The 57,671-nt window shown below is 51.9% G+C and carries 57 protein-coding genes, 1 pseudogene and 1 riboswitch (1 of these 59 running past the window's edge); of the genes and pseudogenes, 48 read left to right on the top strand and 10 right to left on the bottom strand.

Translation table 11 applies throughout. The features are described from left to right. The 5 genes from OCV69_RS04380 to OCV69_RS04360 form a co-directional block, all read left to right on the top strand. On the top strand, window positions 1-674 hold the 3' portion of the coding sequence (locus OCV69_RS04380) for an L-2-amino-thiazoline-4-carboxylic acid hydrolase (protein ID WP_262426586.1). 238 nt of this gene lie to the left of the window's left edge; the window shows 674 of its 912 coding nt (coding positions 239-912); its start codon lies off the left edge, out of view; it ends in the stop codon at window positions 672-674. Window positions 675-848: 174 nt separating this feature from the next. Further along, entirely contained in the window at window positions 849-1,136 is a 288-nt protein-coding gene (gene rpsF / locus OCV69_RS04375; protein WP_022272762.1) for a 30S ribosomal protein S6, read from the top strand. Between the two features lie 18 nt (window positions 1,137-1,154). After that, the gene (locus tag OCV69_RS04370) at window positions 1,155-1,646 is read left to right on the top strand and encodes a single-stranded DNA-binding protein (RefSeq protein WP_022272761.1); all 492 of its coding nucleotides are present in this window, start codon (window positions 1,155-1,157) and stop codon (window positions 1,644-1,646) included. 22 nt (window positions 1,647-1,668) lie between these two features. Continuing rightward, window positions 1,669-1,935 carry a 30S ribosomal protein S18 gene (gene rpsR / locus OCV69_RS04365; protein WP_022272760.1) on the top strand — a complete coding sequence of 89 codons (267 nt, stop codon included), beginning with the start codon at window positions 1,669-1,671 and terminating at the stop codon, window positions 1,933-1,935. Between the two features lie 214 nt (window positions 1,936-2,149). Continuing rightward, window positions 2,150-2,356: a DUF1858 domain-containing protein gene (locus tag OCV69_RS04360; RefSeq protein ID WP_022272759.1), complete on the top strand. Its 207-nt coding sequence runs from the start codon at window positions 2,150-2,152 to the stop codon at window positions 2,354-2,356. A gap of 66 nt (window positions 2,357-2,422) precedes the next feature. Here OCV69_RS04360 and OCV69_RS04355 read toward each other — a convergent pair whose 3' ends face one another. Then, on the bottom strand, window positions 2,423-3,199 hold the full coding sequence (locus OCV69_RS04355; protein ID WP_158357972.1) for an adaptor protein MecA: 777 nt from the start codon (window positions 3,197-3,199) through the stop codon (window positions 2,423-2,425). A 185-nt stretch (window positions 3,200-3,384) separates the two neighbouring features. Here OCV69_RS04355 and OCV69_RS04350 point away from each other — a divergent pair, with 185 nt between their 5' ends. From OCV69_RS04350 to OCV69_RS04255, 20 genes are all read left to right on the top strand, one after another. After that, window positions 3,385-4,803, top strand: a complete 1,419-nt coding sequence (locus OCV69_RS04350) for a serine/threonine protein kinase (protein ID WP_262562995.1) — start codon at window positions 3,385-3,387, stop codon at window positions 4,801-4,803. Continuing rightward, window positions 4,749-5,351 carry a hypothetical protein gene (locus OCV69_RS04345; RefSeq protein WP_158357976.1) on the top strand — a complete coding sequence of 201 codons (603 nt, stop codon included), beginning with the start codon at window positions 4,749-4,751 and terminating at the stop codon, window positions 5,349-5,351. Before OCV69_RS04350 ends, OCV69_RS04345 begins: the two co-directional genes overlap by 55 nt. An 81-nt stretch (window positions 5,352-5,432) precedes the next feature. Beyond that, window positions 5,433-5,747 (top strand): hypothetical protein, encoded by a 315-nt coding sequence (locus OCV69_RS04340; RefSeq protein WP_022272755.1) that lies wholly within the window; start codon window positions 5,433-5,435, stop codon window positions 5,745-5,747. 248 nt (window positions 5,748-5,995) lie between these two features. After that, the gene (locus OCV69_RS04335; RefSeq protein ID WP_158357978.1) at window positions 5,996-7,642 is read left to right on the top strand and encodes a glycosyl hydrolase family 18 protein; all 1,647 of its coding nucleotides are present in this window, start codon (window positions 5,996-5,998) and stop codon (window positions 7,640-7,642) included. 78 nt (window positions 7,643-7,720) lie between these two features. After that, entirely contained in the window at window positions 7,721-8,416 is a 696-nt protein-coding gene (locus OCV69_RS04330) for an N-acetylmuramoyl-L-alanine amidase (protein ID WP_158357979.1), read from the top strand. Continuing rightward, the gene (locus OCV69_RS04325) at window positions 8,416-8,940 is read left to right on the top strand and encodes a phosphatase PAP2 family protein (RefSeq protein ID WP_158357981.1); all 525 of its coding nucleotides are present in this window, start codon (window positions 8,416-8,418) and stop codon (window positions 8,938-8,940) included. Before OCV69_RS04330 ends, OCV69_RS04325 begins: the two co-directional genes overlap by 1 nt. Window positions 8,941-8,998: 58 nt before the next feature. Next, window positions 8,999-9,118, top strand: a riboswitch (FMN riboswitch). A gap of 206 nt (window positions 9,119-9,324) precedes the next feature. Then, complete coding sequence (locus OCV69_RS04320; protein ID WP_158357983.1) at window positions 9,325-9,966, top strand: ECF transporter S component; 642 nt, start codon at window positions 9,325-9,327, stop codon at window positions 9,964-9,966. Between the two features lie 4 nt (window positions 9,967-9,970). Further along, window positions 9,971-10,768 (top strand): creatininase family protein, encoded by a 798-nt coding sequence (locus OCV69_RS04315; protein WP_158357985.1) that lies wholly within the window; start codon window positions 9,971-9,973, stop codon window positions 10,766-10,768. Window positions 10,769-10,862: 94 nt separating this feature from the next. Then, window positions 10,863-11,390, top strand: a complete 528-nt coding sequence (locus OCV69_RS04310) for an FmdE family protein (RefSeq protein WP_158357987.1) — start codon at window positions 10,863-10,865, stop codon at window positions 11,388-11,390. A 49-nt stretch (window positions 11,391-11,439) separates the two neighbouring features. Next, a complete protein-coding gene (locus OCV69_RS04305; protein WP_022272748.1) occupies window positions 11,440-12,513 on the top strand; it encodes an L-threonylcarbamoyladenylate synthase in 1,074 nt (357 codons plus the stop codon). 29 nt (window positions 12,514-12,542) lie between these two features. Further along, complete coding sequence (locus OCV69_RS04300; protein WP_022272747.1) at window positions 12,543-13,031, top strand: deoxycytidylate deaminase; 489 nt, start codon at window positions 12,543-12,545, stop codon at window positions 13,029-13,031. Then, window positions 13,024-14,946 (top strand): B12-binding domain-containing radical SAM protein, encoded by a 1,923-nt coding sequence (locus OCV69_RS04295; protein WP_158357989.1) that lies wholly within the window; start codon window positions 13,024-13,026, stop codon window positions 14,944-14,946. Before OCV69_RS04300 ends, OCV69_RS04295 begins: the two co-directional genes overlap by 8 nt. Next, window positions 14,846-15,502, top strand: a complete 657-nt coding sequence (nth, locus tag OCV69_RS04290; RefSeq protein WP_215653764.1) for an endonuclease III — start codon at window positions 14,846-14,848, stop codon at window positions 15,500-15,502. Before OCV69_RS04295 ends, nth begins: the two co-directional genes overlap by 101 nt. After that, on the top strand, window positions 15,499-16,275 hold the full coding sequence (locus tag OCV69_RS04285) for a 3'-5' exonuclease (protein ID WP_331485629.1): 777 nt from the start codon (window positions 15,499-15,501) through the stop codon (window positions 16,273-16,275). The genes nth and OCV69_RS04285 overlap by 4 nt, the downstream gene beginning before the upstream one ends. A 159-nt stretch (window positions 16,276-16,434) precedes the next feature. Further along, window positions 16,435-18,114 carry a VanW family protein gene (locus OCV69_RS04280; RefSeq protein WP_158357993.1) on the top strand — a complete coding sequence of 560 codons (1,680 nt, stop codon included), beginning with the start codon at window positions 16,435-16,437 and terminating at the stop codon, window positions 18,112-18,114. Beyond that, window positions 17,999-18,694, top strand: a complete 696-nt coding sequence (locus OCV69_RS04275; RefSeq protein ID WP_262562994.1) for an AIR synthase family protein — start codon at window positions 17,999-18,001, stop codon at window positions 18,692-18,694. The genes OCV69_RS04280 and OCV69_RS04275 overlap by 116 nt, the downstream gene beginning before the upstream one ends. Window positions 18,695-18,786: 92 nt before the next feature. Further along, window positions 18,787-19,269: an Lrp/AsnC family transcriptional regulator gene (locus tag OCV69_RS04270; protein ID WP_022272765.1), complete on the top strand. Its 483-nt coding sequence runs from the start codon at window positions 18,787-18,789 to the stop codon at window positions 19,267-19,269. Further along, complete coding sequence (locus tag OCV69_RS04265; protein ID WP_158357995.1) at window positions 19,266-20,432, top strand: aminotransferase class I/II-fold pyridoxal phosphate-dependent enzyme; 1,167 nt, start codon at window positions 19,266-19,268, stop codon at window positions 20,430-20,432. Before OCV69_RS04270 ends, OCV69_RS04265 begins: the two co-directional genes overlap by 4 nt. Before the next feature lies 1 nt (window position 20,433). Continuing rightward, on the top strand, window positions 20,434-20,928 hold the full coding sequence (locus OCV69_RS04260) for a tRNA (cytidine(34)-2'-O)-methyltransferase (RefSeq protein WP_158357997.1): 495 nt from the start codon (window positions 20,434-20,436) through the stop codon (window positions 20,926-20,928). 27 nt (window positions 20,929-20,955) lie between these two features. Further along, window positions 20,956-22,107 (top strand): aldo/keto reductase, encoded by a 1,152-nt coding sequence (locus tag OCV69_RS04255; protein WP_158357999.1) that lies wholly within the window; start codon window positions 20,956-20,958, stop codon window positions 22,105-22,107. A 192-nt stretch (window positions 22,108-22,299) separates the two neighbouring features. Here OCV69_RS04255 and OCV69_RS04250 read toward each other — a convergent pair whose 3' ends face one another. The 7 genes from OCV69_RS04250 to OCV69_RS04220 all read right to left on the bottom strand — a co-directional run bounded on the left by OCV69_RS04250 (window position 22,300) and on the right by OCV69_RS04220 (window position 31,064). Beyond that, a complete protein-coding gene (locus OCV69_RS04250) occupies window positions 22,300-23,613 on the bottom strand; it encodes an RNA-binding domain-containing protein (protein WP_158358001.1) in 1,314 nt (437 codons plus the stop codon). A gap of 620 nt (window positions 23,614-24,233) precedes the next feature. Next, entirely contained in the window at window positions 24,234-25,208 is a 975-nt protein-coding gene (locus tag OCV69_RS04245; RefSeq protein ID WP_158358002.1) for an ABC transporter ATP-binding protein, read from the bottom strand. Next, complete coding sequence (locus OCV69_RS04240; RefSeq protein WP_158358004.1) at window positions 25,198-26,184, bottom strand: ABC transporter ATP-binding protein; 987 nt, start codon at window positions 26,182-26,184, stop codon at window positions 25,198-25,200. The genes OCV69_RS04245 and OCV69_RS04240 overlap by 11 nt, the downstream gene beginning before the upstream one ends. 11 nt (window positions 26,185-26,195) lie before the next feature. Further along, window positions 26,196-27,095, bottom strand: a complete 900-nt coding sequence (locus OCV69_RS04235; protein ID WP_158358006.1) for an ABC transporter permease — start codon at window positions 27,093-27,095, stop codon at window positions 26,196-26,198. A gap of 11 nt (window positions 27,096-27,106) precedes the next feature. Further along, on the bottom strand, window positions 27,107-28,072 hold the full coding sequence (gene nikB / locus OCV69_RS04230) for a nickel ABC transporter permease (RefSeq protein ID WP_158358008.1): 966 nt from the start codon (window positions 28,070-28,072) through the stop codon (window positions 27,107-27,109). Between the two features lie 70 nt (window positions 28,073-28,142). Continuing rightward, window positions 28,143-29,831: an ABC transporter substrate-binding protein gene (locus OCV69_RS04225; protein ID WP_158358010.1), complete on the bottom strand. Its 1,689-nt coding sequence runs from the start codon at window positions 29,829-29,831 to the stop codon at window positions 28,143-28,145. 66 nt (window positions 29,832-29,897) lie between these two features. Continuing rightward, window positions 29,898-31,064 (bottom strand): amidohydrolase, encoded by a 1,167-nt coding sequence (locus OCV69_RS04220; RefSeq protein ID WP_158358012.1) that lies wholly within the window; start codon window positions 31,062-31,064, stop codon window positions 29,898-29,900. Window positions 31,065-31,437: 373 nt separating this feature from the next. Here OCV69_RS04220 and OCV69_RS04215 point away from each other — a divergent pair, with 373 nt between their 5' ends. From OCV69_RS04215 to spoVG, 9 genes are all read left to right on the top strand, one after another. Continuing rightward, window positions 31,438-32,631, top strand: a complete 1,194-nt coding sequence (locus OCV69_RS04215; protein ID WP_158358013.1) for a M20 family metallopeptidase — start codon at window positions 31,438-31,440, stop codon at window positions 32,629-32,631. Between the two features lie 70 nt (window positions 32,632-32,701). Next, on the top strand, window positions 32,702-33,574 hold the full coding sequence (locus OCV69_RS04210) for a LysR family transcriptional regulator (RefSeq protein WP_262562993.1): 873 nt from the start codon (window positions 32,702-32,704) through the stop codon (window positions 33,572-33,574). Between the two features lie 229 nt (window positions 33,575-33,803). Continuing rightward, window positions 33,804-35,078, top strand: coding sequence for a M20/M25/M40 family metallo-hydrolase (locus tag OCV69_RS04205; protein ID WP_158358017.1), 1,275 nt, complete (start codon window positions 33,804-33,806; stop codon window positions 35,076-35,078). 23 nt (window positions 35,079-35,101) lie between these two features. Next, window positions 35,102-36,400, top strand: coding sequence for a CapA family protein (locus OCV69_RS04200; RefSeq protein WP_158358019.1), 1,299 nt, complete (start codon window positions 35,102-35,104; stop codon window positions 36,398-36,400). Window positions 36,401-36,577: 177 nt separating this feature from the next. Then, window positions 36,578-37,984 carry a serine hydrolase domain-containing protein gene (locus OCV69_RS04195; protein ID WP_158358021.1) on the top strand — a complete coding sequence of 469 codons (1,407 nt, stop codon included), beginning with the start codon at window positions 36,578-36,580 and terminating at the stop codon, window positions 37,982-37,984. A 16-nt stretch (window positions 37,985-38,000) separates the two neighbouring features. Further along, the gene (locus OCV69_RS04190; RefSeq protein ID WP_158358023.1) at window positions 38,001-39,311 is read left to right on the top strand and encodes an amidohydrolase; all 1,311 of its coding nucleotides are present in this window, start codon (window positions 38,001-38,003) and stop codon (window positions 39,309-39,311) included. Between the two features lie 351 nt (window positions 39,312-39,662). Beyond that, window positions 39,663-40,937, top strand: coding sequence for a glucose-1-phosphate adenylyltransferase (locus tag OCV69_RS04185; RefSeq protein WP_158358025.1), 1,275 nt, complete (start codon window positions 39,663-39,665; stop codon window positions 40,935-40,937). After that, complete coding sequence (gene glgD / locus OCV69_RS04180) at window positions 40,934-42,055, top strand: glucose-1-phosphate adenylyltransferase subunit GlgD (RefSeq protein WP_022272296.1); 1,122 nt, start codon at window positions 40,934-40,936, stop codon at window positions 42,053-42,055. Before OCV69_RS04185 ends, glgD begins: the two co-directional genes overlap by 4 nt. A 40-nt stretch (window positions 42,056-42,095) precedes the next feature. Continuing rightward, on the top strand, window positions 42,096-42,380 hold the full coding sequence (gene spoVG / locus OCV69_RS04175) for a septation regulator SpoVG (protein WP_022272295.1): 285 nt from the start codon (window positions 42,096-42,098) through the stop codon (window positions 42,378-42,380). Window positions 42,381-42,416: 36 nt separating this feature from the next. On the opposite strand, the gene OCV69_RS04170 is transcribed toward spoVG, so the two are convergent. Then, window positions 42,417-43,007: a DUF3841 domain-containing protein gene (locus tag OCV69_RS04170; protein ID WP_158358027.1), complete on the bottom strand. Its 591-nt coding sequence runs from the start codon at window positions 43,005-43,007 to the stop codon at window positions 42,417-42,419. Then, on the bottom strand, window positions 42,983-43,558 hold the full coding sequence (locus OCV69_RS04165; RefSeq protein ID WP_262562992.1) for a DUF3841 domain-containing protein: 576 nt from the start codon (window positions 43,556-43,558) through the stop codon (window positions 42,983-42,985). Before OCV69_RS04165 ends, OCV69_RS04170 begins: the two co-directional genes overlap by 25 nt. Window positions 43,559-43,800: 242 nt before the next feature. Between OCV69_RS04165 and OCV69_RS04160 the strand changes: the two genes are divergently transcribed. The 14 genes and pseudogenes from OCV69_RS04160 to OCV69_RS04095 all read left to right on the top strand — a co-directional run. After that, window positions 43,801-45,912, top strand: coding sequence for a CocE/NonD family hydrolase (locus tag OCV69_RS04160; protein ID WP_158358029.1), 2,112 nt, complete (start codon window positions 43,801-43,803; stop codon window positions 45,910-45,912). 327 nt (window positions 45,913-46,239) lie between these two features. Then, window positions 46,240-46,695: pseudogene (gene tnpA, locus OCV69_RS04155) on the top strand (IS200/IS605 family transposase). A 751-nt stretch (window positions 46,696-47,446) separates the two neighbouring features. Continuing rightward, a complete protein-coding gene (locus OCV69_RS04150) occupies window positions 47,447-49,315 on the top strand; it encodes a polysaccharide biosynthesis protein (protein WP_158358033.1) in 1,869 nt (622 codons plus the stop codon). A gap of 19 nt (window positions 49,316-49,334) precedes the next feature. Beyond that, window positions 49,335-49,514 (top strand): hypothetical protein, encoded by a 180-nt coding sequence (locus OCV69_RS04145; RefSeq protein WP_262562991.1) that lies wholly within the window; start codon window positions 49,335-49,337, stop codon window positions 49,512-49,514. Between the two features lie 141 nt (window positions 49,515-49,655). Further along, window positions 49,656-49,967, top strand: coding sequence for a desmoglein-4 (locus OCV69_RS04140; protein WP_158358035.1), 312 nt, complete (start codon window positions 49,656-49,658; stop codon window positions 49,965-49,967). Between the two features lie 114 nt (window positions 49,968-50,081). Further along, window positions 50,082-50,570: a hypothetical protein gene (locus OCV69_RS04135; protein WP_002569239.1), complete on the top strand. Its 489-nt coding sequence runs from the start codon at window positions 50,082-50,084 to the stop codon at window positions 50,568-50,570. A gap of 627 nt (window positions 50,571-51,197) precedes the next feature. Further along, window positions 51,198-51,593, top strand: a complete 396-nt coding sequence (locus tag OCV69_RS04130; RefSeq protein ID WP_002594236.1) for a plasmid mobilization protein — start codon at window positions 51,198-51,200, stop codon at window positions 51,591-51,593. Continuing rightward, entirely contained in the window at window positions 51,565-53,190 is a 1,626-nt protein-coding gene (locus tag OCV69_RS04125) for a relaxase/mobilization nuclease domain-containing protein (protein WP_002594235.1), read from the top strand. The genes OCV69_RS04130 and OCV69_RS04125 overlap by 29 nt, the downstream gene beginning before the upstream one ends. Continuing rightward, entirely contained in the window at window positions 53,180-53,566 is a 387-nt protein-coding gene (locus OCV69_RS04120; RefSeq protein WP_002594234.1) for a cysteine-rich VLP domain-containing protein, read from the top strand. Before OCV69_RS04125 ends, OCV69_RS04120 begins: the two co-directional genes overlap by 11 nt. 130 nt (window positions 53,567-53,696) lie before the next feature. Next, entirely contained in the window at window positions 53,697-54,437 is a 741-nt protein-coding gene (locus OCV69_RS04115; protein ID WP_002594233.1) for a replication initiator protein A, read from the top strand. Then, entirely contained in the window at window positions 54,434-55,288 is an 855-nt protein-coding gene (locus OCV69_RS04110) for an ATP-binding protein (protein ID WP_002594232.1), read from the top strand. Before OCV69_RS04115 ends, OCV69_RS04110 begins: the two co-directional genes overlap by 4 nt. Beyond that, window positions 55,285-55,479: a transposon-encoded TnpW family protein gene (locus OCV69_RS04105; protein ID WP_002594231.1), complete on the top strand. Its 195-nt coding sequence runs from the start codon at window positions 55,285-55,287 to the stop codon at window positions 55,477-55,479. The genes OCV69_RS04110 and OCV69_RS04105 overlap by 4 nt, the downstream gene beginning before the upstream one ends. A gap of 127 nt (window positions 55,480-55,606) precedes the next feature. Continuing rightward, window positions 55,607-57,232, top strand: coding sequence for a recombinase family protein (locus OCV69_RS04100; protein ID WP_002594230.1), 1,626 nt, complete (start codon window positions 55,607-55,609; stop codon window positions 57,230-57,232). A gap of 210 nt (window positions 57,233-57,442) precedes the next feature. Next, window positions 57,443-57,671, top strand: a 229-nt coding sequence (locus OCV69_RS04095) for a DegT/DnrJ/EryC1/StrS family aminotransferase (protein WP_262562990.1), incomplete at its 3' end; no start/stop codon positions are given.

Below are 57,671 nucleotides of genomic sequence, written 5' to 3'. Positions count from 1 at the left end.
CAGATCCCCGTTTTAAACGTGAACTCCAGGAATTGAATCCCCAGGAGAGGGTATCACATACGCTGTACTGCCCGATGGCCGCCCTGTGGAAGGAATACGGGGTAATGGAAATCGGACGTATTTACTGCGAGGAATTCCATCGGGCCTGTTACGGACATTATGCATTTGGATACACGAAAGTAAATCTGGCGAAGACACAGACTCAGCCGGAAGATGAATATTGTGCATTTAATGTGGTACTTCGGCCGGAGACACTGCCGGAGGAACTTCGGGCAGTATGTTTTGAGGAGTATGATCCGGAATATTCCGGGCCAGTGAAGCAACTGGCCCAGGCACAGGGTAAATCCGGATTCGGAACATTATTTATTAAATTGTATTTTCATATTGCCCAGGCAGCGGAGGATATTCTGGGAGATATGGGAAGGTCTGCGGTCTGTAAAGGGCTGGAGGACATGGCAGAAGAATGCGCAGATCGGCTCCTTTGTGCTGCAAGGGAGCAGGGGAAAGAGATGAGTCTGGACTTTATAGAAGCAAATTATCCGCTTAGAATGGATATGGATGGTGAGCCGCTCTGGAGTATTTATGGGAGTGGCGGGTGGAAAGAGGAAATGAAGAATCATTTCTGCAATAAGGTACAGAGAATATGTTTGGATAATGGGCAGCGCTTATTTTAAGGCTGCCTGTTTTCTGTGACGGGAAATGGAAGATCAGCTTAAAATGAAGAAAAAACAAAGAAAATACTTGCATTTTCCTCATATATTTGCTATGATGATTACCTGTGACATATTAATTCCTTGCTCTCGTTACTGAAAAGCGGGGGCCAGAGACCACAAGGAGGGAAAGAAACTATGAACAAATACGAATTAGCAGTTGTTCTGAGCGCAAAGCTTGAGGACGATGAGAGAACAGCCGCTCTGGAGAAGGTGAAAGGCTATATCACCCGTTTCGGCGGAACTGTTACAGATGTGGATGAATGGGGCAAGAAAAAGCTTGCTTACGAGATCCAGAAAATGAAAGAGGGATTCTACTACTTCATTCATTTTGAAGGTGATTCCAACTGCCCGAACGAGGTAGAGGCACATGTCCGCATCATGGAGTCTGTGATCCGTTACCTTTGCGTAAGACAGGACGCTTAATAAAGAAAGTGTGATTATATGAATAAAGTTATCCTTATGGGTAGATTGACCAGAGATCCCGAAGTGCGTTATTCCCAGGGCGAGCGTTCCATGGCCATTGCCAGATATACGCTGGCCGTTGACCGGAGAGGCAGAAGAAGCCAGGACGGAGACCAGGGTCAGACTGCGGATTTTATCAATATCGTAGCCTTTGACCGCGCCGGCGAATTTGCTGAGAAGTATTTCCGCCAGGGCATGCGCGTGCTGGTGTCCGGCAGGATCCAGACCGGCAGCTATGTAAATAAGGATGGCCAGAAGGTCTATACGACCGATGTGATCGTAGAGGACCAGGAGTTTGCCGACAGCAAGAACCAGGGCGGCGACAGCGGCTTTGGCGGCGGAAGCTATGGCGGGAACAATAACCGCAGCAGCTACCAGCAGGGGACAAGACCTGCTCCGTCCAGTGCCATCGGCGACGGATTTATGAATATTCCTGATGGAGTCGAGGACGAAGGACTTCCATTCAATTAATTCTGACAGGAGGTAATTAAAAATGGCATTTAATAAAGACGGCAAATCCGATTCTTCCAGAGTAAGAAGAGGCGGCATGCATAGAAGAAAAAAAGTCTGCGTATTCTGCGGCGATAAGAACGGCGAGATCGATTACAAGGACGTAAACAAGTTAAAGAGATACGTATCTGAGAGAGGTAAGATCCTTCCCAGAAGAATCACCGGCAACTGTGCAAAGCACCAGAGAGCTTTAACTGTTGCGATCAAGAGAGCAAGACATTTAGCTCTTATGCCCTATACATGTGAATAATATTTGACATGTGACAGCCCTGGAAGCCTGGTGTTTCCGGGGCTTTTTGCGGTCAGTGGGCATGCTCCGGACAGAGCGGAACGATTTCCGGGAGGATCCGGCGGCCATGCAGAATTTAGCAGCCCCTTTATATAAAATCCGCCTTGCCAAGTGAAACGAAAAGTATTATACTTTTTGTGTAGCAGTACAAAAGTATTAGAAGGAGGAACTGTTCATGCAGGTAACAAAGGAAACACTTATGGGAGAACTGCTCCGTGCAGATATCAATACCGCCAATATCCTGATGGCTGCTGGAATGCACTGTGTTGGCTGCCCGTCTTCCCAGATGGAATCTCTGGAAGAGGCTTGTGTTGTACACGGCATCAGCTGCGAGCAGCTTGTAAATGCCCTGAACGAGTACTTTGCGCAGAAAAACGCGTAGTTTTATGCCATAAAAAGGCTGCCGGTTCATATTCCGGCAGCCTTTTGCATATTTTTTTATTTATGCTCAGATCTTTGCCAAAGCTACCAGGGTGTTCTGCTTCACGATCACCTCATAATGCTCGGCATAATAGGCCTCGGCCGCCGGGTCCTGGCGGAGCCGGGTCCCGTACTCGGAAAGAAGATTACAGGTACGGCTGAAGGAAAGCTCATCGGAGCTTTCTTTTTTTAATACCAGATAATACCTTCCGCTCTGCGGGTTTTTATAGAGGACGCTGGAACCGGAGAAAACGGATCCGGTTTCTCTGGCGGCGGCACAGACCTGGTCTAAGGAGTCAAACTGATAGAAGCGGATGTATCGGGCGGGATCCGGAAGCTCTCCGTCGGGAGCCTTGGCGGCCTTCTGGGCCTGTGCATTTTTATCAGATACAGCCGGGGCGGCTTTTGCTCCTTCACCCTGGCCGGGGTTCTGGCTTCCCAGGAGGCTTAAAAGGGCGTCCGCGCCGTCCAGGAGCTCTGCGGTCAGATTTCCCACAGAGGGATCGTCGTCCTCATCGGCTGCGGAAAATTTAGAGAAGCGGGTGTCCAGCTCCTCGGGATCCTCGATCTTTGTGATGATGAGCATGACGCTGTCGTTGGCCATGGGGATGGCCTCCACCATCAGCGGGATATCCTCTGCCTCAAAGCCCACCTCCCTGGAGGCGCGCTGGATCATTTCGCGGAACAGGTTTCTGGCCTTTTCACTTCCGTAAGCCAGCTCATTCAGATTGACGTTCCGCACGCTTAAGTCAAAATTGCTGAGGGTACAGCGGATCTGGTTTTCATTGATACGTTCTATTTTCATTGGATCACTTCCTGTCTGTATAGATATATGTGAATGGCGAAAAGATACACTTTTACGCTTATAATATACTATATCCTATTCCGATTTGGCAATGATATGTGGAAAAATTATTAAAATTTTAAGGAATAGAAGAATCCTGTTGTAAAAGGTCAGATCTTGTATTAAAATAAAGGTCAGAGATTGTATTGCCGAAGGGAGGTGCAAAGATCGGAGAACACGTTCTGTTTGGTAAATACCGTCTGTGCAGGAAGCTGGGCGCTGGCCGCTCCGGGAATGTCTTTCTGGCCTGGCATACAGAGCTGGAGGAATACCGTGCGGTGAAGATCGTTCCAAAGACCATGGCCGACTATGAAACCTTCAGAAAGGAGGCCCTGTTCTTAAAAACGCTCCGCCATCCTGGGATCCCTCTTGTATACGACGTGGAAGAGGACTTGACAAACAGTTATCTTATCGAAGAATATCTGGAAGGCGAATCTTTATATGCCCTGGTGAAAAGCCTGGGCAGTCTGTCAATGAAAACGGCGGCTGAAATCGGAATTCAGGTGTGCCGTTTGATCCAGTTCATGAATACAGCAGATAATCCCATTTTATATCTTGACCTTCAGCCAAAGAACCTTCTGGTCTGTAATGGAGCAGTGAGGCTTATTGATTTTGACCACGCGCAGTATGCAGAGGATGTGACCGCTTTCGGGGAACGTTATGGGACCATAGGGTTTGCAGCGCCGGAGCAGTACCGGGGAGAGCCCCTGGACTGCCGGACGGACGTTTACGCCATTGGTGCGCTCTTATATTATATGTGCCGGGGAGAACCGCCCGGGAACGGCTTTTGTCTCGGGGACAGAAGCGATACCTGGGAGCTGGACCGGATCATCCGCGGGTGTATGGCCGCAGAAAAGGATGGGCGCTACCAGAACGCAGGGAAAGTGGAGCAGGCGCTTTGTGAATTAAAGACCGTTCTATCAGAAAAACATGCAATAGAATCTCTGACCATCGTATTTGCCGGGGCCAGGCCTGGGATCGGAACGACCCATGCAGCCTTTGGCATATCAACTTTCTTGACCCGAAACGGGTATCCAGCATTGTATCAGGAAGAATACGATACGGATGCTGTCCGGCTGTTCATGAGAAATACAAAAGCAAGACCGGACGGCGCCGGCGTATTCCACATCGGATCCTTACATATCCGTCCATACTATGGCAGAACAGTAAAAATGCCATATCGTTATTTTCCAATTATCATTAAGGACATAGGAACGGCCTGGCAGGGACAGGAGACGCTGCCGGAGGCGGACTTTTTTGTACTGGTATGCGGAGGGAAGTGGTGGGAGACTGCCCGCACACTGGCTGCATCCAGATACTTTTTAAGCCGCGGAAGGTGTATCCTCCTGTTTAATCATATGTCGGAGGACCTCCGCATGAAGCTGCCGGACGACCTTAAGGGGGTTCCATGTTTTTATCTGCCGTTTTTTGCAAATCCACTGAAGGAAGATCGGGATGCTGCGGCCTGTTTTAGGGAGATCATGACCACTGGAACAGGAGGAATGAAAACATGGGAAAGAAAAAAGAGACGCAGGGGCTTCTGGACCAGAAGACCAGGCTCATAGGGATCGCGGCGGCAGGACACAGCGTGGGCTGTACGCATTTTTCCATTATGCTGCTCAATTATCTGGCCGGTTACAGGAGAAGACGGGCGGCTCTTATGGAGTGGAACAGCACAGGCGACCTGGAACGGCTGGAGAAGGTCTGCACGGGAATGGTGCGGGAGAGCTCTGCCTACCGGGTCCTGGAGGCAGATTATTTTAAGCATGCCGGTCCCAGGGAGCTTGCCATGGCCCTGGGAGCCGGGTACGACGATATTCTGATCGATTTCGGCGTGCTGGAGGAGGGAGATACCGCAGAGTTTCTGCGCTGCGAAAAACAGTTCGTGGTGGCCTCCTTCAGCGAATGGCAGCAGGAAAATCTCCGGGAGTTCGCCATGGAAAGGGAGCGGACGGAAAAAGAGAGCTGGCAGTATCTGGCCGTTTTTGGCAGCGATGAGACCAGAAAAGAGTTTTGGAGACGTTTTGGCATCCTTTCCAGACGGATTCCGTTTTCAGCGGACGCTTTTTCTGTTACAGAGGAATGCGGAATATTTTTTGAAAAGCTGGTCTGACCAGGAAGAATACGCCGGCGGCGGGGAATATGTCACAGAAGCCCTCCAAAGGGTCCGCCGGCGGGAAAAGGGGAAGGGAATATGGAAAAAGATGTACGCGAGCATACGGAGGAGAAGGCAGGCTGCCAGGGGGCAGGCGAAGGAACAGAGGACTGGAAAGAGAAAGAAAAGCAGCAGTATCTGGGCGGGCTGAGGCGGCTTTCAGAAAAAGGGATCGCCATTTATGTGGATGGCCGGGTCTCCGGTCCGCCGGAATGGGAAAAGCTGTTTGAAATACGCGACGATAATATGTTTTATATGGGAGATTATGTACAGGCAGAATCCGGAGGGCTGAAGGAGGTACGGTTCGACAAGGTGTATCTCAGCCGGGAGGATCTGAAAAAGCCGGAGGAATAAAAATACTTAAGGAAGGAAAAGGGGGGATGGGAAGAAAAGGGAGGAGCCTGCGCGGCCGGAAGATGCTGTTCTGCCGAATATGATGCTTTTGGATGCGCAGGCGGCGGGAGGGATCTGATACAAAATCGTTACAAAAAATTAATAAACAAAACCATACCCCTATGATATAATCGGGGATATCAGAAGAAAACCAACCCATGGAAGCCGCCGTACACGGCGCGGGTCATCGGAAAGGAAAGAGAGCGCAAATGAAAAAAATAATGCCAGTGATCGCGGCCCTGGGGCTGATCGCAGTGTGTGTACTGGGATTTTTCGGGTACAGGGCGGCCAGAAAGTATATCCCCACAAAGGAAATGGCAGATCTTAAGAGCTTTTATGGGGTGAGCGGGGAGGATACGGCGATCCTTTATAACCAGGAGCTCCAGGAGGCCAGGGGACTTTATATGAACGGCCAGACCTACCTGCCCATTTCCTGGGTCAACGAGCACATAAATAAGCGGTTCTACTGGGACGGTACGGAAAATATGCTGGTCTACGCCCTGCCGGACCAGATCGTTTATGCCGATGGGGAAACCCAGGGGGCCAATGGGAAACCGCTCCTTCTGGACAGGGAGGACGGCGTCTGGCTGGCCCTGGGGCTGGTCAATAATTATACGGACGTGGAGATCCTGGCCTTTGACAGCGGGGACGTGAAGCGGGTATTTGTCACAGACTGGGGAACCCGGAATATGGCCGCAGTGAAAAAGTCTGGAAAGGTCCGGGTCCGGGGAGGGGTAAAGAGTCCCATTGTGACAGAAGTGGAAAGAGATATGCAGGTCGCTGTCCTGGAATCCATGGAAAAGTGGTCAAAGGTGCAGACCCCCGACGGCCACCTGGGCTATATCCAGAATAAATGTCTGGATACGCCGGAGCCCCAGGCCTTTGAAGGGACGGCCGAGCTTCCGGAGTATTACGGCACGCCCATGGATGAAAAGGTAGTCATGGCCTGGCACCAGGTGACCAGCCGGGAGGGCAATGCCGGACTAAACAAGCTCCTGGAAAAGACAAGGGGCGTCAATGTGGTGTCTCCCACCTGGTTTGCATTAACGGATAACGAAGGAAATTACAGCTCCCTGGCAGACCAGGATTATGTAAAGGCGGCCCATGATAAGGGGATCCAGGTCTGGGCGCTCCTGGACAATTTCAGTGATGATGTCCAGTCGGAGAAGCTCCTGGCCTCCACCTCCACCCGGAAAAAGCTCATTGACAGCCTGATGGCGGATGTGGAGAAATATGATCTGGACGGCCTCAATATGGATTTTGAGGGACTGAAGCAGGAGGCGGGCGTCCATTATGTGCAGTTTTTAAGGGAGCTTTCCATCCCCTGCCGTCAGAAGGGCATCGTGCTGTCGGTGGATAATACGGTCCCGGCAGAATTTAACAAGTTTTATGACCGTAAGGAACAGGGGATCGTGGTAGATTATGTGGTCATCATGGGCTATGACGAGCACTACAATGGCGGCGCCCCCGGCTCGGTGGCGTCCCTGGGATACGTGCGGGACGGGATCGAGAATACCTTAAAGCTGGTTCCCAGGGAAAAGGTGATCCTTGGAGTTCCCTTCTATACAAGGGTATGGACGGAAACGGATGAAGGCGTAAAATCCTCGGCCCTGGGGATCGAAGAGGCAAAAGCATGGATCGAGGCCAACCAGGTGGACCTTTACTGGCAGAAGGAGCTGGGGCAGTATTACGGAGAGCTTCCTCTGGAAAACGGGATCAAGATGGTCTGGATGGAGGATGAGGAATCCTTAAAGCTGAAAATGAACCTGGCCCGGGAGAATGACCTGGCCGGTGTTGCCTGCTGGAAGCTGGGCCTGGAGGACGAAGAGGCCTGGACCGCCATTGGCTGGGATTGATCCCCGGCCCTGAAAAACAGTTCTTTTTTCATCTCCCTGCGGATATACTATTAAAAAACGCATTTGGGGACAGGTGGAATGAAGAGACTGGCCATGGAGGAGCTCTGCGGGCTCATCCTTCTGCTTATGGTATTTCTGGCGGCAAAATATGGGAGCGTCCAGGTGGTCTCCGCCCAGGCGCAGAAAAAAGAACAGCCGGTGGTCGTGGTGGACGTGGGCCATGGCGGCAGGGACCCCGGAAAGGTGGGGATCGACGGAAGTCTGGAAAAGGACGTGAACCTGGCTATCGCTCTGAGGTTAAAAACATATCTGGAGCAGTCGGATGTAAAGGTGGTCATGACCCGGGAAACGGACACGGCTCTTTATGGGAAAGAGGACTCCAGAAAAAAGATGGCGGATATGAGGGAGCGGTGCCGGATCATCGAGGAAAGCGGCGCGGATCTGGTGGTCAGCATCCACCAGAACAGCTATCACCAGGAGGAGGTTTCCGGCGGCCAGGTCTTTTACTATAAGTCGTCGGAGAAGGGAAAACGGCTGGCAGAGATCATCCAGAAACGGTTTGACTATGTACTTGGGGAGCAGAACCGCCGCCTGGCCAGGGCCAACGGCAATTATTATCTTCTGCTTCATGTGAAATGCCCCATTGTGATCGTGGAGTGTGGATTTTTAAGCAACCGGAAGGAGGCGGCCCTGCTGCAGGATCCGGAATACCAGGACCGGATGGCCTGGACGGTCCACATGGGGATCATGGAATATCTGGGAGGAAGTGCGTAATGGCGCAGATGGAACTTGCAGTTTTAGATTTTATCCAGGAGCTTTTCCGGAATCCGTTCATGGATTCCCTGATGCCGGCGGTCACCAGTCTGGGAGATGCCGGCTTTCTCTGGATTCTTCTGGGACTGGCTCTTTTATGCAGCAGGAAATACAGGAGGACCGGGGCGGCAGTACTGCTGTCCCTGGCGGCGGATCTGGTGATCTGCAATCTGCTTCTTAAAAATATGGTGGCCAGGGTCCGGCCCTGCGACTTAAACCCGGCAGTCCAGCTGCTGATCGCCCGTCCGTCGGACTTTTCTTTCCCGTCGGGCCATACGGCGGCAGCCTTTACGTCGGTCTTTTCCCTTTACCGGGAAAACAACTGGCTGTGGAAGCCGGTCCTGGTCCTGGCGGCGGTCATTGCGTTCTCCAGAATGTACCTGTACGTCCATTTTCCCACGGACATCCTGGGAGGCGTGGCCGTGGGCTGGGTATGCGCCCTGGCGGGACAGGCTGTATCCAGGCGTCTGTTCCCTCAGGCATAACCAGGAAATAGTCCTTGCTTTTTTATTTCCTTTGCACTATAATAGCTTTGTAATTCAATATGTTCTTCGGGGCGGGGTGAGATTCCCCACCGGCGGTGACAGTCCGCGACCTGCCAAATGCAGCTGATCTGGTGAAATTCCAGAACCGACAGTATAGTCTGGATGAGAGAAGAAATTGTGTGACTTGGAGTTTATGGCCCCGGACTTATTTTATTGGTCCGGGACTTTTTTATTTACGCGGTCAGCGAGCCGGAGGCAGCCAGTCCCCGGTCCTGCCGGAAAACTCCATATGTTGCAGCAATTCCTCTGTACACAGGCGGGCCTTTACAGTCCGGCCTGGCAGCTGAAAGAAGGACAAAAACAGTACAAGGAGGAACTACATTTATGAACCAGAAAAAGAGATTATCTGTAAAAACTGTGGTGCTGATCGGCATGTTCGGCGCCCTGGCGGCCGTTCTGGAGACCTTCCAGATCCCGGTGCCCTTTGCGCCGCCGTTTTATAAGCTGGATTTTGCCGAGACTCCGATCATGATCGGCGCCTTTGCCCTGGGGCCGGTCCCGGCCATTCTCATGGAGCTGGTGAAAAACCTGCTGAAGATCCTGATCAACGGTACGACGACCATGTACGTGGGAGACCTGGGGAACTTCATCGGCGGCTGTGCCTTTGTGCTTCCAGCCTCCATTCTGTACCAGAAGCACCGCACCAGGAAGATGGCCATGGCAGGACTGGGACTTTCCGTTTTCACTGGCGTTCTTACGGCCATTGTGGTGAACTGCTTCTTAACGCTTCCGCTGTACGCCAACCTGATGTTCGGCGGGATCGAAAATATCATCTCCATGGGAACGGCCATTAACCCGGCCATCACCAACCTGCCCACCTTCGCCGTGTTTGCCATCGTTCCCTTTAACCTGTTAAAGCTGGGAATGAACGCAGGGATCACGGCCCTGGTGTATAAAAAGGTCAGCGTGATCCTCCATGTGGGCGCGCCTGTACGGGAACCGCGGACATCCGTGGAGAAGGGCTGATCCTATGGTACGGTATTACAGAGAGCTGACGCGGCTTGAAATGGAAGCTGTAGATAAAGAGGAGACCGTGGTACTGATCCCCATCGGGGCCCTGGAGCAGCATGGAAGCCAGTGTCCCCTGGGTACTGACGAGATCATTTCCGAGGCCGTGGCCAGGCGGATCAGGGAGACCCTGGACCGGGAGATCCCCGACTATCCCATGCTGATCTTCCCCCCGGTTCCTGTGGGCCTCAGCACAGAGCATGTGAATTTCTGCGGCTCCATCACTTTAAAGCCGGATACCTTTTACCATGTGCTGGAGGATATCTGCCGGGGGCTTTTCCGCCACGGCTTTAAAAAGATCGCCATGCTGAACTGCCACGGCGGAAATACTCCCATCATCCAGGTGCTGAGCCGGGAGCTGCGGAGCGAGCTGGGGCTGGCGGTCTTTATGATCAACTGCGGCGTGTTTTTCGGGAACCAGGCGGTGAAGGACACGGTGACGCCTGGAAACGTGTGGGACTTCCATGGAGGCGAGATGGAAACGTCCATGATCTTAGCGGAGCGGCCGGAGCTGGTGAAAATGGAGACGGCCCAGGCGGGGATCCCGAGAAAATTCATGGGAAATAGAAGCCTTACGGTCTACGGCCCCATTACCCTGGGCTGGGTATCCGAGGAGTGGGAGACAGAGGACGGAACGCCCATCGGCATCGGCGGGGACCCCAGAGGGGCCACGGCAGAAAAGGGCGAGCAGATATACCAGAGCTTTGTGGGATCCATCGTGGACGGATTAAAGGAGATCCGGCGGTGGAAGGACCAGTAGGCACAGGCCGGAGAGGTTTTCTCTCTCCGGTCTCTTTTTATTTCATGGGAAATGTGATAAAATGCCCATAGCGGAGAGACAGGAGGAAGAAACGATGGACGACGAGAAAGCATTATGGAAAAAATGTGCCGAGTTCCACGGCCATGAGTGCGGCGGGCTGACCATTGGCTATAAAGCGGCCCTGTACGCAAAGGAGCTGCTGGATCTGGATTTTTCTGAGGACGAGCAGGTGGTGTGTATTTCGGAAAACGACGCCTGCGGGGTGGACGCCATCCAGGTGATCCTGGGGTGCAGTGTGGGAAAAGGGAATCTTTTGTTCCATATCTGTGGAAAACAGGCGTTTTCCTTTTATGACCGGGGATCCGGAAGGTCCGTGCGGCTGGTATTAAAAGAAAAGCCCAGAGAGATGACAAAGGCCGAGTCCTTTGCCTATTACCAGGCCTGTGAGCCCAGGGAGATGTTCGATGTGAAGGAGACCTTCCTTGCGCTGCCCCGGAAGGCGGAGATCTTCGGATCCGCCCGGTGCGGCTGCTGCGGAGAGATGACCGGGGAAAAATGGCTCCGGGAGGCAGGCGGGAAAAAGCTGTGTCCGGACTGTCTGGCACGTCTTTCCGGGAAATAAGCATAAGAAAAACATCCGGACACAGTCCGGCTGATCTTGGGAGCAGAAAATGAAAACAAAGGTGATTAAAATAAAAGATAAAACAAGACCGGAGGACGGGGAGCTTCTGGAGGCAGCAGAGATATTGAGAAGCGGCGGCCTGGTGGCCTTCCCCACCGAGACGGTCTACGGCCTGGGAGCCAACGCCCTGGACGAGGCGGCGGCAAAAAAGATCTATGCGGCCAAGGGGCGTCCGTCGGATAATCCGCTGATCGCCCATATCTCGTCCATGGAGGAGCTTCCGGCCCTGGTGCGGGAGATCCCGGAGGCGGGAAGGAAGCTGGCGGAAAAATACTGGCCGGGCCCGCTGACCATGATCTTTCCGAAAAAGGATGTGGTGCCCTATGGGACCACAGGCGGGCTGGATACGGTGGCGGTCCGGATGCCGTCGGATCCGGTGGCGAACCGGCTCATAAAGCTGGCTGGTATTCCGGTGGCGGCGCCCAGTGCCAATACCTCCGGGCGGCCGAGTCCCACCCGGGCGGAGCATGTGATCGAGGACATGGACGGGAAGATCGAGATGATCCTGGACGGCGGCCAGGTGGGCATCGGCGTGGAATCCACCATTGTGGACGTGTCCGGCCCGGTTCCCACTCTTTTAAGGCCGGGAGCCGTCACTCTGGAGATGCTCCGGGAGACCCTGGGCCAGGTGGAGGTGGATCCGGCGATCCTGGGGCCGGTGAAGGGCGATGTGAAGCCCAAGGCGCCGGGGATGAAATACCGGCACTATGCGCCGAAAGCGGATATGGTTCTGGTGGAGGGAGCCATGGAGGACGTGGTGGACTACATCAACCGGGAGGCGGCGAAAGCCATGGGAGCCGGAAAGAGAGTGGGGATCATCTGCACCAGGGAGAGCAGGGACCTGTATCCCCAGGGGCTTCTGGAGGTCATCGGCAGCAGGAGCCAGGAGGAGACGGTGGCCCACAACCTGTTCGCGGTGCTGCGGGATTTCGATGACCGCCAGGTGGACTGTATTTTTTCCGAGAGCTTTTCCGAGGACCAGCTGGGCCAGGCCATCATGAACCGGCTCTGCAAGGCAGCGGGATATCATATTGTGAAATGCGGCGGGCCGTCGGAAGAATAGGCGGCATACCGGTAATAATGGAGGGCATCATGTCAGAAAAGAGAAAAGGCTATATTACGTGGGACGAATATTTCATGGGCGTCGCAAAGCTGTCGGCCATGCGTTCCAAAGATCCCAGCACCCAGGTGGGGGCCTGTATCGTCAGCGAGGACAATAAGATCCTGTCCATGGGCTACAACGGCTTTCCCAAGGGCTGCTCCGATGATGAATTTCCCTGGGGAAAGGGCGACCCGGACGATTACAACGATAAATATTTATATGTGACCCACAGCGAGCTGAACGCCATTTTAAATTACCGGGGCGGGAGCCTGGAGGGGAGCAAGCTGTACGTGACCCTGTTTCCCTGCAACGAGTGTGCCAAGGCCATCATCCAGGCCGGGATCCGCACCATTATCTACGAAAGCGACAAGTATGCCGATACCCCCGCCACCCGGGCGTCCAAGCGGATGTTAAATGCGGCGGGAGTCCGGTATTACCAGTACAGCCCCACGGGAAGAAAGATCGAGTATTATGTGTAAAAAATTTCTGCTGGCGGCAGTGAACGCCAAATATATCCACTCCAATCCGGGCGTTTACAGCCTGCGGGCCTTTGCAAAGGAACGGCTTCCGGAGGCGGAGATCCAGATCGCGGAGTATACCATCAACCATCAGATGGATTGGATCTTACAGGACATTTACAGGAAAAAGCCGGATTTTGTCGGCTTTTCCTGTTATATATGGAACATTTCCCAGGTGTATGAGCTGGTCAGGGACTTAAAACAGGTATTGCCGGAAACGGAGATCTGGTTGGGCGGGCCGGAGGTGTCCTATGACAGCGGCAGGATCCTTTCCCAGGAGCCGGAGATCCGTGGGATCATGCGCGGAGAGGGGGAGCTGACCTTTTCTCAGGTGGCGGAGGCATATCTGGCTGCGGAGGACCGTCTGGCGGCAGAGGATCCAGAGGACAGGCTCCTGGCCCGCCTGGAGGGGATCCTGGGGATCACCTACCGGGACGGCTCCGGAGAGATCCGTGAAAACGGTCCCCAGCGCCTCCTTTCTATGGATGAGATCCCATTTTATTATAAGGATATGGCAGGCTTTGAAAACAGGATCGTTTATTATGAGAGCAGCCGCGGCTGCCCCTTTTCCTGCAGCTACTGCCTGTCCTCCATCGACAAGTCGGTGCGGTTCAGGAGCCTTTCTCTGGTGAAAAAGGAGCTGGATTTCTTTCTGGAAAGGAAGGTCCCCCAGGTAAAATTCGTGGACCGGACCTTTAACTGCCGGAGGGAGCATACCCTGGGGATCTGGAAGCATATCCTGGACCATGACAACGGTGTCACCAACTTTCATTTTGAGGTGTCGGCGGATCTGTTCGACCAGGAGGAGCTGGAAATGATCGGCCGGATGCGGCCCGGACTCATTCAGCTGGAGATCGGCGTCCAGTCCACCAATCCGGATACCATCCGGGAGATCCGGAGGAAAATGGACCTTACGAAGCTTGAGGCCGCTGTGGACAGGGTCCATGGATACCGGAATACCCACCAGCATCTGGATCTGATCGCCGGACTGCCCTGGGAGGGGATGGATTCCTTTTTACAATCCTTTGACGACGTGTACCGTATGGAGCCGGACCAGCTCCAGTTGGGCTTTTTAAAGGTGCTGAAGGGCTCTTATATGGCATCCCAGGCCGGGGCCTACGGCCTCCGTTACCGGATGACGCCGCCCTATGAGGTATTGTCCACCCGCTGGCTCTCCTATGGGGATGTGATCCGGTTAAAGGCCATGGAGGAAATGGTGGAGGTCTATTATAACAGCGGCCAGTTTTCCAATACCTTAAAGCTTCTGGAGCAGGAATATCCCTCTCCGTCGGAGCTGTTCCTGGATCTGGCCGCGTATTATGAGGACCATGGCTTTGCCGGCCTGAGCCACAGCCGAATGGCCAGATATGAGATCCTTTATGGGTTTATAAAGGAGAGGGAGGAAAGGAAAACGGGCCATGGACAGACCGGGGAGGCCGCTTCGGACACATGCCTTTCAGCCTTTCGGGACCGGCTCATGGAGGATCTGTATTTAAGAGAAAATGCCAAAAGCCGTCCGTCCTTTGCCATGGACCAGGGGCCCTTTAAGGACAGGATCCGGGAGTTTTTCCAGACCGAGGAGCAGGAAAGAAGGTGGCTTCCGGATTATAAGGATCATGACAGTCGCCAGATGGCGAACATGGCCCATTTAGAGGCCATGGAGGACGGGAGCTTCCTCCTGTTTGATTACAAGGAACGGGATCCTTTATGGAAAAATGCCCGGACCTTGCGGTTCACATATGAAGAAACATGTGCAGGCACAGAAAGAGGAGAGTATGAGAGAATCAAAGAAGGCCAGAGCAGAACGGGTGGACGCCATCCTGGCGCGGCTGGACGCGGAGTATGGCACCGAGTACCGCTGCTATCTGGATCATGAAACGCCCTGGCAGCTCCTGATCGCCGTGATCTTAAGCGCCCAGTGTACCGACGCCCGGGTCAACATCGTCACAAAGGAACTGTTTAAAAAATACAGGAGCCTGGAGGATTTTGCGGCGGCAGAGCTTTCGGAGCTGGAGCAGGACATCCACTCCACGGGCTTTTATCACATGAAGGCAAAAAATATCATTTCCTGCTGTAAGGATCTGGTGGAAAAGCACGGAGGCACCGTTCCCAGGGAGCTTTCGGAGCTGACGGCCCTGGCGGGAGTGGGAAGAAAGACGGCCAACGTGATCCGGGGCAATGTATACGACGATCCAAGCATCGTGGTGGATACCCATGTGAAGCGGATCTCAAAAAAGCTGGGGCTCACAAAGGCTGATGATCCGGAGAAGGTGGAATATGAGCTGATGGAGGTGCTGCCAAAGGATCACTGGATCCTATGGAATATCCATATCATCACCCTGGGCCGTACCATCTGTACGGCCAGAAATCCCAAATGCAGCCAGTGCTTCTTACGGGAGCTGTGTCCGTCGGCAGGAGGTATGAAGGGATGATGGCAGAGCGGGAGAGGAATATGGTGAATGCGGCAGACTCCTATGTGGCCATTGATCTGGAGACCACAGGGATCGGGGCAAAGCGGGAGAGGATTACGGAGATCGGCATGGTAAAGGTGGAAAACGGGGCGGTGACAGATACGTACCATACCCTGGTGAACCCGGGCCGTCCCATACCGGAGCACATTACGGAGCTGACCGGGATCGATGACGATATGGTAAAGGACGCTCCCATGATCCAGGACGTGATCGGGGAGGTCATCGCCTTCTGCGGAACGCTTCCGGTCCTGGGTCACCAGATCATGTTTGACTATGGCTTTCTGGTCCAGGCAGCGGTCAATGGGAAGCTGCGGTTTGAGCGGTCCGGCATCGACACCTTAAAGCTCTGCCGGAAATTCATGCCGCCGGAGGAAAAGAAGAACCTGGCGGCGGCCTGCGCCTATTTCCATGCGGCCCAGGACACGGCCCATCGGGCCCTTTCAGACGCCATGGCAGCCCACGAGCTGTACCAGGCCATGAAGCGGCTGCATCTGTCCGGCAATGAGGATGCTTTTGCGCCCAAGGTCCTCCAGTACAAGGCAAAAAAGGAAAGGCAGGCTACCCAGAGGCAAAAACAACACTTGCATGATCTGCTAAAATATCATAAAATAGAGCTGACTGTCCCCATAGATTCCATGTCGGGAAATGAGATCTCCAGAGTGACCGACCGAATTATCTTTACCCATGGAAGGATTCCGGAAAATGAGAGGGGCAGGGATAAGAAACCGGAATAAAGATAAAATGAAATAAAAGAGGTGAAAGTCATGATAAATATGAATAATAAAAAAACAAAGAAGATCATCTCCACCATCGTTGTGGTCCTGGTGGTTGCGGCTATGGTGATCCCCATGATCCTGGGCTCCTTAATGTCTATGATGTAAAAGGAGAGGGATATGAGAAAATATGTATGGAGTACAGGTACGGCTGCGATGATGGCGGCCGGCCTGTTTTTTGCAGAGCCATTTCCTGCCCAGGCTGCGGAACCCATGCCGGCGGGAGTCTCCGTGGACGGCGAGAGCCTGGAGGGGCTCACTGAGGCCGAGGCGGAGGAGCAGGTGCAGAGCCGGGTGGACGAGAAGCTGGCCCGGGAGGTCGCGCTGACCATCGGGGAAATGTCCTTTGCGGCCAGCTCCGGTGATCTGGGCATCGCCTGGAAAAATGAGGACCAGGTGAGGCAGGCCTTAAAGGACGCAGAGGTCAAAGGCAATCTGATCCAGAGATATATGAAGAAAAAGGATCTGGAAGCGGAGCCGGTGGATCTGGAGCTGGAATTTTCCGCAGATCCGGAGAAGATCTCAGCGTTTGTGGATGCGGAATGTAAGGACGCGGTCCGGGAGGCCTCTGATGCCTCCATTACCAGGGAAAACGGTGAATTTGTACTTACCCCGTCAGTGGTGGGGACCACCGTGGATCCGGAGGCCACAGGGGCAGCCATCGGAGAGGCTGTGAGCCAGGCGGACGGCGCTTCGGGAACGGTCTCTGCTGCTGCAGTGGTGACAGAAAAGCAGCCGGAGATCACCACAGAGGAGCTGTCCTCTATTAAGGACGTGCTGGGGACCTTTTCCACCAGCTTTAAGACCAGCGGTGCTTCCCGTTCCACCAATCTCCAGGTGGGAGCGGCCAAGATCAACGGCCGGGTGCTGATGCCGGGGGAGGTGCTGTCGGGATATGAGTGCATGCAGCCCTTTACGGTCGCCAATGGCTACCGGGCGGCCACGGCCTATGAGAACGGGCGGTCTGTGGACAGCATCGGCGGCGGCGTATGCCAGATATCCACGACCCTTTATAACGCTTCTCTGCTGGCGGAGCTGGAGATCGTCCAGAGGCAGAACCATTCCATGACCGTGGGATATGTGAAGCCGTCCATGGACGCGGCCATTGCCGGAACGTATAAGGATATCAAGATCCGGAATCCATACGATACGCCCATTTATGTGGAAGGGGTCACCTCCGGAAAGACGCTGACCTTTACCATTTATGGAAAAGAAACAAGACCGGCAAACCGGACCCTGAAATTTGAGTCTGTGACGCTCCAGGTCATGGGAGCCGGAGCGCCCATTGAGCAGGTGGACAATTCCCTGGCCCCGGGAGCCAGGGTCAAGGTGGACTCCGGCCATACGGGTCTTAAGTCGGAGCTTTATAAGTGTGTATATGTGGACGGAGAGCTGAAGGAGCGGACCCTTTTAAATAAGGATACGTATAACGCCTCCAGGCCCATTTACCGGGTGGGACCGGCGGCTCCGGCAGTAACGGATCCAGGTGCAGCGGTGCCTGGAGCGGATCCGGCGGCTCCGTCCGGCGGGACTTCAGAAACGCCTGCGGGAACCACACCTCCGGCAGTGCCGGAGACCCCGGCGGCGGAAAATACGCCTCCGTCGGAGGTCCCGCAGGGGCCGGGCTATACGCCTGGTCCAGGGATGCCCGGAGACCCGGCTGGAAACAGCAGTCCGGGAGGAAATGAAGGACCCGGCCAGAATGCGGGGCCTGGAGGTCCTGGAGCAGAGAACGGCGGCGGAGCGCCTGGCCCCGGCGGTGAGCCGGGACCTGGGAACCCAGCTGGACCGGGAGCATAGGAGAGTCGGAATGAGAAAGATCGAGCGGGAACCCCATGGCAGGGGACGCTTTGTGCCGGGCCAGGATCTGGTGGTGGCCGGATGCATCGGCAAGGCGGGAGCTCTGGCTGCCATGGAAAAGAAAAAAGAAGCGCTGGAGGCCAGATTCCATGGCGTATTTCTGGACCGTCTTAAAACGGCGGCGGAGAGAGCTCTGGAGCTGCCCCAGGAATTTTTTGAGGATCCTGGCGTAACTGAATGGGAATATGTGGAGGAGGGCGGCATTCTGGCCGCCCTCTGGAATATATCGGGGGCTTATGAGCAGGGGATCTCATTTTCCCTTCTGAAGATCCCGGTGAGCCAGGAGATCATAGAGGTATGCGAACTATTTGATTTAAATCCCTACCGTCTCCGGTCGGGCCAGTGTGTGCTGATGGTCTCAGACCATGGATGGGATCTGGCGGAACGGCTCAGGGAAATGGGAGCCGAGGCCGCGGTCATCGGAAAGGTGGAGCGGGGGATCGCCAGAAAAATGACGGGTCTTGGCAGCACCGGGTTTCTGGAGCGGCCCCAGCCGGACGAGGTATTAAAACTGGGATAAAAAAGCTGTCCGGAGGAAGATACGGGGAAGGCCTCCGGAAAATATGTGATGGATCGGGGACGGGGAAACCTGAGGACATAAGGAGGCGCGTTATGCGTGAAAAGATTCTGACCATTATGGAAAAAAACAGCCGGATCGATCTGGCGGACCTGGCCGCTCTCCTGGGAGAGAGCGAGATCGCGGTGGCCAATGAGATCGCCGATATGGAGAAGGAAAATATCATCTGCGGCTACCATACGATGATCAACTGGGACAAGACCGGGGAGGAGCTGGTGACTGCCCTGATCGAGGTAAAGGTGACGCCCCAGAGGAATATGGGATTTGAAAAGATCGCGGAGCGGATCTACCAGTACAGTGAGGTGAATTCCGTTTATCTCATGTCCGGAGCGTATGATTTTACGGTGATCGTAGAGGGAAAGACCATGCGCCAGATCGCCCAGTTCGTTTCGGAAAAGCTGTCCACCATGAATTCTGTCTTGAGCACAGCAACCCATTTCATCTTGAAAAAATATAAGGACCATGGAACCGTCATGTGCGAAAGACCGGAAGATGAAAGGATGATGATCACCCCGTGAGAAACCCGTTATCAGAAACCATCACAGCCATCCCCCCGTCGGGGATCCGTAAATTTTTTGACATCGTAAGCGAGATGAAGGACGCCATATCCCTGGGCGTAGGTGAACCGGATTTTGACACGCCCTGGCACATCCGGGATGAAGGGATCTATTCCCTGGAGAAGGGGCGGACCTTTTATACGTCCAACGCAGGACTGAAGGAGCTGAAGCTGGAGATCAGCCGGTATTTAGAGCGGCGGTTTGACGTGGGCTATGCCCCGGACCGTGAGATCATGGTCACTGTGGGAGGAAGCGAGGCCATCGATATTGCTCTCCGGGCCATGCTGGATCCGGGAGACGAGGTGCTGATCCCTCAGCCAAGCTACGTTTCCTATGTGCCGTGTACCATTCTGGCCGGAGGCGTTCCGGTGACGGTTGAGCTGGAAGAAAAGGACCGGTTCCGCCTCACAAAGGAAAAGGTGCTGGAAAAGCTCACACCTAAAACCAAGATCCTGGTGCTTCCATTTCCCAACAATCCCACCGGCTCTATCCTGGAGAAGGAGGATCTGGAGGCGATCGCCGACGTGGTCCGCGAGAAGGACCTGTTCGTAATCTCAGATGAGATCTATTCGGAGCTGACCTATGGGAGACATCACTGTACCATCGCGGCTCTTCCTGGGATGAAAGAGAGGACTGTACTGATCAATGGATTTTCCAAATCCTATGCCATGACTGGCTGGCGGCTGGGCTACGCCTGCGCGCCGGAGGCGATCCTGAGGCAGATGCTGAAGATCCACCAGTATGCCATCATGTGCGCGCCCACCACCAGCCAGTATGCGGCGGTGGAGGCCTTAAGAAACGGAGACCGGGACGTGGAGGAGATGCGGGAGGCCTATGACCAGAGACGGAGGTTCCTGGTCAAGGCTCTGAGAGACATGGGCCTTGACTGCTATGAGCCCCAGGGGGCTTTTTACGTATTCCCCTGCATTAAAAAGTTTGGTATGAGCTCCGATACGTTTGCGTTGCGGCTTTTGGAGCAGGAGAAGGTGGCTGTGGTGCCTGGGACTGCCTTTGGAGACTGCGGAGAGGGATATCTGAGGATCTCTTACGCGTATTCGCTCCAGGACCTTAAGCGGGCACTGGAGCGCATGGGCCGGTTTGTGGCCAGCCTGGAGGAAATGTAGAATGAATATTGTATTATACGAGCCGGAGATGCCGGCCAACACAGGAAACATTGGGAGGACCTGCGTGGCGACCAACACCAGGCTCCATCTGATCGAGCCCCTGGGCTTTAAGCTGAGTGAAAAGCATCTGGTACGGGCCGGTCTGGATTACTGGGACAAGCTGGATGTGACAGTATACAGTGATTTTGCGGATTTTTTAAAGAGAAATCCCGGCGCAAAGCTTTATATGGCCACCACCAAAGCACCGGCGGTCTATACAGATGTGAAGTATGAGCCGGACTGTTATCTGATGTTCGGCCCGGAAAGCCGCGGCATTCCGGAGGAGATCCTGGTGGAGTATCAGGAAACGTGCGTCCGGATCCCCATGTGGGGGGACATCCGGTCCCTGAACCTGTCCAATTCTGTGGCTGTCCTCCTTTACGAGGCACTGCGGCAGAACGGGTTTGAGAAGATGACCATGGAGGGCCATCTCCACCGGCTGGAATGGAAGGAATAGGATTCTATATTTTAGGGGAGGTGCCGTATGCGTTACAGAAGACTGGGAAAGACGGAGCTGATGGTCAGCGAGATCGGCCTGGGAGCCGAATGGCTGGAGCGTCACAATGCCGAGGAATGCCGGGCGGTCATTGACCGGTGCGGGGAGCAGGGGATCAATATCCTGGACTGCTGGATGCCGGAGCCCAACGTGCGGAGCAACATCGGGGCAGCCATCCGGGGAAAGAGGGAGCGCTGGTTCATCCAGGGCCACCTGGGCTCCACCTGGCAGAACGGCCAGTATGTGCGGACCCGGGACATGGAGAAGGTGAAGGAGGCTTTTGCGGATCTCCTGGAGCGTCTGGGAACGGATTACATCGACCTGGGCATGATCCACTACGTGGACCGGGAGGACGAGCTGGATTCTATCGTAAATGGCCCGTTTTACGCTTACACAAAGGAATTGAAGGAAAAGGGCGTGATCCGTCATATCGGTCTCAGTACCCATAACCCCAGGGTGGCGAAAAAGGCGGTGGAGCTGGGGATCGTGGAAATGATGCTGTTCAGCATCAATCCGGCCTTCGATCTGCTTCCGGCGTCTGAGGATATGAATACATACTTTGCCGAGGAGTACGATCAGGCCCTGGGCGGCATTGATAAAGAGCGGGCAGAGCTTTACCGGCTCTGCGAGAAGAACGATGTGGGCCTTACGGTCATGAAGGGCTTTGCGGGAGGCCGGCTGTTTGATGCAAAGCGTTCGCCTTTTGGCGTGGCGCTGACTCCGGTCCAGTGTATCCATTACGCCCTTACAAGGCCGGCAGTGGCCTCCATTCTGGCGGGATATGATACGCCGGAGCATGTGGATGAGGCTGTTTCTTATGAAACAGCAACGGAGGCGGAAAAGGATTATGCCAGCGTTCTGGCCTCTGCCCCCCGCCACGCCTACGACGGCCAGTGTACCTACTGCGGCCACTGTAAGCCGTGTCCTGCGGGCATCGATATCGCCATGGTCAATAAGCTCTATGATCTGGCCTCCATGCAGCCGGAGGTCCCGGCTTCGGTCCGCGCCCATTATGAGGCGCTGGAACGGACGGCTTCTGACTGTATCGGCTGCCGTGGCTGCGAGACCCGCTGTCCCTTCCATGTTCCCGTGGCAGAGCGGATGGAGAAGGCCAGGGCGCTGTTTGCGGAAGGGGAATAAAGCGGTATCCCTTTTAGACACAAAAGAAAGCTCTGGAGATGGGAACTCCGGGACTTTTTGTGTGTAGCCATGATATTAAAATTTCATGCCAGCCTGCTGTACTTTTCTCTGATCCAATGCAAGCCTCATCAGTCCCTCTGTCTGATCGGCCATAAACAGAGGGATGTTCAGTACATCACCGTCCTCTAAATATTATTTAGGGAGGCAGTAGTGGGTATTTTTCCCCTTGCCCTCCTGAAGAATCTGCCCATTTTCTGCCATTTTCCTTAATAACCGTCCGCATGATGACTGGCCGATACCAAGAAATATTTCAACTTCTTTTCGTGTGACAAAGCCCCGTTCCTTTGTCAAAGTAATTACCTTTTCTTCAGTTGTATCTTTCTGTGAATGAACCTGCGTTATTTTTGCATGCTCCGGACTTGCATTCAGATTCGGGAGAATAATCTTAAACGCATTGTCGGATGTTTCGATCTGAGGTGTCATCCCAGTTCCTTCATACGCATCCATAATTTTTATGATTCCGGTTCCATAGGCTTCTATGAGTTCCAGACGGTAAAATACATTTGCCAGTTTGGTGTTCCTGCAAACAGATATTCCCATTGTTACATCCTTTAAGGACACACCGCTTACCAAACCACCAATAGAGATAAATTCAAGCCTGTCAGTATAAAGACTGATAAAGGTACTGGCGCGAAATGAATATTCCCGATGTACCAAAAGGTTCAGAAGAGCCTCTCTGACTGCTGTTTCGGGATAATCTCGTCTGTCAATGCGATACAGCCTGTCAAAGGTTGAATGGGTCTGATTTCGAAAGTCAATAAAATCATAAACGTCATCCATCTGTTGAAACAAAGAGCCAGAAAATTCTTTTCGATCTTGAAATTCGTTTTGTTTTGTACCTTTAAATACAGCCGCTTTGATGGTGTGCACGCACTGGTCTGAAAGTAACAGACCTAAGTTTGTATAAACATCATCTTGCGTTACGATTCCAAGGGTTTTCATTTGTGCAGGGCCAAATTTTACATTCCGTTCCTCAAATGTTTTTTTTGCATATTCAAAAGTTAAATTCTGTTCCAAAGACCGCATTTCCTCAAAGTGGTCACCGTCCGTTTCTTTGATCATACGCCGAATGACTGTGTTTGTAGCAGGAACGGAAGAATACCCCTGACGAACGTAAACACCTTCGGGACGCAATCCTTTTTTCGCAATATAATATGGCCGTTCTGTTCCCTGTTGAATATCAACTGCAACGATTTTCTTCCCTGCTATCGTGAGTGTTTCATAATGCAGGAACATCGTCAGATCCGGTTTGATTGCATCCCGGACCATATTGCTGACCTGCAGGGCAGCTTCATCCGGATTATCCAGTCCTAATACGGTTCCGTCATCCTGAATACCAATGTATAGTTTTCCTCCCTCACAGTTTGCAAAAGCGATAATCTCTTTTTTTATGTCCTCGACCACAATTGCCTTTAGCTCTACGGATTCACTTTCTTGAAAAATCATTTGCCGCCTCCCGAATTTATTCTACTCATATTTTACCCATTCTGTTCATTCTTGTCAATGGTTTGATTAGAATGAATTGAAAATTTAAGAGAAATGGTACGGTAACTGGCCCTTTTTCAAGAGTATTAAAATCATTTGTCCAAAATATTATAATCTATTCGGGAAAAGTTCTAACTATTCTTCTTTTCATTATGGTTAGAATGTGCTTTATATCCCGAATATTGTGTATTATTCGTGGCATCACTATGCACTCAGCGGCTAAATCCCAGACATCAGTTGAATCCTATATCTGCCAGCCTGACCCTCCATATTTATTTTTTGTCTTTACCTTAACAGTCTCCTTTATTCCACGATTTTTTTTGTCTTTCAAAGGTGAAAAGGAATTGAATAAATAGCGACAAACGCTCACCTCTCCCCTTGAAAAATCAGGCTTTTTCTGTTTGGCATTATTGTAACAGCAGTCCTGGGCCTCACCAAAGATAATAAAAGTTTTTTCATGACAGATCGTTCCATATTGCCACCCTTTATTATATAAAAACGAAGACGATAATGTATGAAAATACAAAAAACCGTGGTCTCATAGATACTTAAGAATCTATGTACCACGGTTTTATGAAAATTTATACCTTGAGACAGGCCACCAGGTGACCGTTGCCAATATCCTTCAGTTCGGGCTCCTTCTTCATACATTCTTCCGTAGCATATGGACATCGTGTATGGAAGCGGCAGCCAGATGGAATATGAGCGGCTCCTGGTACATCTCCTTTGAGGATAATGCGTTCACGGGCTTTCCTTCCCGACAGGATTGGGATGGCTGACAGCAATGCCTGGGTGTAGGGATGTGCGGCGTGACTGAATAATTCTTCATTATCAGCAAATTCCATGATCTTTCCCAGATACATAACAGCTACTCTGTCAGAGATATGTTCAACTACATTGAGGGCGTGTGAGATAAAGAGATAGGTCATATCCCCATATTCACCCTTCAGATCCATCAATAAGTTGATGATCTGAGACTGGATGGACACGTCCAAAGCAGAAACAGCTTCATCACATACAAGAAATTCTGGCTGTAATGCAATGGCCTTTGCAATGGCAACTCTCTGCCTCTGTCCGCCGGAAAACTCGTGAGGATAGCGTAATGCATAAGCCTTATTCAGACCGACCTGATCCAGCAGTTCTTCCATGCGGTCTTCAGCCTGGGCAGGAGTCATTCCCATTTGTACGGTAAGGATCTCTGTGATCATATTCTGAACCGTATGTCTTGGGTTGAGGGAAGAGTATGGGTCCTGAAATATGATCTGAAGTTTTCTTCGTATCTTTCTTAAATCATCGCCCTTTAAAGAAAGGATATCCTGTCCGTCATAAAGAATACGTCCGCTGGTAGGTGTATTCAGCCGGACAATAGCGCGGCCGATGGTAGTTTTTCCGCAGCCGGATTCGCCTACTAATCCCAGGGTCTCTCCTCGGCGGATATTCAGAGTGACGCCATCAACAGCCTTTACATGTCCGACCGTTTTTTGCAGAACCCCCTTTTTAATAGGGAAATATACTTTCAGGTCTTCAATTTTTAATATGTTTTTTTCATCCTTCATGCTGGTCCCCCCTTAAAAAACAGCTTACTCTTCTGTCGCCGGAAACGATCTCCGGAGGCTGCTGTTTATGGCAGATGTCTTTGGCATAAGGACAACGCGGTGCAAACCGGCATCCTTCCGGGAATTTAAGCGGATTAGGAACAGATCCCTGGATAGATTCCAGACGGTTTCCGCGTGTTACCTTAATTCCTGGAATGGAAAGGATCAGGAGCTTGGTATAGGGATGCCATGGATCTGTAAATACATCTTCCATCTTACCTTCCTCAACGATCCGGCCGGCGTACATTACAGCAACGCGGTCGGCGATCTGGGAAACCACGCCAAAATCATGAGTGATCAGGAGAATAGACATATTCATATCTTTTTGCAGCTGTTTGAGCAGGTCCAGGATCTGGGCCTGGATCGTTACATCCAGGGCAGTTGTAGGCTCATCAGCAATGACCATTCGTGGATTGGAGGCCAGGGAAATGGCGATCATTACTCTTTGGCGAAGACCGCCAGAGAGCTGATGGGGATATACTTTAAGCCGTTCTTCGGGATTTGGAACCCCGACTTTCTTTAAGATTTCTATGGAACGCTGTTTTACTTCGGCAGAGGAAATACCGGGATTATGAAGCCGGAATACTTCGCCCAGCTGTCTTTCGATTCGGTACACAGGATTGAGGGAGGTCATTGGCTCCTGGAATATCATGGAAATTTCTGCCCCTCGTATTTTCCGCGCTTCGTTTTTATCGAGATTCGTAACATCACGTCCATTTAGTATAATGGAATCCGCGTGAAGCTCAGCTGTTTCAGGAAGAAGCTTGATCAGGGATAAGGATGTAATTGTTTTTCCGCATCCAGATTCTCCTACCAGAGCGAGTGTTTTTCCTCGTTCAATGGAAAAAGAGATCCCATCGACAGATTTTACAATGCCCTCTGGTGTATGAAACCAGGTTCGCAGATTTTTTACTTCCAGGCATTTTTCATTTGTCATATTTCATACACCTACTTTCTCATCTTAGGATCAAATGCGTCCCGCATTCCGTCGCCAATCCAGTTCATGGCCAGAACCGTAGCGGAAATTGCCAATCCGGGAATCGTGGTCAGATACGATGCAGTCTGAAGGTAATTTCTGCCCTGGCTTAACATCATGCCCCAATCTGGAGAGGCAGCATCTGCGCCCAGTCCCAGATAGTTAAGGCTTGCAGCAGAGAGGATAGCACCTCCGACAGATAATGTACCCTGAATGATCAAGGGACCAATACAATTGGGAAGTACATGACGGAAGATGATCCGGGTATTTTTAAAGCCTCCGACCTTTGCTGCTTCCACATATTCTGAATTTTTTACAGCGAGTACTTGTCCTCTGGTAAGTCTGGCAAACCTTGGCCAGCTTGTAATGGCGAGGGCAATGATGATATTACGCTGACTGGAGCCAAGTACCGACATGATGGCGATGGCTACGATAAGGAATGGGAAGGACAGCATGATGTCGGTAAAACGCATCAAAAGACTTTCAATCACGCCGCCGAAGTATCCGCTGTATAACCCGATCACGACTCCGATGGCAGCAGCAAGCAGGGAAACGGAGAGACCCGTGATCAGGGAGCTGCGGCCTCCATAAAGAAGACGGCACCAGATATCACGTCCAAGGTCATCTGTACCTAAAGGATGTCCTTCACTGCCAGGGGCAGCCAGCATATTCATAAAGTCCATATCTACCACGGGATCGTAGCTGGTAAATAATGGGGCCCCGGCGCATAGGATGATGATAATACACAGGGCGATCAGGCCGATAACGGCAATTTTATTTTTACAGAAACGGCGTACAACATCCTTCCAATAACTTGTAACGGGGAGGGAATCTTCGCCGATCATATTTTGGTTTTTATTATTTTCTGCCATATATTTCCCTCCTATGATTTTTTATCAAGGCGGATCCGGGGATCTACCCATGCATAGACAATGTCAATGATCAGGTTGATCACCAGATAGCTTGTACATAAAAGCAAAGTAATTCCCTGAATCATTGGGTAGTCTCTTTTAGATATGGAATTTACAGCGAGACGACCGACACCGGGCCACGAAAATATGGACTCTGTAACAACTGCGCCGCCCAGGAGTCCTCCGATTTCCGAACCGACAACAGTGATAACAGGGATCATGGCATTTTTAAATGCATGCATCCAGATTACTACTTTTTCCTTCAGGCCCTTACTTCGGGCATAACGTACATAATCCTGACCCAGGACATCCAGCATGCTGGAACGGATCATTCGGGTCTGGGTGGCAGCCATTCCTAGAGCCAGAGAAGAGCCTGGCATAATAATATATTTTAAAAATTCTACGGGTCCATCTACGGTTAGTTCGGCGGATCCTGTACTGGGAAGCAGTCCCCATTTCAGAGAGAGATAGATCATCAGTACAAGTCCGAACCAGAACTTGGGAAGGGATACGCCAATGGTTGCAAGAGCCGTGGCAATGGAATCCCAGATGCTGTTGTGTTTCAAAGCCGCCAGTGTTCCCAGAGGAACAGAGATCAGCAGGGATAAAACCATAGAAAAAGCGGCTAATTTAAATGTTGCCGGCATTCGGATCATTACGCTTTCAAATACCGGCTGATTTGTAGCGTAGGATGTTCCGAGATCACCGTGTAAGGCGTCTTTAATGAAGTTTAAGTAGCGGACAAAAAAAGGTTTGTCCAATCCCCATTCTTCCATGATCAGCTGCCGCTGTTCTTCAGATACCTGCTGGTCCTCGGTACCTAAAATAAGATCGACGGGATCTCCGGGAGTTATGTATAACAGGGAAAAAATCATAAATGAAATGACCAGAAGCGTTGGAACCGCTTGAAATATTCTCCTAATAATATATGTCCACATATAACTTCTCCTTTACAGAAAGCGGGTTTCGCGAAACGCGAAACCCGCCTACGCATGCTGGTCTCTGGAGTTACTCTACTGTAACATTTCTCTGACTGCTGCAAAGCGGCTGGTAAACAGTGGCATAATCAAAATCCTTTACGCGCACATTGTATCCAGTCTGGGAGTATTCATACCAGTCTGCCAGGTGTGCCGTACCTGAAGCAAACATTGCGCTTGCTTTTGCAATCAGCTTGCAACGAGCATCGTAATCAATCGTTCTCCATGCCTCATCAAGGACGGAATCGAGTTCAGGGTCCGCATAACCACAGTTGGGTGATAAAACGGTTTCGTTGGAATGCATCAATCTTAACGGGCCATCCAGGTTGCTGTATCCGCCCATGATATACATCTGCACATTTCCATCTTTAACATCGGATGAGTGGGTACCCCATTCAACGGTCTGGGCTGTACAATCGACGCCGATAGCTTTTAACTGGGAAGAAACGATAACTGCCATTTTTTCACGGTTTGAATCATTATTTCCGACCTGAAGTGTAAATTTCAGTTTCTGGCCATCCTTTTCGTAAATACCATCAGAGCCCTTCTTCCAGCCAATGCTCTCCAGCTTCTCCTGTGCGGCCTTGGGGTCATAGACGGGTGTTTCCGCTTTACACAGCTCTCCATCATAGCCGGGACGTTCCGGGGTAACGACAGAATATCCACGGATCGCAAGGTCGATTCCTGCATCATTTGCATAAACGGCTTTTACAGCGCCATCTACGTCAACAGCCATGGTAAGTGCTCTTCTTAATTCTTTGTCCTGGAACAGCTCGTCCTTACAGTTGAAGCCGATCCATCTTAAGGAACCTCCATTGTTATCGATCTTTAAAAAGTCTTTGGATACCACTGCCGGTATATCGGTGGGCAGCAGTGCCAGAGTAATGTCGATTTCCTGGTTCTGGAGGGCAATGGAAGAAACCGATTTGTCAGTAATGATCTTGAACTCGATCTTATCCAGCGCGGGCTCCAGCCAGAAGTCTTCGTTTTTTTCCAGAAGCACTCGGGTATCTACTACATGTTCAACAAATTTATAAGCACCAGATCCAACCGGGAAGGCTGCAAAATCCCAATTTTCATCGATTCCCTTTTTGGGGATGATGTAGTTCTGATACATTTTGTATTCAAATAAAACATCAATATCCTTGGTGTAGAACTTGATGGTAAAGTCATCTACTACCTCGATTTTATCGATCGTGTCTGCAAGACCTGTATAGCGGACTGACTCGTGAGCGGGATCCAGATAATACTCAAATGAGAATTTTACATCTTCCGCAGTAACCTGAACCTTTTCATCTCCAAACAGATCGTTTCCAGTCTGCCAGTAAATATCGTCTCTTAGGTGGAATGTCCAAACCTTTCCATCCTCGCTGCATTCCCAGGATTTGGCAAGGCCTGGAGCGAATTCGGACTGTTTATTCATCTCTAATAAGGTGTGATAGATCTGCCGGATAATATATCCATCTCCATCAGAGGTGGTTTTCCATGGAACCAGTGTAGTGACTGGCATATAGGTACCAATTCTTAAAACCTTTTCGCCGTTGTCATTGGTGGATGCAGGTTTGCCAGTCTCTGCTCCTGACGCGCTGCCAGATTCTGTGCCCGCTGAAGCAGGTTTGTCTGCTTCGGATGTGGCTGTGGAAGCTGGCTTAGATGAACATGCGGTCAAGGCCATGACAGCTGCCAGTACCAGTGCGGTTATTCTGCTTTTTTTCCTCATAAATCTCCTCCTTTGAGTATTTTATTTTTAGGATCATAAAGGTCTATGGTCCAGGGAAACCAGGGATCATAATGTATTATGTACGATCTGGCCATCGATCATGGTCATACGGCAAAGTGTCATATTGCTCAGAGGATGGCCATCAAAAATTGCAATATCAGCGTCTTTTCCGGGTTCCAGGGATCCGATCCGGTGATCAAGATTTAATACCTCTGCCGGGTAGATCGTTAATCCTTTAAAAATATCCTCCTCGCTCATTCCGCGGCGCAGTAAAAGGCCTGCCTGCATTGGAAGCCATGCAGTTTCGCTGCCAGTATCTGCGGTAAGACAGACTTTAACGCCAGCATCTGTCAATAGTGCAGGATTTTCCAGCTTTAAATCCCAGACTTCCTGTTTCACTGGAGGAAGAAGTAAGGGACCGACAATACAAGTAACATGATTGTCAGCTATGACATCGGCAATCTTATAACCTTCCGTAGCATGCTCCAGGGTGAAATCCAGACCATACTCTTTTCCAATACGTATAGCGGTCATGATATCATCGGCTCTATGGCAATGGATCCGGACACGCTGTTTACCACAGACAACATTGACCAGGGCCTCCAGTTTGAAGTTGGGCTCCGGAGCCTTAGAGGGATCTGTTTCAGCCTCTTTTAGCCTGTCAGAGTATTTTTTCGCATTAAATAGGGTCTCTCTTAACAGCGCCGCTGTCCCCATCCTTGTCCAGGGCATACGCTTTTGCTCCAGTCCATGGAATCGTTTGGGATTTTCCCCAAGGGCAAATTTCATTGCTTCAGTTCCTGGAATCACCATTTCTTCAGCCGTGTGCCCGCGTAATTTCATTGCGATTCCCTGTCCTCCGATGATATTGCCGGATCCGGGCTGGGTATATACAGTCGTAAATCCGGCCTGCCGGACAGGTTCGATAGCCCAATCCCAGGGATTAATGGCATCCATGGCACGGACCTGCGGGGTAATTGGATCAGAGCCTTCATTTCCGTCCAGTCTGGGACCTGGATTTGTCCGGGGCTCGCAGAAGTTACATATATGTGTATGGCAGTCAACGAACCCGGGGGTGATATATCCGCCTCTGGCATCAATGACGGCTGTTTCTGCTGGAATAGGGAGGGCAGATCCTAAGGATACAATTTTTCCATTGTCTATGATTATTGTACCATTTTCTACAATACCGGAAGTAATCGTGAGTAGTTTACCGTTTGTAATTGCTAACATAGGGGGCCCTCCTTTGGAATGGGTGGGAGTGATGAATGAGTTATAGGTAAAAAGATTAGTAATAAGTCAAATTGTTACAATGTTCAAGAAAAAAGAATTTATGTAATTTCAACGGAATTATACAGCTTATTTACTAAAAAGTCAATATAAATATACAAATAATATAAAAAACGAAATATAACGACATAAAAGATAAATAAATTATATATATTTTCAAGACTTAGCAACAATAAATAATGGAAAATGTGTTGTATTATATGATATATAAGACATGATTTACAAAAAAAGAATTATTTAGTTATTTTGTTGAAAAATATCGAGCATGTATGATAGTATATGTACATATTTAGGAAAAGTAAGGAGGCAAAACCATATGGACAAAGCAAAACAGCAGATCGTGGAAACTGTCGATGCGGCCCGGGAGGACCTGCTTGCCCTGTCAAAAAACATCCATGACAACCCGGAGCTGGGATTCCAGGAGTTTAAGGCTATGGGCTTTATCAGCAATACCCTGGAAAAGCATGGCTTTACGGTGCAGAGAGGCTACGGCGGCCTGGAAACGTCCTTCCGCGCAGATCTTTGCGGAAGCGGCGAGGGGCCGACGGTGGCGTTCCTGGCGGAGTATGATGCCTTAAACGGAATTGGCCACGGGTGCGGCCATAACCTGATCGCCACCTGCTCCGTAGGCGCATTTCTTGGACTGGCGCCTTTAATGAAGGAGCTGCCGGGGCGGATCTCCATCATCGGTACACCGGCGGAAGAGGGCGGAGCCGGAAAGGTGAAGCTCCTGGCCAACGGAGCCTTTGACGATGTGGATTTTGCTTTGATGATGCATCCCTCGGGCGGAGGCTCCAACCTGGTGGGCCGGGGAGGCCGGGCAGCATGTACCGTAAGAGTGGACTTTACAGGAAAAGGAGCCCACTCCTCTGCGCCCCAGAACGGGATCAATGCGCTGAGCGCCGTGATCAGTGTGTTTAACCAGATCGACATGATGCGTCCCACGTTTGATCCCCAGGATAATATCAATGGGATCGTTACCAACGGCGGCGCGGCGGCCAACATCATCCCGGCCAGCGCTGGATGCGCGTTCTGTCTCCGGGCAGATACCATGAAGAGGATCGAGGTTCTGATCGATCTGATCAAAACGTGTGTGGCCAATGCAGAAAGACTGACAGGGGCCAAAGGACAGGTGGCCTGGGATGATATTTCTGCTGAACGGTATCCCAGCCGGCCCATGTGTCAGGCGTTTAAGGACAATATGCATGAGCTGGGGATTGAAATGACCTGGCCGGACCCGAAAAAACAGTACGGCTCTTCGGATATTGGAAATGTCTCTATTAAGATCCCGGCGATCCATGATTATCTGTCTATTACTGACGACAGCACGATCCAGGCCCATACGGTGGAGTATGCGGCTGCTGCGGCAACTCCAGAGGCCCAGGAGATCTGCTTAAAGGGCGCAAAGGGCCTGGCTATGACTGGATATGATATCTTATCGGATCCGGATTTCCAGAAGGAGATCAAAGAGTATCACGATAAACAGATCCCGGATTTTTATAAGAACTAGAAAGGGAACGACAGGCCAGGGGCGGAACAGGGTTTCTGCCTCTGGTCTTTGGGAAAGTGAGGATCAGAGGATGGAATTTTACCAGCTGAGATATTTTGCTAAGGCGGCGGCATACGAGAATATTTCCATGGCAGCCCAGGATCTTCACGTGACCCAGCCGTCCATCAGCAAAGCGGTGAAGGCTCTGGAAAAGGAGCTCCAGGTGGAGCTGATGCGGAGAAACGGAAAATACTGTGAGCTGACCCATGAGGGCCGGCTGCTCCAGGCCAGGATCCTTCCGGTTCTTGCGGAACTGAATGATATCCCGGCAGAGATCCAGAACAGGCAGTCCAGGCAGCAGATCCGTTTAAATGTATTGCCTGCCTCTTTTCTGATCCCGGATCTGATACGGAAATTCCGTGCCAGCCACGGGGATGTCTTTTTCCGGATCCTGGACCGCAGGGAGTCTATCAGCTGGGATATCTGCATCCGCAGCACACTTCCCGAGGTGTTTTTCAGCAATGCCGTAAAGCTGATGGATGAGGAGCTGCTGCTGGCATGCCGGAGAGATTCCAGGCTGGCAGAAAAAAAGCGGATCACATTGTCGGATCTTTCCAATGAGGATTTCATTGCTTTGAAGGAGGGCGGAAGTCTCCGGGAGATTTCGGATAAGAGATTCCAGGAGCTTGGCTTTATCCCCCAGGTTGCATATGAATGCGATAATCATTATATCTTAAAGCGTATGGTGGAAGAGGGACTTGGAGTCGCCATATGGCCAGAATATTCATGGCGCAGACAGTTGGAGAGGGAGGAAGAGAATCCATATGTCTGTCTCAGACCGCTGGACATCCCGAATTTTACCCGGTCCCTGTATCTGATCCGTCAGAAGGATATTAAGATGACAAGGGAGATGGAGGATTTTTTGAAGTTTACAGAGGGCTATTTTTCAGCAGTGAATAAGTAATTTAAATATTCCCAAATGTCCGATAGTATTCGAGAAACGAATGGATCTTATTCTCAAAAATTATTGGACATCCAGGAGGTTTAAACCTATAATGAGGATAGTTAGAAGCGCTTTTTTAAGGATAGGACCAGCAGGATGGCCGGGGTGTTTTTGGATGCCCCCTTAAAAAGGGCGCTTTTTTGTTTTAGAAGGTCTTTATGGGAAAAATATTTATAGGAGGGCTTACACCATGTATCAGGTATCAGACCATACCAGATCCCAGTTTGAAAAAATGCTGGGGCTTGCCAGCGTAAAGGAAGCGCTGGCCTTCATCGAGGCCAATCAGCCGGAGGCCATTGAGGAGCAGAAGGAGCTGGTGCTCATCGAGGCTCCCACCGGCCATGAGGAAAACCGCGCCAAGGTATTCGCTGAGAAATTCAAGGCGCTGGGACTGGAGGACGTCCACACAGACCGGGGCGGCAATGTGATCGGCATCCGCCGCGGAACAGGAAAGGGGCCGAAGGTGCTGATCGAGGGCCATATGGATACCGTATTCCCCTTTGGGACTGTGAAAGGCGTGGAGGAAAAGGACGGCTTTCTGTATGCTCCCGGGATCGGCGATGATACAAGAGCGCTGGCTATGCTCCTGTGCCTGATCCGTACCCTCAATAAAACAGGGATCCAGACTGCCGGAGATATCGTATTTGTGGGAACCACCCGGGAAGAGGGAATGGGCGGTCTTGGCGGAATGAAGGATTTCCTTGCAGATAATGATGACATCGACATTTCCCTCAGCCTGGACAACAACGACATGAGCCTTCTGGTGTTCGAGGCCACCGGCGGCGAGACGTACGAGGTAAACTTTTACGGAATCGGCGGCCATGCCTTTGGCTGCTTCGGAAAGATGGCCCAGCCGGTCCATGCAGCTGCAAGAGCAGTGGCAAAGATTGCTGATTTTGTGGTTCCGTCGGATCCTAAGACCAGCTTCTGTGTGTCAAACTTCCATGGCGGAAACGACGCAGGCGTCCATGCGATCGCGCCCAAGGCCACGATCAAATTCAACTTCCGGTCCAATTCCCAGGAGGAGCTGGCGAAATTAAGGACCAATATCTTCAACGCCATTGAAGAGGCCTGCCAGGAGGAGACCGCAAAATGGGGCCAGGATACAATCACCTGGGATAAAAAGCTCATCAGCAGCGTACCGGGAGGAACCCAGGACATGCATGCTCCTCTGGTAGAAACTGCATACATGGGCCTGAGCCATCTGGGCGTTGAGCCGGTGATCCACAGAGGCGGCTGCACCAACGCCAACGTAGCCGTTGCCAAAGGCCTTCCGGCGCTTTGCATGGGCCGAGCCTATGCTCCGGATGAAAATTCCAAGAATATCATGAACCACAGCATCCATGAAAAGTTCCCGATCACTGGTTCTTATAAGGCGATCCAGCAGGCATTCATGGTACTGATGATGGCAGCAGGCATTGATGGGGAGTTTGATTCCATCACAGGCATCGGAGCAGAAAAATAGTCGGAAAAGAGGACAAGGATCTTATGAAAAAGACAAGCTTTATTGCCACTGGAGACGCATTTATCACGCGCCGGTTCCCGGAGGGCGGATATGAGGGGTTCGAGGCCGTCCGGGACTGCATCATGCAGCACGATGTGAAATTTTCCAATCTGGAGATGACCTTCCATGACCATGAGGGGTATCCGGCCGCCTTTTCCGGCGGCACCTGGGCCATGGCGGATCCCAGGACCCTGGACGATATGAAGTCCTTTGGGTTTAACCTTTACAATACAGCCAACAATCACTCCCATGATTACAGCCATGGCGGCGTTCTGGCCACCATCGAGCATTTACGGGAACGGGATATGATCTTTGCCGGAACGGGAAAGAACCTGGGAGATGCGTCCAGACCGTGCTATCTGGAAACAAAGAAGGCCAGAGTGGCCATGATCGGCGTCACCTCGTCCTTCCATGAATCTGGTATGGCAGGCGGCCAGAGCGCAGATATGTGCGGCCGTCCGGGACTGAATCCTCTGCGCTTCGAGACCGTTTATCATGTGACCCAGGAGTATTATGACCAGGTTGCAGGCCTGGCGGCTCTTACAAAGGTCAACGCATCCATGGAGAATTCTGTGAAAAATGGATATAAAAATCCGCCGCCGGAGGGGACCTTCCTGTTTGGAAAGTATAAATTCAAGCTGGATGAAAAGAACTGGATCGAGAGCATTCCCAACGAAACGGATATGACCCGGATCGAGGGAGAGATCCAGGAAGCCGGAAAGCAGGCGGATGTGGTGCTTGTGAGCATCCATGCCCATGAGACCGATGCGGGCGATACAAAGGTCCCGGCCATGTTCCTGGAGACCTTTGCCAGACGCTGTGTGGATGCTGGTGCAGATGTTATCATCGGCCATGGTCCTCATGAGCTTCGGGGGATCGAGATCTATAAGGGGAAACCCATTTTTTACAGCCTGGGGAATTTCCTGTTTGAAACGGAGACCGTGGATCTCCAGCCTTATGATGCGTATTTAAATAAGAAGCTTCCCCTGGATACAAAGGTGGGGGCATATATGGATGACCGGAGCAAGATGGGAACCGTGGGGTACGGAGTCCTGCCGGAGATCTGGTTTTCTGTTATGGCTGCCTGGGACATGGAAGATGGGAAGACCACGGAGATCCGCCTGTACCCCATTTCCCTGGGTATGGAGCGGGTACGCTCCCAGAAGGGCGTGCCGGTAATGACTGGAGACGAAAAGGTCCTGGAGTATCTGGCGGAGCTTTCGGCTCCCTACGGAACCGCCATGGAGATCCGGGATGGCGTAGGTTATATCCGACTGAAATAATGCATTGACAGATTCTGGAGACGGCTGCAAAAACTCTCTCACTCCACTTGGCGCCGTCTCCTTTTTGCTTTTTATTTTGTACAAAATTTTTATACGTTTCTTTTTTCAGGTATATTTTTGTTAGAAAAAATATGTTATAATAAGGGAATCAAGCGACATCATTGGGAGGGATTACACATGAATCGAATCAACGCGGCCAACCAGGCCCTGTTTGAGGAGCTTGTAAAGCAGATCCAGATACAGGGAAACGCAGCGGGCATTGCCGTTGCCATTGTGGATGAAGAGGGAAAGACCCAGTATGAACAGTACTTCGGGTACAGGGATACGGAGCAGAAGCTGCCCATGGACGAAAATACGATCTTTGGTCTGGCATCTGTGACAAAGTCCTTTGTGGCCTTGTCCATCATGCAGCTGGCAGAAAGGGGCCTTCTGGACCTGGACGATCCTGTGAGCCGGTACATACCGGAGTTTACCAATAAGAACCAGGAGCCGGTACGGATCCGTCATTTCTTAAGCCACAGCGGCGGCTTTTATCCGGTACACCGGACTGTGGTAAAGGAGATCGCAGAGAAGCTGGGGATCTCCGAGGAGACAGAGGGCGACCTGGGTTACAGCGTGAAGTTAGCGGAGGCAGGAGCAAAGGCAGTGGCGGAGCAGCTGGACGCCCAGACTCCGGGCCACGGTCTCATTGGAAGACCGGGCGAATACATGAGCTACTGCAACGACGGCTATGGCCTCCTTTCTGAGATCGTCCGCCGGGTCGGAGGAGAGGCTTCCTTTGCAGACTATGTGAAAAAGAATATCCTGGATCCTCTGGAAATGGAGCGCAGCGGCTGCGATTACCTGCGGCCCAGACTGGATGAAAACAGCGCCGTATTATATAAGAAGGAGAATGGCGTCATGACCGGCTGCAAGGACTATTACGACAACGCCTTTGTTCTGGGCGGGGCCGGATCCATGAAGTCCACCATTTCCGACATGAAGAAGATCCTGTATATGTATCTGAACCATGGAAAGACCCCAGACGGCGGCCGTATCCTTTCAATGGAAGGCATCCGGTCCATGTGCCGTCCGCGCATGGAGTACCGCCCGGAGAGCTGGTACTGCTTTGGACTGGCCACAAAGAAGATCGACGATGTGACCGTGGTGGAGCACGGGGGAAGCCTTACGGGCGTTTCCTCCAACATGTCCTGGTCCTACGACGCCGGCTGCGGAGTCATCGTTCTCTGCAACACCTCCGACGTACCGGTGAGCGCCATTGCCGATGCGGCCATGCGTATGTACCATGGCCGGAATCCGCTGGAGGACCGGGGACTTTACCAGGAAAATCCATGGTCAGAAAAGACCAGAAAGGCCGCAGTGGGCTGCTACCTTTCCAGCGAAGACTCCGAGGTGGAGATCCGGGAGAACGGAGACGGAGTTCTGGCAGTGGTAGAGGGCAGAGAGAAAAATCTGGTCATGGTCCAGGAAAACCTGGGGATCATCCGCGGCTATGCAAAGGACGCGTATCTGAAGCTCTTTAAGGATGAAAACGGCGGAGTGTTTGCCATCGGTTTTGGCGGACGGATGCTGCCGAGAAAATAAAATGGAGGTATTCAGCATGGACATTTATGAACAGATCACCAAAATGGCAGATGAGATCGCACCGGAGCTGGTAGCCCAGCGCCGCGATTTCCACAAGTTCGCAGAAAAAGGCTGGTTCGAGATGAGGACCTCCTCCATCATTGCCAGAAAGCTGACAGAGATGGGGTATGAGGTCTTAGTGGGCGACCAGGTCTGCAAAAAAGATGCCAGAATGGGCGTTCCGTCGGATGAGGAGCTGGAGGAGCAGTACGAGAGAGCCGTGGCCCAGGGGGCAGACCCGGAGTTTGTGAAATATACAAAGGGCGGTATGACCGGAGTGATCGGTATCCTGCGCTGCGGAGAGGGCCCCACAGTAGCCATGCGTTTCGACATCGACGCACTGGGCGTATTTGAGGAAAAGGACAAATCCCACCGGCCTGCCTGCGAGGGCTTCGGCTCCGTCAACGAGGGCTTTATGCATGCCTGCGGCCATGACGGCCATGCCACCATCGGCCTGGGCGTGGCGAAGGTGCTGATGTCCATTAAGGATTCCCTTCACGGGACCATGAAGCTGATCTTCCAGCCAGCGGAGGAAGGCGTTCGCGGTGCGAAATCCATCGTGGAGAACGGCCATCTGGACGGCGTGGATTATCTCATCGGCTCCCACGTTTCCGATAAGGCCGACGACGATCCGGCGGTGGTGATCCCGGGAAGCCATGGCTCTCTGGCCACCACCAAGTACGATGTCTTCTTCCACGGCGTTTCTGCCCATGCAGGCGGATCCCCGGAGAAGGGCAAGAACGTAATGCCGGCTGTGGCTACGGCTATCTTAAACCTGTACGGGATCCCGAGGAACTCCGCTGGAATGAGCCGGATCAATGTGGGAACCGTTGTGGCTGGAAGCGGCCGGAACGTGATCGCGGATGTGGCAAAGATGGAGATCGAGGTCCGCGGAGAGACCACAGAGATCAACCAGTATATGGAAGAATATGCAAAGAACATCATCGAGGGAGCGGCCAAGATGCACGGCTGCACCAGCGAGATGAAGGTCATGGGCTCTGCGTATTCCCTGACCAGCGACCAGGCCCTTATGGACCGGGTAAGACGGGTATGCGAGGAGAAGCTGCATCTTCCGGTTTCTGAGACCACCAGCAGCCGCAACGGTGGCAGCGAGGACGTTTCCTACATGATGCGCCGGGTACAGGAGCAGGGCGGTCAGGCCACCTTTATGCGGATCCTCACAAAGGAATCTGCGCCGGGCCATAACCGGAGATTCGATTTTGACGAGCAGGCGCTTCCCAATGCGGTGAAGGTATTCTGCGGAACTGTATACGATATCCTTGGATAAAGGATGCGGAGAGGACCCGGACGGGTCCTCTTTTTTCGCGGGCAGAGGGCCAAAGTCCGTGCCTGCACGAGACCCTGGCACTTGCCGCGGGAACCATGAGAAATTCGCGCAGAGTGTTTCTTATGGCTGGCCGGGAACGGCCGGTCCGGCTCTGGAATGGGCCCGGAATGGGGAGGGAACTGTCGGTTATCGGAAGAAACCTGTGGAAATGTTATAATATGTCATAATATGTACAAAAATGACGTTTAACTCGAGAAAAATTTGTTCACATTTTCTAAAAAATATGGTATAATAAAAGAACCATTTAATTAACCCAAAGATGGACAAAATGAAACAGCAAGAGGTGATATCGTGGTAAGAAAAGAAATGATAGCAATGCTGTTGGCAGGAGGACAGGGCAGCCGCCTTGGAGTTTTAACGCAAAAAGTGGCAAAGCCGGCAGTATCATTCGGCGGCAAGTACCGGATCATCGACTTTCCGCTCAGCAACTGCATTAATTCTGGCGTCGATACAGTCGGCGTCCTGACCCAGTACCAGCCATTGCGTTTAAATACGCATATCGGAATTGGTATCCCGTGGGATCTGGACCGGAACGTGGGCGGTGTGACCGTTCTTCCTCCCTATGAAAGAAGCAAGGGCAGCGACTGGTATACGGGAACCGCCAACGCCATTTACCAGAACCTGGAGTATATGGAATCCTATAATCCGGAATACGTTCTGATCCTGTCCGGCGACCACATCTACAAAATGGACTATGAGGTGATGTTGGAGTACCACAAGGCCAACAACGCCGATGTGACCATCGCCGCCATGCCGGTGCCCATGGAGGAGGCCAGCCGTTTCGGTATCCTGATCACCGATGATGCCAACCGCATCACGGAGTTCGAGGAGAAGCCGGCAAACCCCAGGAGCAACCTGGCTTCCATGGGAATCTATATCTTCAGCTGGAAGGTATTAAAAGAGGCGCTCATTAAATTAAAGGATGAGCCGGGCTGTGACTTCGGAAAGCACATTATCCCCTACTGCCACAACGACGGCAGGCGGATCTTCGCATATGAGTATAACGGCTACTGGAAGGATGTGGGAACCTTAGGCTCTTACTGGGAAGCCAATATGGAACTGATCGACATTATTCCGGAATTCAATCTGTATGAGGAGTACTGGAAGATCTATACCAAGAGTGAGAAGATCCCGCCCCAGTTCATTTCCGCAGAAGCGAAGGTAGGAAAGAGCATCATCGGAGAGGGAACGGAGATCTATGGAGAGGTCGTCAACTCTGTGATCGGCTCCGGCGTTGTGATCGAGAAGGGCGCTGTGGTCAGGGATTCCATCATTATGCAGGATTCCGTGATCGAGGCAGACGCCGTGGTGGACAAGGCCATTGTGGCCGAGGACGTGCGGATCGGCGCAGGCGCCCGTCTTGGCGTTGGAGAATACGCGCCCAGCAAATACGATCCCAAGGTATACCAGTTCGACCTGGTGACCGTCGGAGAGCATTCAGTGATCCCGGCGGGCGTGGAGATCGGAAAGAACACAGCGATCTCCGGTGTGACAGAAGCTTCGGACTATCCGGACGGCAAACTTGAAAGCGGCGGCTACATAGTAAAGGCAGGTGGAAACGTATGAGAGCAATCGGTATTGTTTTAGCGGGAGGCAACAGCAAGCGGATGCGGGAGCTTTCCAGAAAAAGGGCGATCGCGGCAATGCCCATCGCCGGAAGCTTCCGGAGCGTTGACTTTGCTCTTAGCAATATGAGCAACTCTCATATCCAGAGTGTTGCAGTTCTGACCCAGTATAATTCCAGATCCTTAAACGAGCATTTAAGCTCTTCCAAATGGTGGGATTTCGGAAGAAAGCAGGGGGGCATGTATGTATTTACCCCCACCATCACCGCAGAGCACAGCGACTGGTACCGCGGCACCGCAGACGCCCTTTACCAGAACCTGGATTTCCTGAAGAGAAGCCACGAGCCCTATGTGGTACTGGCCTCCGGCGACGGGATCTATAAGCTGGATTACAATAAGGTGCTGGAATACCACATCGAAAAGAAGGCCGATATCACAGTGGTCTGCAAGGATATGCCGGCAGACGTGGATGTGACCCGGTTCGGTATGGTAAAGACCAACGCCGACGGCCGCATCACAGAATTTGAGGAGAAGCCCATGGTCAACGATTCCACGACCATCTCCTGCGGGATCTACGTGATCCGCCGCCGCCAGCTCATCGAGCTCATCGAGCGCTGCGCCAACGAGGACCGGTATGACTTCGTCCAGGACATCCTGGTACGCTATAAGAATCTGAAACGGATTTATGCCTACAAGCTGGATACATATTGGAGCAACATCGCTTCCGTGGAGGCCTATTACCAGACCAATATGGATTTCTTAAAGCCAGAGGTCCGCAGCTACTTCTTTAAGGAATATCCGGATATTTATTCCAAGATCGACGATCTGCCTCCGGCAAAATATAACCCGGGTGCAGTTGTAAAGAACAGCCTGGTTTCCAGCGGCTGTATCTTAAACGGATCAGTGGAAAATTCCGTTCTGTTTAAAAAGGTATATATCGGAAATAACTGTGTGATCAAAAACTCGATCATCATGAATGACGTTTATATTGGAGACAATACGGTCATTGAGAACTGCATTGTGGAGAGCCGCGATACGATCCGTGCCAATACCACATACATCGGGCAGCCTGATGACGTGAAGATCGTCATCGAAAAGAACGAAAGATATACATTATAATGGTTCATATGGAAGGCTGATATGGACCGGGGAGGTTATTATGCAGGTAACAGATGTACGTGTGAGAAAGATTGAAAAAGAAGGCAAAATGAAAGCGATCGTATCCATTACACTGGACAACGAGTTCGTGATCCACGATATCAAAGTGATCGAAGGGGAAAAGGGGCTTTTCATTGCAATGCCCAGCAGAAAAGCCGCAGATGGTGAATACAGGGACATTGCCCATCCCATAAATTCAGAGACCAGGGACATGATCCAGAACGTGATCCTTCATAAATATGAGATGACCACGCTGGAGGCGGCCCAGGAGGCGTTGGAGGGCTGATAACTGCATAGAAAGAGAGTGGGGATGGACCGGGAGCTAATCCTGGCCCATGACCCACTCTTTTTTTATGCACCACAGCCCGGCCTGGACACCGGAAAGGGGCTGGTTTTCAGAAATGGCTTTACGGATGGCCTGGTCATGGGAGAAGAGCCGGTTCCAGCTTTCCATGACCTGGCGTTTCAGCTCCGGATAGAAATTGGTGAGAATGAGATCGCTTTCCCTCCGGATCCCGTATTCCAGAAGCGTCTGGCGGAACTCTTTCTCTTCTTTTTCCGTTTCTCCCATATAGGAAAGACACAAGATCCTGTTCCAGTCGTAGAGACTGAAAAAGACCGCCTCCTCCAGGGGAACACGCAGCGCCAGGACCCGGCCTCCGGAAGACAGATCCACATTTTCAGGGCTTCCGAAGGCCCAGTAGGGGTATTCTGCCCCCGGAGGCTTTGGAACATGGGCTTCCGCAGCCTTTACGAACCAGTCGTAGGCGGAAAGAAACACCGGAGCGCTTTCTTCATATTTTTTCTGGACATATTCCCGCCTGGAAAAGCAGATCCCGTCCCGGTCTAAGACGTCCAGGACGATCTGGGCCTGGGGGGAATATAAGGTTACCGAAGTACGTCTGTGATCCATTCTCTTTTTATCTCCCATATATTTCCATAGCAGTCCGGGTTCCCCATATCCACCCGGGCGTCAAAGAGCCGGTCCCAGCTTTTTATGATATCCCGTTTGATCTCCGGGTAGAACTGGGACATATATGCTTTGCTGTCGCTGACCCGGTATTCCTCCAGGAGCTTTCTGTGGCGGGCGGCGTCCTCCCGGTCCGCCGGGATATAGGAATAGTCCAGGACCGCTCCCCATTTCATGATATTCACCGGCACGATCCGGGACGGGTCCAGGGTCAGCTCCAGGATCACGGTTCCCGGGCTCTTCAGCATGGTGGCCTCTGATTTTAAGGACACCCATACGGGATAATCGGCGTCTGCGGGCCGGTCCGCCGCCGCAGGCGTGTGCTTTACCAGCCAGTCGTAGGCCTCCAGCACCAGAGGGGCGTGCTCCCCGAGATCTGCCTGGATGTATTCCCGTCTGGCCACGTAGCGGCCTTTGGTCTCCAGCTCCCGGAGGACGTTTTCATGCTGCTTGGTCCAGACGCGGACGGCGTTTCCGTTCATTCTATTTTCCATGGGACCACCTGCCCTTTCTTTGTTTCTGGCTTGTATTGTAAGCCAGTCTGGCGGAGGAAGTCAAGAGAAGAGCAGACAGAAACAGAGCTTTTTCTGTAAGGTTTTGTTTGGGCTGACGATCTGGAAACAAAGCGCATCTTTTTGACTTTGAGACAAAGATAAGGTAGAATGGAGTTGTGAAAAATATAGTGCCTGGCAGCCCGGAGGAAAAGACGGAGCAGTGGGCAGAAAGGGGTATAGACATGGAAACATGGGGATTTTACGTATCGGGAGTCCGGTACGGAACATGCAGAAAAGAGGGAGAACGGGTTTTCCACAGCCCGCTGGACGTGACATCTGGAGAATTTCTTCCGGAAAGGGAGCTGGCTCCAGAGGATGACAGGTATGTGGTTCTGGGAAAAATGAACGTGCGGGAGGCACTTCTGCATCTGGAACCGTGTCAGGAGGGGATCCGCCGGGGAGAAGACAGGTTTACGGCTGCCTCCGGGGAGATCTATGAGAAAAAGGATAAGGGCGCGTATGTGCAGAGGCACATCAAATTCCCCAGAGACCTGGCGGTGAAGGATGGTCAGATCGTGGCGTTCATTACCCCGGCCAGGGAGCTTTGCAGCGTTCTGGTGAAGGATGGGTACGAGGATGAGACGGTCTTACGCCAGTGGAAGGAGATGGGCTTTGGCCTTCCGTACCTGGTCCATGGTCCCGAGACCTTCATGGTCCCCATGCGGGATGGCGTGAAGCTGGCTGCGGACGTGTATCTGCCAGTGAAAAGAGAGGGAGCCGTTGCAGGGCCAGAAGGAAGGGTCCCCACTGTGCTGGTGCGGACGCCCTACGGAAAACGGGTCGGAGCAGAGACGTATTACCGGTATGTGCAGAGGGGCTACGCCGTGGTGATCCAGGACGTGCGGGGCCGGGAGGACAGCGAAGGCGAGTGGCTTCCCATGCACTATGAGGTGGAGGACGGTGACGATACCCTCAACTGGATCGCAGATCAGAAGTGGAGCGACGGGAAGGTGGCCATGACCGGAGGCTCTTACCTGGGCTACGTCCAGTGGGCGGCTGCGGCCAGCGAAAATCCCCATCTGACGGCCATGTTAAGCAGTGTGTGCGCCGGAAGTCCCTTTGTGGATCTGCCCAGGAGAGGCGGCTGCTTCAACTCCGGGTCCATGTCCTGGGCCTTTATGGTATCCGGGCAGAGATCGGACGCATCCCTCATGGACCGGGACGACTGGGACGAGCTTCTGGACATCCGTCCCCTGGAGGACATCGCGCCCAGAGCCCTGGGTCATCAGGTGCCGTTCTTAAAGAAATGGCTGGATCATCCCGATTACGACGATTTCTGGAAAATGGGCAACTGGAAGGAGCGGACGGGAGCCCACCGGGTTCCGGCGCTGATCATGTCCGGGTGGTTCGACGATAACGGCATGGGAACCACAGAGGCCCTGGATCTGTATGAGGATTACACAGAGAAAAAGGTGATCCTGGGGCCGTGGAAGCACAGCGGGAATGCCGATTACGATATCCACGGCTTTGCCCTGGCGCCCAATGCCCTGCGGTACGACATCGACCTGGTGTGCTTCCAGTGGATCGAGCATTATTTAAAGGGCGTGGAAAACGGGATCGAAAAGACTCCCATGGTGGAATACTATACCATGGGAAGCGGCCAGTGGAAGACGGCTGAGAACTGGCCTCTGCCCGATGGAGAGAAGGTGACCTTCTACCTGGACGGCAAAGCCGCGGATATGGCAGTTGGAAGCGGCAGCGAAGCAGGCCATGGAACCCTCAGCCTCGCGGCCCCGGAAAATGAATGTGGGGATCATTTTACATATGATCCGGAAAATCCGTCCACCCATATCATCGATATGTCTGAAAATGAACTGGAGGTGCCGGAAAACTACACAGACGAGGAGAAGCGGACCGATATGCTCAGCTATTCCACCGGCGTTCTGGAGAAGGAATTTACCATTACTGGAGATGCCCAGGCTGTGATCTATCTCTCCTCCGACTGTGAAGATACAGATCTGATGGTGCGGATCACCGATGTGGATGAAAACGGGCGTTCCATGAAGCTGGCGGACGGAGTCATGAGCGTGCGCTACCGGAATCAGTTTGAGCATCCGGAATTCATGGAGCCGGGCAAGGTATATCCGGTGACGATCCGGACCACAAAGCTGTCCCATACGTTCCGGAAAGGTCATCAGATGCGTGTGACTGTGACGTCCAGCGCGAAAAACTTCATCTTCCCCAACAGCAACACCCGTGACGGCTTCAACAGCCAGGAGATCCGCCTGGCCCACAACTGCGTCCATCACGGCGGCCGGTATCGGTCGGCGGTGACGGTGATGCGGGAGAAATAGTATAAAAGTGATAGAATAGAAGTAATAGAAAGAATGGAGTCTGGATTCCCAGAAGCTGCTGGGAATCCGGGGGCCAGTGATAGAATGGAATAAAATAAGAATAAGCGGACGCGGTCCATGATGTTTTTTGATATCATGGGCCGCGTTTTTTGTTATGGACTTTAGTCTGTTGAGCCCATTGGAGTTTTTCGCTGATCCGAAAAATGGAGATGGGCGAAACAATCAACCACCCGCTATGCGGGTGCGCGTCGATTGTTATACAAAAAAATTACCTTTCCGTTTACAATAAAGTTGTTCAGGCTATATTGCAGAAAGGAAAGGTAATTTATGGCGAAGAAAGAACATGCACTCGCACATATAAAATGGATGTGCAAATATCATATCGTCTTCACTCCAAAGTATAGACGAAAAGTAATTTATAATCAATATAAAGAGGATATCAGAGAGATAATAAAGTAGCTGTGCAGTTACAAAGGTGTAGAAATTATTGAAGGGCATCTGATGCCGGATCATGTCCATATGTTAGTAAGTATTCCACCAAAGATAAGTGTATCGTCATTTATGGGATATTTAAAAGGAAAAAGTGCGCTTATGATATTCGATCGACACGCAAACATAAAGTATAAATTTGGAAATCGCCATTTCTGGGCAGAAGGATATTATGTTAGCACAGTCGGATTAAATGAGGCTACAATAAAAAAATATATCCAGGACCAGGAAAAGCATGATATTGCAATGGATAAGTTAAGTGTAAAAGAATATGAGGACCCTTTTAAGGGTTAATGCCAAGTAGTAACAATACCCCTTAAGGGGTAGCGACGAGTCAAGAGCAATATGGCTTGAACGGGGCTGTGGGAAGGCTGTGTAAACAGAATTCCCACAGCTAAAAGAGAAAGCCAGCGCCTTGAGACGCTGGCCTAGTAACAAGGGCTTATAGCCCTAGAGCAAACCACCCGTTGGACGGGTGGTTGTGATTTTACGTGGGCAGCGCGCCAAAGTCCGTGCTTGCATGAGACACTGGTGACGGTCGCGATAACCATGAGAAATTCGCGCAGCAAGTTTCGTATGGATATAGGAAAATATGTTCTGCGACAAAAAAGCGCCGCGGGAATTGCTTGGGGTGGAAGGGGCTTTTGTCACTGAAGCGGCCTGCCGCAGGCGGGAAAGCGCGCCGATGGGTTTCTTTCATATGTTATAGAAAGAATGTCTTATGTCAAAAAGCGCGCTGCGGGGATCGCTATCGGGCGAAAAAAGTTTGCCACTGAAGCGGCCTGCCACAGGTGGGGAGGTGGAAGGGGAGGCAGAGAGAGGCGGATGAATATATTTGCAGCTTGGGGGTGGGTTCAATGAAGACAGGAGTGGGAGGAAAATGTGGAGAGAATATTTTGAAAATATAAAATATACATACTATACATTATTTATACTATAAGAATTTTGAATAGTTTCGAGATAAAAAATAGGTACTTCCGACAAGGACGATTATGGGAAGTAAAACGGGTGTATCCCGTGAAAAAACGAATCCGAGGAAGATCTGATGTACGAATTTCTGGAAAAATACCTGCCCAGGGACAAGCGCGTCCGCATGGGCATCTTAATGACCGCAGACGTCCTTGCGCTCTGCCTGGCCTCTTTTTTAGGCCTTTTTGTCCGGTTTGACTTAAATATTTCTAAGATCCCGCCGGAATACGCCCGGGCGGCCCTGGAGTTCCTTCCCTATTATATCCTGGCCTCCCTGGTGATCTTCTTCCTGGCCCGGATGTACTCCACCATGTGGAGCGTGGCCGGGGTCCGGGAAGCCCTCCATGTGGTGGCGGCCTGCGGCCTGGCCTCCCTGGTGCAGATCGCCGGGATGGTGCTCTTGCAGCTTTCCGTGCCCAGGAGCTTCTTTTTAGTGTCTTTTGCGGCCCTCTGTGCCGAGGAGCTTGGGATCCGCCTCTCCTACCGGGTGGTGATCTCCTTATTCGGGAACCACAGCAGAAAGGCGGCAAAGCGGATCATGATCGTGGGCGCCGGGACCTCCGGCTCCGTGATCCTGAAGGAGATGACCACCAGCTCCCTGGTCAATGGCTGTGTAGTCTGCTTTGTGGATGATGACAAGAACAAGGCCGGGAAGTTCCTAAACGGCGTTCCCGTGGCCGGGAACCGGAACGACATCCCGCGGCTTGCCGTAGAATATAAGATCGATGAGATCTACATCGCCATCCCGTCGGCCTCTGCCAAGGAGCGGAAGGCCATCATCGAGATCTGCCGGGAGACGGGCTGCCAGGTGAAGATCCTGCCGGGCATCTACCAGCTGATCAACGGCGAGGTGAGCATCGCAAAGCTCCGGAACGTGGAGATCGAGGACCTTTTAGGCCGGGATCCCATCCGGGTGAACTTAGACGAGATCATGGGCTACGTCAGCGGAAAGGTGGTCTTAGTGACCGGGGGAGGCGGCTCCATCGGAAGCGAGCTGTGCCGCCAGGTGGCAAGCCATAACCCGAAGCAGTTAATTATCTTTGATATCTACGAGAACAACGCCTACGACATCCAGCTGGAGCTTAAGGAAAAGTATCCGGACCTGGACCTGGTGGTGCTCATCGGCTCCGTCCGGAACACCCACCGGATCGAGACGGTGTTTGAGAAATACCGTCCCGACATCGTGTACCATGCGGCGGCCCACAAGCATGTGCCCCTCATGGAGGACAGCCCCAACGAGGCCATCAAGAACAACGTGTTCGGTACATATAAGACGGCAAAGGCCGCAGATAAATATGGAACCAGCCGCTTCGTGCTGATCTCCACGGACAAGGCCGTGAACCCTACCAACATCATGGGGGCGTCCAAGCGGATGTGCGAGATGGTGGTGCAGATGATGAACGCCAGGTCAAAGACGGACTTTGTGGCCGTGCGGTTTGGGAACGTACTGGGGAGCAACGGGTCCGTGATCCCGCTCTTTAAAAAGCAGATCGAGCAGGGCGGTCCGGTGACCGTGACCCACCCGGATATCATCCGGTATTTCATGACGATCCCGGAGGCGGTGTCCCTGGTATTACAGGCCGGGGCCTATGCCAAGGGCGGGGAGATATTCGTCCTGGACATGGGGGAGCCCATGAAGATCCTGGACCTGGCGAAGAACCTGATCCGGCTGTCCGGGTACACACCGGATGTGGATATCCCCATCGTGTTCACGGGCCTGCGGCCCGGGGAGAAGTTATATGAGGAGCTTCTCATGAACGAGGAAGGGATGCAGGATACGCCCAATAAGCTGATCCATATCGGAAAGCCCATCGAGTTCGATATGGAGCGGTTTGAAGGGCAGCTGGAGGAGCTTTATGTGACCGCCAATGAGGACGGGGACGGGATCCGGGAGGATGTGATGCGGATCGTGGGGACGTATCATCCGGCGGGTGTAAAGGCCTGATATCCGTCCCATCGGGAGGATGAAAGATATTGGAGCTTTCCCAAAAGGCCGGGAAGCACTGTGGAAAATACAGTTTTCCGCCAGAAACAGGACCAGGAGCTTTGGAAGTATGACTGGGATAAAAGTACCGGATGGATCCGGAGCTTCATTCCCGGAGCCAATGCTCATGTGCGGTAAAGTAATAAAAAGATTTAGGTAGCCGCCTTAACTATTCCTAAATAAGATAATATGCACAGTATTTTCTCGTAAATAGAAAATAAATTATTGCATTTTACCAATTATTATGTTAAAATGACAATATAACAAAGAGCTATGTATTTTTAAGGAAAGGGAGGAACTTATGAATTTAAGAAAATCTATTTTAGCACTTTCAGTAGTAGCTGGAATTGTAGCTGCTCCAATGACTGTATTTGCCGCTCATACTCATAGTTGGGGTTCTCCCCAGTACTATGGATATGGATATGAAGATGAAATGCCTGGTATATATGATGACTGGGATAAATGTGCGACACGTCATGTATATAATTACAAACAATGTTTAATTTGTGGAGAAGTAAGCATTTATGAAGTTGAGACGATTGAAATGTCTCACAAATGGGTGAATGGTGCATGTGTATATTGCAACAAAGGTTACGCGAAAGAGATAAATTAACATAGTATCATTACCGGCAAGTTTATAATCAAAAAATAGAAAGCATTGAGAATATTTCAAAATTTCTTGAAAGTACTCTCAGTGCTTTCTTTGATAATATGAAAGGAGAAATAAATGCAAAAAAAACAACTTTCTGTATTAGTACTAATTATTTTATGCTTTTTATTAGGATGTAACAGAGAAACACCAAAAGATGAATCTCAACAAAATTATGAAGATGAATCTAATATTTCTAAAACAAATGGAGAAGAACTTGTAAATATAAACAGTGAATTGTTAGGTTCGACTCCTTTTGATATCCAAATCGATAAAACAGCATTGCAGACTAGAAAAGAAACAGAAACAGAAGTTACAATAAAGACAAATTTAACAGACTGGGGTTATACTGTTTCTTCTGAAAAAGGGAAAATATCTGATATAAATAAAAATTCATTCATATATATAGCACCTAAAGATGAGAGGGATGATACTATAAAAATACAATTATCGGACTATGAAAATGGCATATCATATGAATATACAATTCCACTTATTTTTGCGGGAAACAATGAACATTCTTTAGATAAATTCAAGGAAAATCTTTCAAGATTACCTAATAGTTAGTAAAGAGTCGATAGACTAAAGTACCACCATCCTCTTTTATTTCAACTGAATATCCATCCCGCCGCACCGCAGCGGCACATGAAGCAGTAAATCCGAAAAAGATTTGCTGCTTTTTTTGCGTCCATTTTTGGCAAATTTCCAAAAGTTCCGTATTAGACAGTGAAACCAAAAAAGGCTGCCATTTTTTTCAGACAGCGGGCAAAACGCAGCTTCCGAAACGCCTTATTGTCGGGAAAGACCGAGCCGCCGGAAAAGTTCTTGCCGGAAAGTCCGTCCATTCTGCTCTTTTGTGGTTTGTAGGGAGTAAGGGAAAAACGCCAGCCCGCAGCCTTTTATAAAAAAAGCTGGTTATAGATTTTCTGAAAAAGTGGCAGTAGCAAGTGAACGGCAGGCCGGCAGTTTCTTAGAGCAAGATTCTACCGAGGTGCCAAAATTCGCTTATCGCTCATTTTGCCCCTGCGGGAATCTTGTTGGGGAGTGCCTTCCCCAAACCCTGCTTATGCGGCTTGCGCCGCTGAAAAACCCCTCAAAATATTTTTCGGATTTTTCAAAAACAGTTCCGCTTCACACCCTGTTTTTCTCCTATTAGTGAGAGGACACCACGCACAGAAAGGAGGTCAACCACCTATGAAACGATACAACACGCCGCACCGCAGCCGGGTAGTCAAAACACGCATGACCGAGGAAGAATACGCCGAGTTTGCCCAGCGGCTTTCTGCTTACCACATGAGCCAAGCCGAGTTTATCCGGCAAGCCATAACCGGGGCAGCCATACGCCCCATCATAACCGTTTCCCCCATCAATGACGAGCTGCTTGCCGCTGTCGGGAAGCTGACCGCCGAATACGGGAGGATCGGCGGCAACTTAAACCAGATAGCCCGGACGCTGAACGAGTGGCACAGTCCCTATCCGCAGCTTGCCGGGGAGGTACGGGCGGCGGTTTCCGACCTTGCTGCCCTAAAGTTTGAAGTCTTGCAGAAAGTGGGTGACGCTGTTGGCAACATTCAAACATATCAGCTCTAAAAACGCCGACTATGGCGCAGCGGAAGCCTATCTCACATTTGAGCATGACGAGTTTACCATGAAAGCCACCCTTGATGAAAACGGGCGGCTGATACCGAGGGAGGATTACCGCATTTCTTCCCTCAACTGCGGGGGCGAGGATTTCGCTGTTGCCTGTATGCGAGCCAATCTCCGCTATGAGAAAAACCAAAAACGGGAAGATGTGAAAAGCCACCACTATATCATCAGCTTTGACCCACGGGACGGGACAGACAACGGCTTGACCGTAGACCGGGCGCAGGAGCTGGGCGAGCAGTTCTGCAAGGAGCATTTCCCCGGACACCAAGCCCTAATCTGCACCCACCCGGACGGGCATAACCACAGCGGGAATATCCATGTGCATATCGTCATCAACTCCCTGCGGATTTACGAAGTCCCGCTTCTGCCCTACATGGACAGACCAGCCGACACGCTGGAGGGCTGCAAGCACCGCTGCACCAACGCCGCTATGGAATATTTCAAGAGCGAAGTCATGGAAATGTGCCACCGGGAGGGGCTTTACCAAATCGACCTCTTGAACGGCAGCAAGGAACGGATAACCGAACGGGAATACTGGGCGGCAAAGAAAGGGCAGCTTGCCCTTGACAAAGAGAACGCCGCCAGAGAAGCCGCCGGACAGCCGACCAAGCCCACCAAGTTTGAAACGGACAAGGCGAAGCTGCGCCGGACGATACGGCAGGCACTTTCCCAAGCTGGCAGCTTTGACGAGTTTTCTTCCCTTTTGCTGCGGGAGGGTGTGACCGTCAAGGAGAGCCGGGGGCGGCTTTCCTACCTCACGCCGGACAGGACAAAGCCTATCACAGCCCGAAAGCTGGGGGACGATTTTGACAAGGCTGCTGTCCTTGCCCTGCTCACGCAGAACGCCCACAGAGCTGCCGAACAGACCAAAGCCATACCCGAATACCCTGCCGCAGTTAAAAAGCCGTTACAAGGGGAAAAAGCTGCAAAAACCACCCCGGCAGACAACACCTTGCAGCGCATGGTTGACCGGGAAGCCAAGCGAGCCGAGGGCAAGGGCGTGGGCTATGACCGCTGGGCGGCAAAGCACAACCTAAAGCAAATGGCAGCTACCGTTACCGCCTATCAGCAGTACGGCTTTTCCTCCCCGGAGGAACTGGACGAAGCCTGTTCTGCCGCCTATGCCGCCATGCAGGAAAGCCTTGCGTGGTTGAAGCAGGTGGAAAAGACGCTGAACGGGAAAAAGGAGCTGCAACGGCAGGTGCTTGCCTATTCCAAGACCCGCCCTGTCCGGGACGGGCTGAAACAGCAGAAAAACGCCAAAGCAAAAGCAGCCTACCGTCAGAAGCATGAAAGTGACTTTATCATAGCAGACGCAGCCGCCCGCTATTTCAGGGAGAACGGCATTTCCAAGCTGCCGAGCTATAAATCCCTGCAAGCAGAGATTGAAAGCCTTATCAAAGAGAAAAACAGCGGCTACAACGATTACCGGGCAAAACGGGAGGAGTACCGCCGCTTGCAGACTGTCAAGGGCAATATCGACCAGATTTTACGCCGGAGCGAGCCGCAGCGCAGAAAGGAGCAGAGCCATGAACGGTAATATCCCCCGCATGGACTACCGCCAGTACCGGGCAGCCCGCCGCCTTGTGCATGAGTGCTGCAACTATGACAGCGGGAACTGCCTGCTGTTGGAGGACGGCGAGCCTTGCGTGTGTGTACAGAGTATCAGCTATTCGCTGCTCTGCCGCTGGTTTACCGCCGCTGTCCTGCCCCTTGATGAAGCACTGGAAGCCGCCCTCTTGCGCCGGGGAAGCCGGAAACGCTGCGCTGTCTGCGGGGCGTTCTTCTTCCCAAAATCCAACCGGGGGAAATACTGCCCGGACTGCGCCGGACGCATGAAGCGGATAAACGCCGCCAAACGGAAGCGGAAGCAAAGGGAGAAATGTCACGCTTTAGGGCATTTCAAACCCGCATAAATCAAGGCTTTTTTGGAGGGTGTCAAAGGGTGCGTGATACATTTATCCTTTTCCCTTAAAAACGCCCCCTAAAAGCGTAACAGAACCCACAGACAGACACCACAAGGAGGTGAACCCTATCGCTGATTATATGACCGCAGGAACGGAGCTGCCCGCTTACCTGCCTTACCCCCGTTTCCTGCTGGAAACAGACCTATCCCACACCGCAAGAGAGTTATATGCGCTGCTGTTAGACCGTTCCACCCTTTCGCAGAAGAACGGCTGGCAGGACAGCGAGGGACGGACATACATTGTCTACCCCATAGCAGAGATAGCGGAAATGCTGGATAAAGGCTGCACCACCATAAAGGGCGCACTGAACGAACTGGACGCTGCCGGGCTGCTGGAACGCAGACGGACGGGCTTTTCTGCCGCCAACCGTCTGTATGTGAAAGTGCCGCCTATCCCAGTGGTACAGTTTTCCGACCAACTGACGGACGGAAAACCGCCCCTCATAAGGGCGGGAAACCGACCAACTGACAGCCGGAAAACTGACCTTATGACGGTCGGAAAACCGTCCCCTAACCAAACTAATATAAACAACCTAATAGAGAGCCAAACAAAAGGAGCGAGTGAGGGGCAGCCCCCCGCCGCTTATGGCAGATATAAAAATGTATTTCTTTCTGACACAGAACTTTTGGAGCTGGAACAGGACTTCCCCGGCAAGTGGGAGTATTACCTTGACCGCCTTTCCTGCCACATCGCTTCCACCGGGAAGCAGTACCAGAGCCATGCAGCCACCATTTACAAGTGGGCGCAGGAGGACGCTGCCAAAGAGAAGCCAAAGAAAGGCATACCGGACTATTCATTCAAGGAGGGAGAAAGCCTATGACCGATACAATCCACAACACCATACTGCCTATGACCGACACCACAGCCGAGCCGGAGGATTACACCGGGGAGGACGGGCTTTTATACTGCGGCAAATGCCGGAAACCCAAAGAAGCCTATTTCCCGGAGGGCAAGACCTTTTTCGGGCGTGACCGCCACCCGTCAGAGTGCGACTGCCAGCGGGCAGCCCGTAAGGAACGGGAAGCCGCCGAGAAGCGGCGCAGCCACCTTGAAACGGTGGAACGGCTGAAACGGCAGGGCTTTACAGACAAGACCATGCAGGACTGGACATTTGCCAACGATAACGGCAGCTGCCCGCAGATGAAGAACGCCGCCGGATATGTGGCACGCTGGGAACAGATAAAGGACGGGAACTACGGGCTGCTCTTGTGGGGCAGGGTAGGCACTGGGAAAAGCTATTTTGCCGGGTGTATTGCAAACGCCCTCATGGAGCAGGAAGTCCCGGTGTGCATGACAAACTTTGCAGCAATATTAAACGACCTTGCCGCCAGCTTTGCGGGCAGGAACGAATATATTTCCCGCCTTTGCAGCTTCCCCCTGCTCATCATTGACGATTTTGGAATGGAGCGTGGCACAGAATACGGTCTGGAACAGGTCTACAATGTGATTGACAGCCGCTACCGGAGCAGGAAGCCGCTGATTGTGACGACCAACCTCACGCTGGAGGAATTGCAGCACCCGGAGGACACCGCCCACGCCCGGATTTATGACCGCCTGCTTGAAATGTGTTCCCCTCTCTGCTTTACCGGGGAGAATTTGAGGAAAGCCGCCGCACAGGGAAAAATGGAACAGCTGAAACGGCTGCTTGCCGGAAAGGAGATTTGCCTATGACCGACACCCAGAGAAACAAACGCCCTGCCCGCCGCCCGGACTGCGTGACCGAAACGAGGATAGGCAACACAATCCTTGTGGTGTCTGGCTTTTTCAAGGAGGGGGCGACCGACACCGCCGCTGACAAGATGATGAAAGTGCTGGAAGCAGAAGCCGCCGCCGGATATTTGACCTGTGATAAGCCTGATTGAAAAACCGTCATTTTTACCGACCGTAAAGAAGCAGATTTGACGCTTTTGCCGCTATACAGACAGCCGCCCCATGTGGTACAATCAAGGTACGGAATAGTGGGGCTGGCTGTCGGAAACGGAGGAATTTATGTTAAGACAGACCACCCAGCAACTCATTACCGCCCTTTACCCAAGACTGTCCCATGAGGACGAGCTGCAAGGCGAGAGCAATTCCATTTCCAACCAAAAGAGGATTTTGGAAACCTATGCCAAACAGAATGGATTTTCTAATCTGCGCTGGTACACCGACGACGGTTATTCCGGTGCGAACTTTCAAAGACCCGGATTTCAAGCCATGCTTGCAGACATTGAAGCAGGGAAAGTCGGGACAGTTATCGTCAAGGATATGTCGAGGTTAGGGCGAAACTACTTACAGGTGGGAATGTACACAGAAATGATTTTCCCACAGAAAGGTGTCCGCTTCATCGCTATCAATGACGGAGTGGACAGCGCACAGGGGGAAAATGATTTTGCCCCGCTGCGGAACATTTTTAACGAATGGCTGGTGAGAGATACGAGCAAGAAAATCAAGGCAGTAAAACGCTCTAAGGGCATGAGCGGAAAGCCCATCACAAGCAAGCCCGTCTATGGCTACCTCATGGACGAGGACGAAAACTTTATCATTGACGAGGAAGCCGCCCCGGTGGTACGGCAGATTTACAGCCTTTGCCTTGCCGGGAACGGTCCGACCAAGATAGCCCGTATGCTGACCGAGCAGCAAATCCCCACGCCGGGGACGCTGGAATACCGCAGGACGGGCAGCACCCGCCGCTACCACCCCGGCTATGAGTGCAAGTGGGCGACCAATACCGTGGTTCATCTGCTGGAAAACCGGGAATATACGGGCTGTCTGGTAAACTTTAAGACCGAGAAGCCGTCCTACAAGCTGAAACACAGCATAGAAAATCCCCCGGAAAAGCAGGCGGTTTTTGAGAACCACCATGAGCCTATCATTGACCGGGAAACGTGGGAACGGGTGCAGGAGTTACGCAAGCAGCGCAAACGCCCCAACCGTTATGACGAAGTGGGCTTGTTCTCCGGCATACTCTTTTGTGCCGACTGCGGCAGCGTCATGTACCAGCAGCGATACCAGACGGACAAGCGCAAGCAGGACTGTTATATCTGCGGAAGCTACAAGAAACGCACCGCCGACTGCACAGCGCACTTTATCCGCACTGACCTCTTGACCGCTGGCGTACTCTCCAATCTGCGGAAAGTTACCAGCTATGCGGCAAAGCATGAAGCCCGGTTTATGAAGCTTTTAATCGAGCAGAATGAGGACGGGGACAGACGCAGGAACGCCGCCAAGAAAAAGGAGCTGGAAGCCGCCGAGAAACGCATAGCCGAGTTATCTGCTATCTTCAAGCGGCTGTATGAGGACAGCGTAACCGGGCGCATATCGGACGAGCGTTTCACAGAGCTGTCGGCAGACTATGAAGCCGAGCAGAAAGAACTGAAAGAACGTGCCGCCAGACTGCGGGAAGAACTTTCCAAAGCGCAGGAAGCCACCGCAAACGCTGAAAAGTTTATGAATGTGGTACGCAGGCACACTACCATTGAAGAACTTACCCCTACTCTGCTGCGGGAGTTTGTGGAGAAAATCGTTGTCCATGAAAGCGTTGCCCTTGACGGGAAACGCCGGGGCAAGTTACGCAGACAGGAAATCGAAATCTATTATTCTTTTGTCGGCAAGGTAGAACTGCCCGACACCTAACCGCCCGACCTATCCGACATACCTCATGTGCCGGATAGGAACGGCAAAATTTTTTACACTTCTATTACTTCTTTATCACACATAAGCAAAAGCGCAGGGAATCAAACAGTAAAAGAAAAACAGAAAGGCCCTGTTTCGAGGGCCTTAACCAGAAGAAAACATCCTGTGGAAACAGGATGTTTTTCTATTAAAAACAAGGGGGATGATCACATGTTCCGCGCAGAAGAACGGTTCGTGCCATTTGAAAAAAAGATCTGGCTCAGCTCGCCCACCATGCACGGGCCGGAGCTGGAATATATAAAGGACGCCTATGAAAAGAACTGGATGTCCACCGTCGGAGAGAATATCAACGAGGTGGAGCGCCTGGCCTGTGAGACCGTGGGGTGTAAGTATGCCGTGGCCCTGGCCACCGGCACCTCTGCCCTCCACCTGGCCGTGA

The organism is Alitiscatomonas aceti (genome assembly GCF_025567195.1).
Lineage (GTDB): Bacteria > Bacillota > Clostridia > Lachnospirales > Lachnospiraceae > Alitiscatomonas > Alitiscatomonas aceti.
Note: the sequence above shows the minus strand (reverse complement) of the source record. Positions and strands in the feature narration are given on the sequence as shown.

Coding starts and splice junctions, on each gene's coding strand:
- OCV69_RS04320 (WP_158357983.1), top strand. CDS start 9,325: ATGAACCAGAAAAAGAGATTATCTGTAAAAACTGTGGTGCTGATCGGC.
- OCV69_RS04195 (WP_158358021.1), top strand. CDS start 36,578: ATGAATCGAATCAACGCGGCCAACCAGGCCCTGTTTGAGGAGCTTGTA.
- OCV69_RS04170 (WP_158358027.1), bottom strand. CDS start 43,007: ATGGATCACAGACGTACTTCGGTAACCTTATATTCCCCCCAGGCCCAG.
- OCV69_RS04310 (WP_158357987.1), top strand. CDS start 10,863: ATGGACGACGAGAAAGCATTATGGAAAAAATGTGCCGAGTTCCACGGC.
- OCV69_RS04100 (WP_002594230.1), top strand. CDS start 55,607: ATGTTAAGACAGACCACCCAGCAACTCATTACCGCCCTTTACCCAAGA.
- OCV69_RS04295 (WP_158357989.1), top strand. CDS start 13,024: ATGTGTAAAAAATTTCTGCTGGCGGCAGTGAACGCCAAATATATCCAC.
- OCV69_RS04190 (WP_158358023.1), top strand. CDS start 38,001: ATGGACATTTATGAACAGATCACCAAAATGGCAGATGAGATCGCACCG.
- OCV69_RS04240 (WP_158358004.1), bottom strand. CDS start 26,184: ATGACAAATGAAAAATGCCTGGAAGTAAAAAATCTGCGAACCTGGTTT.
- OCV69_RS04270 (WP_022272765.1), top strand. CDS start 18,787: ATGCGTGAAAAGATTCTGACCATTATGGAAAAAAACAGCCGGATCGAT.
- OCV69_RS04315 (WP_158357985.1), top strand. CDS start 9,971: ATGGTACGGTATTACAGAGAGCTGACGCGGCTTGAAATGGAAGCTGTA.
- OCV69_RS04330 (WP_158357979.1), top strand. CDS start 7,721: ATGAAGAGACTGGCCATGGAGGAGCTCTGCGGGCTCATCCTTCTGCTT.
- OCV69_RS04150 (WP_158358033.1), top strand. CDS start 47,447: ATGTACGAATTTCTGGAAAAATACCTGCCCAGGGACAAGCGCGTCCGC.
- OCV69_RS04205 (WP_158358017.1), top strand. CDS start 33,804: ATGTATCAGGTATCAGACCATACCAGATCCCAGTTTGAAAAAATGCTG.
- OCV69_RS04120 (WP_002594234.1), top strand. CDS start 53,180: ATGAACGGTAATATCCCCCGCATGGACTACCGCCAGTACCGGGCAGCC.
- OCV69_RS04215 (WP_158358013.1), top strand. CDS start 31,438: ATGGACAAAGCAAAACAGCAGATCGTGGAAACTGTCGATGCGGCCCGG.
- nikB (WP_158358008.1), bottom strand. CDS start 28,072: ATGTGGACATATATTATTAGGAGAATATTTCAAGCGGTTCCAACGCTT.
- OCV69_RS04245 (WP_158358002.1), bottom strand. CDS start 25,208: ATGAAGGATGAAAAAAACATATTAAAAATTGAAGACCTGAAAGTATAT.
- OCV69_RS04210 (WP_262562993.1), top strand. CDS start 32,702: ATGGAATTTTACCAGCTGAGATATTTTGCTAAGGCGGCGGCATACGAG.
- OCV69_RS04340 (WP_022272755.1), top strand. CDS start 5,433: ATGGAAAAAGATGTACGCGAGCATACGGAGGAGAAGGCAGGCTGCCAG.
- rpsF (WP_022272762.1), top strand. CDS start 849: ATGAACAAATACGAATTAGCAGTTGTTCTGAGCGCAAAGCTTGAGGAC.
- OCV69_RS04110 (WP_002594232.1), top strand. CDS start 54,434: ATGACCGATACAATCCACAACACCATACTGCCTATGACCGACACCACA.
- OCV69_RS04140 (WP_158358035.1), top strand. CDS start 49,656: ATGAATTTAAGAAAATCTATTTTAGCACTTTCAGTAGTAGCTGGAATT.
- OCV69_RS04275 (WP_262562994.1), top strand. CDS start 17,999: ATGAAGGACCCGGCCAGAATGCGGGGCCTGGAGGTCCTGGAGCAGAGA.
- OCV69_RS04305 (WP_022272748.1), top strand. CDS start 11,440: ATGAAAACAAAGGTGATTAAAATAAAAGATAAAACAAGACCGGAGGAC.
- rpsR (WP_022272760.1), top strand. CDS start 1,669: ATGGCATTTAATAAAGACGGCAAATCCGATTCTTCCAGAGTAAGAAGA.
- OCV69_RS04220 (WP_158358012.1), bottom strand. CDS start 31,064: ATGTTAGCAATTACAAACGGTAAACTACTCACGATTACTTCCGGTATT.
- nth (WP_215653764.1), top strand. CDS start 14,846: ATGAGAGAATCAAAGAAGGCCAGAGCAGAACGGGTGGACGCCATCCTG.
- OCV69_RS04300 (WP_022272747.1), top strand. CDS start 12,543: ATGTCAGAAAAGAGAAAAGGCTATATTACGTGGGACGAATATTTCATG.
- spoVG (WP_022272295.1), top strand. CDS start 42,096: ATGCAGGTAACAGATGTACGTGTGAGAAAGATTGAAAAAGAAGGCAAA.
- OCV69_RS04225 (WP_158358010.1), bottom strand. CDS start 29,831: ATGAGGAAAAAAAGCAGAATAACCGCACTGGTACTGGCAGCTGTCATG.
- glgD (WP_022272296.1), top strand. CDS start 40,934: ATGAGAGCAATCGGTATTGTTTTAGCGGGAGGCAACAGCAAGCGGATG.
- OCV69_RS04135 (WP_002569239.1), top strand. CDS start 50,082: ATGCAAAAAAAACAACTTTCTGTATTAGTACTAATTATTTTATGCTTT.
- OCV69_RS04335 (WP_158357978.1), top strand. CDS start 5,996: ATGAAAAAAATAATGCCAGTGATCGCGGCCCTGGGGCTGATCGCAGTG.
- OCV69_RS04165 (WP_262562992.1), bottom strand. CDS start 43,558: ATGGAAAATAGAATGAACGGAAACGCCGTCCGCGTCTGGACCAAGCAG.
- OCV69_RS04370 (WP_022272761.1), top strand. CDS start 1,155: ATGAATAAAGTTATCCTTATGGGTAGATTGACCAGAGATCCCGAAGTG.
- OCV69_RS04355 (WP_158357972.1), bottom strand. CDS start 3,199: ATGAAAATAGAACGTATCAATGAAAACCAGATCCGCTGTACCCTCAGC.
- OCV69_RS04285 (WP_331485629.1), top strand. CDS start 15,499: ATGATGGCAGAGCGGGAGAGGAATATGGTGAATGCGGCAGACTCCTAT.
- OCV69_RS04260 (WP_158357997.1), top strand. CDS start 20,434: ATGAATATTGTATTATACGAGCCGGAGATGCCGGCCAACACAGGAAAC.
- OCV69_RS04160 (WP_158358029.1), top strand. CDS start 43,801: ATGGAAACATGGGGATTTTACGTATCGGGAGTCCGGTACGGAACATGC.
- OCV69_RS04325 (WP_158357981.1), top strand. CDS start 8,416: ATGGCGCAGATGGAACTTGCAGTTTTAGATTTTATCCAGGAGCTTTTC.
- OCV69_RS04280 (WP_158357993.1), top strand. CDS start 16,435: ATGAGAAAATATGTATGGAGTACAGGTACGGCTGCGATGATGGCGGCC.
- OCV69_RS04235 (WP_158358006.1), bottom strand. CDS start 27,095: ATGGCAGAAAATAATAAAAACCAAAATATGATCGGCGAAGATTCCCTC.
- OCV69_RS04105 (WP_002594231.1), top strand. CDS start 55,285: ATGACCGACACCCAGAGAAACAAACGCCCTGCCCGCCGCCCGGACTGC.
- OCV69_RS04255 (WP_158357999.1), top strand. CDS start 20,956: ATGCGTTACAGAAGACTGGGAAAGACGGAGCTGATGGTCAGCGAGATC.
- OCV69_RS04145 (WP_262562991.1), top strand. CDS start 49,335: ATGAAAGATATTGGAGCTTTCCCAAAAGGCCGGGAAGCACTGTGGAAA.
- OCV69_RS04360 (WP_022272759.1), top strand. CDS start 2,150: ATGCAGGTAACAAAGGAAACACTTATGGGAGAACTGCTCCGTGCAGAT.
- OCV69_RS04345 (WP_158357976.1), top strand. CDS start 4,749: ATGGGAAAGAAAAAAGAGACGCAGGGGCTTCTGGACCAGAAGACCAGG.
- OCV69_RS04250 (WP_158358001.1), bottom strand. CDS start 23,613: ATGATTTTTCAAGAAAGTGAATCCGTAGAGCTAAAGGCAATTGTGGTC.
- OCV69_RS04200 (WP_158358019.1), top strand. CDS start 35,102: ATGAAAAAGACAAGCTTTATTGCCACTGGAGACGCATTTATCACGCGC.
- OCV69_RS04130 (WP_002594236.1), top strand. CDS start 51,198: ATGAAACGATACAACACGCCGCACCGCAGCCGGGTAGTCAAAACACGC.
- OCV69_RS04115 (WP_002594233.1), top strand. CDS start 53,697: ATGACCGCAGGAACGGAGCTGCCCGCTTACCTGCCTTACCCCCGTTTC.